The sequence below is a fragment of the Rothia mucilaginosa genome (genome assembly GCF_001061665.1).
GTDB lineage: Bacteria > Actinomycetota > Actinomycetes > Actinomycetales > Micrococcaceae > Rothia > Rothia mucilaginosa_A.
On the sequence record NZ_JVSP01000005.1, the window covers coordinates 33,818 to 91,488 of the forward strand.

Here is a 57,671-nt window from a genome sequence, read left to right on the forward strand (position 1 = left end):
GGAGGAGGTACTCCTCGACCGCCGCGAATTATTCGAGCTCGGCCTGAATGATGCTTCAAGGTGACACTGAAGTGTCGTCGTGAGGCGGTTCTTAGACGTACAATGTGAGTCGTTTGCACTGCACTCGGTGCAAATTTTTGCTTGCGGATGCAACATTCGCCTGCAGAACACCGATACAGAACACCGATACCTACCGCTTACGTGCGCACCGCACGAATTGGCGAGTCACTCACCGTTGAAAGAACCAGCCACATGAACATCACCTATAACGCCCAGCGGAACCCGCACCTGGGCGCTCCCGGCGTCACCACCATGCACGGTGAGGCTCAGTCCTCCGACGCGACCCCTCTGCCCGGCCCCGGCGCGGGGCAGTGGCGCATCACCGGAACCAAGCTTGGCGGCGCCTGCCCGACGATCCTTGCCGGGCGCGACGGCTTCATCCAGGTGCTGTGCACCCAGGTCTTTGCGCACGGAGAATTCATCACCCCGAAGCTTTCGATTCTTGACCCGCACACGGGCCGCGAGCTTTCGCACCTGGACATCCCCAAGGGGGCCCTGCTGGGAGGCGTGTACGCCTACCTTGACGCGAAGGACCGCATGGTTCTGGTGGACGGTTCGCGGTGCCTGCTGAAGCTGGGGCACTCGAGCGACGGCCGCAGTATTCGCGTGGAGGAGCGCATCGACCTGAGCCGCATGCTGGCCCAGAGCCCCAAGGACGCGGTGGTCGGCCTGGTGCCCGATTGGGGCGGGCGCATCTGGGTTGCCACGAAGAACGGCTACGTCGCGGTCGTTGATGCGGAGCGCGGCACGATTCGTTCCATGCGCTTGAACAGGGTGTCGGTGGCCGGCGAGCGCATCGACAACTCGATTTCGGCCTGCCCGCTGGGAGTGAGCGTGGTGACTTCTCACGCGATCTACATGTTGCAGGCGAGCGCCGCGGGTGAGCCGACCCTGCGCTGGTGGCACGCCTACGACCGCGGCACGGCCCGCAAGCCGGGCAAGCTCGCCTGGGGCTCGGGCGCGTCCCCGACGTTCTTCGGCCCGAACGGCTCGGACTACGTGATGCTGACCGATAACGCGGACGTTCAGGAGTCGGTCATCGTGTACCGCACCGAGGACGGTTCGAAGGTGGGGAGTGCGGGGTTGTTCACCGCGGGTGCTTCGGGCACCGAGAACTCCATGATTGGCGTGGGGAACACGATGGTGGGCGCGAACACCTACGGCTATCCGTACCCCAAGTATCCGGAGGGGGCGGGCCCCTCGGTTCCGGCGACGGCTCTCTTTGCGCCCGGCATGGAGCGCTGGGATATTACCGACCGCGGCCTGCGCAAGATTTGGGACCGCAAGGATGTGTATTCCTCGGCGGTTCCGCGCTATTCGGCGGCCGACGGGCTGATTTATACGTGTGAGCGTCGCCGCGGCCCGGCGGGGGCGGCGAACGGCGCCTACGCCTGGGCGGTGGCTCTGGATATGAAAACCGGCCGCACGGTGCACGAGCAGCGCCTGCCGCAGCACGTGAGCCTGCTGCTCGGCGGCGGCGATACCCTGCAGATGGTGGGCACGATTGATCGCTTTGGCACGTGGTGGCAGGGCACGATTAGCGGCGTGTACCGCATCGCGAAGGCTTAGGAAGGGCAGAAGAATGGAACGATACGCAATGAACACTTCCCGCCGTACCGCCCTGAAGGTGGCCGGCACCTCGGCGATGCTGGTGGCCGGCGGGGCCGCCCAGGGTGCGCAGGCCGCGACCCGTTCGGGTGGCCGTCGCTCGGCGAGCCCGCGACCGGTGACGCAACGGGGCGGTGGGGGGGCCACATCGGCTTATCTGATGCGGGTCCCGGTGCGGTTTACCGAACCGAGCGTGCGCCTGGAATTGCGCGCGCAGAACCCCGAGGCGGTCACCCCGGTGCCGCTGCAGGATCGGCCGGCCCGAACCCTGAACCTGCGGAACCTGCCGAATCTTATGGGCATCGTGAACGAGGGAAATGCGACTCTGCCGGTGGGCACGCGCCTGCTCATTCGCGCTCGCGCTCAGGATCCGGCGACCGGTCTGCTCCTCACCCCGGAGGCAAGCTTGGTCGTTTCCGGCGGCGAGGCGGTTGCGGCCGGTGGGTCTGGCCCTTCGGTCCTGGTGCCTCCTGCGGATGCCCTCAGCCTGCAGGCCCTGGGCCGCGATGAGCTGAACGGCGCGGCCGGAGCGGGCGGGGAGAGCGTGTTGGAGCTACGCGTGGCTATTCCGGCGGGTCACCGCCTGGAGGTGCGCCTGCGCTACGCGGTCGCTTCGGGGGTGAGCGCCTCGCGCCTGAAGGGCGTGCACTGCTCGGCTTCCCTGGACATGGTTGCGGCTGGTCTGTCGCGGGGCTTCCATGAGGTGCAGAGCCCGGGCGTGGTCGCGGCGCTTGCCTAGTCGCGCCCCTGGCGTCCGCCGTCGGCTTCGTGCTCGCCGAAGGCCACCTTGACCGCGTGGTGGAGCGCCTCGCGCACCATGGCGATGGCGGGGTTGGCGGCGGATTCGCGGCGTACGGCGGTAAAGATTTTGCGGCAGGGCTTGCCGGGTAGCTCTACGATGCGTAGCCCCTCGGTGGTGGAGAGCGAGGAGAGGATGAAGCCGGGCACGATGGTGACGGCGAATCCTGCCTTGACGAGGTTGGAGTTCGTAATCATGTCATTGGCGCTGTAGCGGATGACCGGCTCGAATCCTGCGGTACGGCACTGGTTGAGCGCCCAGCTGCGGGAGGTGTTCTGTTCCATTTCCAGGACCCAGGGGAGTGCGTGCGCTTCCTCAATTGAGGTGATGGTGGAGGTGCTGGGCACGATGAGGCTGAGCGGGTCTTCGGTGAGTAGCTCGGAGTGCAGTTCGGGGTACTCGGGGATGTGGTGGTGCGGGTAGGCTTCGGAGAGCACCATGTCGTATTCGCGGCTTCGGGTCAGCGAGGTGCCGGTTTCGGGGTCAATCTGCAGCACCTGTAACGTGAGCGAGGGGGCGTGCTCGGCAAGGTAGGTGAGCGCGGCCGGTAGCAGGGCGAAGGCCGCGGATTGGAAGATGGCCAGGCGCACGCGTCCTGCGGGTTCTCCGGTGAGGTTGGCGACGGAGGTCTGCATGCGATCGAGCTCGCGCAGGATGCTACGGGCGCTTTCGACGACGATGAGCCCGGCGCTGGTGAGCTGCACTCGCCTACCGATGCGTTGCAGGAGTGCGGTGCCGGTTTCTTTTTCGAGGGTTGCAATCTGCTGCGAGACTGCGGAGGGGGTGAGGCTGAGCGCCTCTGCCGCGGCGATGATGGTGCCCCGCTCCTGGATTTCGAGGAGCATCTGCATGCGTCGGATGTCGTAGATGGACACGGTGTACTCCTGCTTTCTCCCGTGGGTGCTCCCGTCGAGGTTTTCGTCTCGACGGGGGAGCGTTGTGCGCGGGTCGGTTCCCTTGCGGCTGTGTGTCTCTGATAGTGGACTCTCGTCCATAGTAGCGCGCTCGGTGAACGCTGAAAATACGCCGCCTTCGTGGGGGAATCGCTCCGGGGGAGGGGCCTTCCGTGCGGGTAGCTCGCGGATAGCGTCTTGTCCGGGGCTTTTTGCGGGTTGTGAGGGGTTTCCGAGGTGTTTTTAATTCTGTTTTTGATGTGTTCGTTTGTTACGTTCTAGGTTCGTCGTTTGGTCCTGGAAGTGCTAGCCTGGGAGGGATGGATAGCGATGCCGCTATCGTTCTTGCCTATCCCCACGAAACACGGTGTTTTGCGAGGGGGGCGGACGGAATCACCTCCCGGGTTTATTTAGAAAATCTAAACAAACTTTGGAAAAAACATTCAGTTTTTCTAATGAGGTGTTCGGCACTCTTTTGTGGTGAAATAGAGACATCGCCAAACGTGGTGTGTACCGCACACAGTGAAATAGTTAGGAGTCAAGGATGACCCATCCTTTCGCATCTGAGCACTACCAGAAGATGGCTCAGGAAGCTCGTCAGCTCGTTCGTCAGTGGGTGAACGAGTCCCAGTCGATTAAGCCCACCTTTGCGGCTGAGCAGCTGGCAGGCGTTCTGAAGGACCCGAACGGTCTTCCCTTCACCGTCGGCTTCGTCGATGGCGTGATTCGCCCCGAGGATGACAACGTCTCCGGTCGTAACCTGTCCCGCATCGCTGGCCTGGCACCGTCCTTCCTTCCCTGGTACATGAAGTCCGCCGTTGGCTTCGGCGGCAAGCTGGCCGGCAAGGTTGCCTGGCCCACCGTTCCCGTCGCACGCCGCGTTCTGCGTGAGATGGTTGGCCACCTGATTGTCGACGCTTCTGAGGAGAAGCTGGGCGACGCTATCGCAGAGCTGACCAAGAGCGGTAACCGCCTGAACGTCAACCTGCTCGGCGAGGCCGTGCTGGGTGACAAGGAAGCTGAGCACCGCCTGTCCGAGACCAAGCGTCTGCTGGCTCGCGACGACGTCGACTACGTCTCCATCAAGGTATCCGCTGTTTCCGGCCCCCACCAGCACTGGGCATTCGACGAGGTTGTTGAGACCGCTGTTCGCCGCCTGACCCCGCTGTACGAGCTGGCTGCTTCTTCCTCCCCCAAGAAGTTCATCAACCTGGACATGGAGGAGTACAAGGACCTCGACCTGACCATCGAGGTGTTCACCAAGATCCTGGACCAGCCCCAGCTGAAGGACCTGGAAGCCGGTATCGTGCTCCAGGCATACCTGCCCGACACCCTGGCTGCAATGCAGCACCTGCAGGAATGGGCCGCAAAGCGCGTTGCTGCTGGCGGCTCCGGCGTCAAGGTCCGCCTGGTGAAGGGTGCAAACCTCTCCATGGAGATCGTGGAAGCCGTCATGCACGGCTGGCCGCTGACCACCTGGGACACCAAGCAGGCTGCTGACACCAACTACAAGCGCGTTCTGGACTACGCACTGCGTCCCGAGCACGTGAAGAACATCCGCCTCGGTATCGCAGGCCACAACCTCTTCGACGTTGCTTTCGCACTGCTGCTGTCCGAGGACCGCGGCGTGAAGGATCGCGTCGAGTTCGAGATGCTGATCGGTATGGCTGAGCAGCAGGCAGAGATCATCCGCCGCCGCGTTGGCCACCTGCTGCTGTACGTGCCCGTCGTGAACCCCAAGGAATTTGACGTTGCAATCGCATACCTGATTCGTCGTCTCGAGGAGAACGCTTCCTCCGAGAACTTCATGTCCGGTATCTTCGACCTGGCAACCGACGAGTCCATCTTCAAGCGCGAAGAGGACCGCTTCATGCGTGCACTGAACTCCGTCACCGACGAGGTTCCCGCACCCAAGCGCACCCAGAACCGTCTGACCGAGAACGAGGACAACGTCTTCGTACCGGCAGGTCGCTTCGAGAACACCCCCGACACCGACCCCGCACTGGCCGGTAACCGTGAGTGGGGTCGCGCAATCCTCGAGCGCTCCAAGACCACCAAGCTGGGCATCGACACCCTCAAGGCTAACGAGCTGACCAGCGAGGCTGAGGCTGAGAAGCTGATCAAGGAAGCCGAAGAAGCTGGCAAGGCATGGGGTAAGCTCTCCGGCCACGAGCGTGCAGAGATTCTGCGCAAGGTCGGTAAGGCTATTGCACTGCGCCGCGGTGACCTGCTGGAGGTTATGGCAGCTGAGGCTGGCAAGACCCTGGAGCAGGGCGATACCGAGGTCTCCGAGGCAATCGACTTCGCATACTACTACGCAATGCTGGCTGAGGACCTCGAGAAGATTGACGGCGCAAAGCACAAGTCCGTGGATGTGACCCTGGTTGTTCCCCCGTGGAACTTCCCGACCGCTATCCCCGCCGGTGGTGTTCTGGCTGGTCTGGCTGCAGGTTCTGCTGTCATCTTCAAGCCCGCAACCATCACCGCTCGCACCGGTGCCCTGATCGCAGAGATCATGTGGGAAGCAGGCGTTCCCAAGGAAGTTCTGAAGCTCGTCAAGGTTGTTGACCGCGCTGCAGGCAAGCTGCTCATCTCGCACCCCGAGGTGGACCGCCTGATCCTGACCGGTGGTTACGAGACCGCTGAGCTCTTCCGCTCCTGGCGTGATGACCTGCCGCTGTTCGGTGAGACCTCGGGTAAGAACTCGATTATCGTCACCCCGAACGCTGACATCGACCTGGCCGTCAAGGACGTCGTCTACTCGGCATTCGGCCACGCAGGCCAGAAGTGCTCCGCAGGCTCCACCGTTATCCTGGTGGGCTCCGTGGCACAGTCCGAGCGTTTCCGCCGTCAGCTGCTCGACTCGGTCAACTCCCTGCACGTGGCACACCCGCAGGACATCGAGTCCCAGATGGGCCCCGTCGTTCAGAAGCCCGAAGAGAAGCTGCTGCGCGGTCTGACCACCCTCGGCCCGGGCGAGCGCTGGCTCATCCAGCCGAAGGAACTGGACGAGACCGGCCGCCTGTGGAGCCCCGGTGTTCGCGAAGGCGTCAAGCCCGGTTCCGAGTACCACATGACCGAGTACTTCGGCCCCATCCTGGGTATCATGACCGCTGACACCCTGGAAGAGGCAATCGAGCTGCAGAACGCACCCGACTACGGTCTGACCGCCGGCCTGCACTCGCTGGATGCCGACGAGCTCGAGCTGTGGCTCTCCAAGGTTCAGGCAGGTAACCTGTACGTGAACCGTGCAATTACCGGTGCAATCGTTCAGCGTCAGCCCTTCGGTGGTTGGAAGAAGTCCACCGTGGGTTCGGGTACCAAGGCCGGTGGCCCCAGCTACCTGATTGCCCTGTCCGATTGGGAGCCCGTCCAGTCCACCGCAACCGCAACCACCCACTCGGTGACCGTTCGCGAGACCCTGGCTACCATCGAGAACTCCGAGCTGGGCAAGCGCGATGACTTCGCCTTCATCAAGCGCGGCGTCTCCTCCGACGCACACGCTTGGGACACCGAGTTCGGCTTCGGCCACGACCCCTCGAAGCTGGGCGTCGAGCGCAACATCCTGCGCTACGTCCCCACCCAGGTTCTGGTTCGTGCCGACGAGTCCGCATCCCCGGCAGAAGCCCTGCGCGTTGTGCTCGCCGGCCTGGCAGCTAACGCACCGGTCGCTCTGTCCGTCGGTAAGGACCTGCCGGTCGATGTCCGCGGCGTCCTGGAGAACAAGGGTGTCAAGTACGAGGTCAAGTCGGACGCACAGTTCCGCGAGTACCTGGCTTCGAACGCCAAGACCCCGGTTCGCGCACTGGCCGGTACCCCGCTGGAAGGCACCCGCATCCGCTACATCGGCAACGATGTGAAGTCCATCTACTCGGCACTGGGTGGTCGCCCGGATGTTGCAGTGTACTTCGCACCGGTCACCGAGGCTGGCCGCATCGAGATGCTGCCCTTCCTCCGTGAGCAGGCTGTTTCGATTACCGCACACCGTTTCGGTAACCCGAACCGCTTCTCCGAGCGCGTCATTTCTTCCCGCTAAGGCGCTGTGAGAGTTTAGCTCTCTAGCCTAGGCTCAGGGCCCTGCACCTTCATGGTGTGGGGCCCTGAGCCTTTTGGTGCGTCTGATGGCTGTCTGCTGGAGGTGAGTAATAGGGGTGCTTCTAGGGCCTTGGGAAGGGGTGATTGTTGGGCGGTTAGATAGGATAAGGAAAATATAGTGTCATAGAAGTGGTACGGGGGTGTTTGGACGTGCCCCGCGTTACTTCTTATGTGATAATTGGTGTAGGACGTTCCGTCATCCCACATACGGAACGACACCGTGCGCGGGACGGTCCGCGCTACGCAAGAACACACTGAAAGGACACCGCTGCTATGAGCAACGTTCCCGCAGAACTCTCGTACACTTCTGAGCACGAGTGGGTTTCCGCTCTCACCGCCGAGGGCACCGTACGTGTTGGTATTACCGACCACGCTCAGGATGCACTGGGTGACGTCGTCTACGTCGACCTTCCCTCTGTCGGCGATTCTGTAGCTGCTGAGGATAGCTTCGGTGAGATTGAGTCCACCAAGTCTGTCTCCGATCTCTTTGCTCCCATCGCTGGCGAGATTGTCGCAGTGAACGAGGGCCTGGAGGATGACCCCGCACTGGTGAACTCCGATCCCTACGGCGAGGGTTGGATCATTGAGATTCGTCCCGAGAACGCTGATGACCTGGCAAACCTGCTGACTGCAGAGGGCTACCAGGCAGAGCTGGACAAGCTTTAAGCCTTAAGAACCCGCCCCCGTAGGGGTGTCTAGAGTTAAAGCGGCGAGACCAAATTGGTCTCGCCGTTTTTCTTTGTAGGTGCACGCAAACGCAAATAAACGGGCATCTTTAAGGTTCTTTGCGAGGATTTTTGAAGTCATTGAAGGAGGGTGAAATAGTGCTAAACCCCAAGTGGGGGGCTCTTTGAGGTTAAATGTGATGAAAACTTCAACCATCGCGAGAAGATAAAATTTTCCTTGTAAAGCAGTCCAATATTTGTAGGTTATGTTTAGCTTTCGGGTTTCTTGCTAAAATTGGTACCGTTACTGCGGAATTGTGTTTGAATTTGTGGTTATTTTTGGGTTCCAGAAGGGCTTGAAATGACCCTTCTGAATAGCGAAATGCCTTGTGAGGCTATAAGATTATCTGGAAGGTTCACGGTTTATCATTTCGTGATAAACAAATGAGCCGATCTATCACACTCTCAACACAAGAAGCAAAGACAACCGGCACGAAGCGATACCTTTTCCTCGAAGGGGCGCACTACTCACTCAACTCGGTGCGTAACGTAATCGGCCGGTACATACCCGAAAGACATAGATGACCTCACGCATCGATGATGGCTTCAGCAAGTCTGAGGCCGCACTGGACAGCGCGGAGCACGGTGCCTCTGACCGTAACCCGCGCGAGGTGAAGAGCCGAACCATCGGTCAGGTTCTAAGCCAGCTCGACCTGGAATTCCCCGGGATCAGCGCCTCCAAGATCCGATTCCTGGAGGAGCGAGGCCTGGTGCATCCCAGCCGTACCGAAACCGGATACCGCAAGTACTCCCAGACGGATATCGAGCGTCTGCGCTACATCCTTACCATGCAGCGCGATCACTACATGCCGCTGAAGGTAATCCGTCAGCACCTGGATGACCTGGAGGCCGGTCGAGTCCTGAACTCCATGCCGACCACCGTCAGCGAGGAAGTCCTGGACAGCGTCCTCGGTACCAACGCACAGGAGGGTCGTACCTACACCCTGCGCGAGCTGGCCGAGTACGCGAACACCACTCCCGAGCTCATCCGTGACCTGATTGACTTCGGTCTTTTGGAAGACGGAGCGGACCACGAGTACACCGACTACGATGTGCTGATTGCCCGCGTTAGCGCGGAACTGACCCAGCACGGTATTCAGCCTCGTCACCTGCGCGCCTTCAAGTCGGCCGCGGATCGCGAGATTTCCCTCGTGGAAATCGCTGTGGCCCCTCTGGCCTCTCGTCGCGATGCGGCGTCGCAGGCCCAGGCACAGGACCGAGCCGATAAGATTCGCAAGCTCTGCCTGCAGTTGCATGCGACTCTCGTCGAGTCGGCCATGCCCACCTACGAGTAGGAGGGCGACTCCGCGGCGCGGTTCCTCAAAGAGTCGGTCGCGACCGGGTGGTGTTATCTGCCCATTCCCCGGGGATACGCCCTTTGTGGCGTAAGCCCGTGGTTACCGTCCGTACGCGAATGGTAACCCCCAAGATTTGGACGATGCCGCTTCTAAAACGCGGATTTCTACCCCTTCGTCCAACACGAAGAGCTTCTATACCAGGGGCTCCCGGCCTGCCAAAGGCTATTCACTTAACTCAGCGGCGAATGCGTGCCAATCTCCGGATTGGCGCGCATTCGCTATTTAAGGCCGGGGGAGAGGGAGAGAGTGAAAGCGGAGGCCCGTGGGCTCGATACCCGACGAAGAATTGTAACTCGGTGGCAGCTTCGCCTTCGGGACGACCCGCGAGATTACCTGGGGCAGATATCGTGGGCTTGCCGTGGGGGCGTGAGGGGCATCCTGAGCGGATTCTGAGCGGATTCTGAGAGGAGAAAGAACGACTCTCACGGTGCGTTCGATTTTAAGTAGGGCACCGTATCGGTTAAAATGGAGTGAATGAGCCGCGCCTATCGCGCACCGGTCGCTCTGTCGACCCTCGAATCGTTCTCCAGCGGAACGACGTATTCGGGGCGATACCGGCCGCCGATTGATGGGGCGCGGTGTATCGCTTAACGGCTCCCGCTACGCCCAACGGGCATCCGGGAACCGGGCGAAAACTAGCTAAGACGCGTGACTGGCATTCTGCGGATGCCGCATACGAGGACACAAAAGGAGGGGCCGTGGTGGAGCACCAGACCGGCGAGAGCGCAGGCACTGACGAGGCGTACCCGAGCTTCGACCAGCCCCTGGACGGATTCGACGCGCTCTTTCCCGCGGCACCGCCTCCTCGCGGTGAACAGGGCGTGCTCTTCGCGGACCCCGTTTCTGTGGTGGAGGAAAACCTGGGTTACCGTGGTGCTGTCGCCTGCAAGGCGGCCGGTATCACCTACCGCCAGCTCGACTACTGGGCCCGCACCGACCTTGTGGTTCCCACCGTGCGCGGCGCATCCGGTTCCGGTACCCAGCGCCTCTACAGCTTCCGCGACGTTCTCGTGCTCAAGATCGTGAAGCGCCTGCTCGATACCGGCGTGTCCCTGCAGCAGATTCGCCTCTCCATTGAGCACCTGCGAAGCCGAGGCCTGGATGACCTGGCCGATATCACGCTCATGAGCGATGGCACCACCGTGTACGAGTGCACCTCACCCAGCGAGGTTATCGACCTGGTGCAGGCCGGTCAGGGTGTCTTCGGCATCGCTATCGGTCGCGTGTGGCGAGAAATCGAGATGAACCTCAATGGCCAGCCCGGCGAGGAAATGCACGAATCCTTCGAAGGTGACGAACTCGCCGCCCGCCGCGCCCGCCGCGCCCAGGCCTAATACCCGTCTGACCCGTCGGTCATAACTGCGGGGCTCCAGCCCCACAGACCCCATACTTTTTCTTCTGCCCGCCCGAGCACCAACGATGCATGGGCGGGCAGAACGCTATCTTCGGGGGGAGAGGGTAAGAACACTCAGGGACCAAAAAGGCGCATCGAGACCGCATGGTGGGCATAACGAGCAAATATTCAAGGGCAGGTTGAGAAAAAACTCACGTTACCCCCTGTCAGGTCCGGAAGGAGCACACGGATTCGCTAGAATGAAGGAGCATTACACCTCACTCATATCACGGATTCTCAATGTCCCGAATCGTTAGTATCAGTAGCCTCAAGGGCGGCGTGGGTAAAACCTCCATCACCCTGGGGCTCGCCTCCGCGGCGCTACACAGCGGCCTTTCCGCACTCGTTATTGACCTCGACCCCCACGGAGACGCCAGCACCGGCCTAGCCGTCGACGAAAGCATCCCCGACGTGGCCTCCCTGATTGCCAGCACCAATGAACGAGCCTTCGCCGATGAAGCCGGAGAGTCCGCCTGGAACAGGCTGGTGGGCAAACCAACCCTGCTGACCAACACCCCCGTCGACACCGGTAGCGTGCGGGTTGCCCGTGGGTCGGCACGTTCCACCCTCGTGGACCGTCAGGAAGCCGCACCGTTCATTCGCAGATTCAAGCGCATGGTGGACGCCGCGGCGGGCGCCTACGACGTGATTCTGATTGACTGCCCGCCCTTCCTGGGGACGCTTTCCTCGATGGGCTGGGCCGCCAGCCAGCGCATCCTCTCCGTGGCCGAGCCCTCCCTCTTCTCTGTGGCCGGCACGGAACGCACCCTACGCGCCATCCTGCGCTTCCAGCAGGAGAGCGGCACAAGTATCGACGGGGCCGGGGTCGTCATCAACAAGATGCGCCCGGACGACAGCGAGCACCAGTACCGTCGAGACGAGATGCGCTCGCTCTTTGGCGACCTCGTGGCCGAACCCGTCCTGCGAGAAAGCCCCGTGCTGCAGCGAGCCCAGGGCGCCGCCTACCCGATTCACTTCTGGCCCGACGAAGAATCCGTCGAACCCGCCGTGGACTTTACCCGACTGCTGGTTGGGCTCATGGCCGACCTGTAGGCCGTCAACCGGATTGTCGACCGGGCGAAGAGGTGAACGCTCGAGTTGCGTGCCGCATCATGTTCCGGGCTGATCTGGCGATAGAGGCTTCTACGGGAATAGCCGTGCTCCCCGACGCGTTATAGTGGCAGTAAAAGAGCTGCACGCCCGTAAGAATCCCCGGACGTTTCCGTATGGGGCCGCGGTCGTGCCGTAGGTAAGACAGAGAAAGAGAAGAACATCGTGAGCATCGAACACCTGGAACGCATCGACGGGGTAGCCCAGTACGACCTCATCGTCATCGGCTCCGGATCCGGCAACACCCTCATCGGCCCCGAATGGGACGACAAGAAGGTCGCCCTCATCGACGGCGGCATCTTCGGTGGCACCTGCCTGAACGTGGGCTGTATTCCCACCAAGATGTACGTCTACCCGGCCACCATCGCCCAGAAGACTCGCGAGGTTAAGCACCTTGGCATTGACGCGCACGTGGATGCCGTGCACTGGCCCGAGATCCGCGACCGTATCTTCGCCTCCCGCATCGACCGTATTTCCGAGGGCGGCCGCGATTGGCGTGCAGGCCTGCCCAACGTCGACTTCTACGACCAGTACGCACGCTTCGTCGGTTCGCACACGCTGGAGTTGACCGACGGCACCCGCCTGCAGGGCCGCCAGATCGTGATTGCGGCAGGTTCGCGCGCCGTGTTGCCTCCCGTGCCCGGTATCGACTCCTCCAAGGTCTACACCAACGACAATGTCATGCGCATGGACGAGCTACCCGCACGCATGGTCGTCATCGGCGGCGGCGTGATTGCGGCAGAATTCTCCCACGTCTTCTCCGCATTCGGCACCGAAGTGACCCAGCTGAACCGCTCCTCCCGCCTGTTGCGCAGCGTGGATGAAGAGGTCGTGGCACGCTTTGAAGAAGCCGCAAGCAAGCAGTGGAACATCGTCAAGGATGCGTCCCTCTCCGAGATCCGTGAGAACGCCGACGGCAGCGTGACCGTCGTAGCGAAGCGTGCTTCCGAGAACGGCGAAGAACTGCTCGAAATCCCGGCAGACGCTGTACTCGTGGCAACCGGCCGCCGCCCCAACGCCGACACCCTCAACGCGAAGAACTACTTCGACGTGCAGGACGGCGGTCAGCTCAGCGTCGATAAGCACCAGCGCGTGCTCTACAACGGCGCACCCGTACCCGGCGTCTACGCCCTCGGCGACGTGTCCAGCCGCTACCAGCTCAAGCACGTGGCCAACCACGAGGCACGCGTTGTGCAGCACAACCTCAGCCACCCCGAGGATTTGCGTGCCAGCGACCACCGCTACGTACCCGCCGCGGTCTTCAGCAACCCGCAGATTGCCGTGGTCGGCATGACCGAAGAGCAGGCGCGCCAGGCCGCTGAGCGTGAAGGCTTTGAGATTACCGTCAAGGCACAGAACTTTGGCGACACCGCCTACGGCTGGGCAATGGAAGACAAGATTGGCCTGTGCAAGCTCATCGCCCGCAAGGACAACGGCATGCTGCTCGGCGCACACCTGGTCGGTGAAGAGTCCTCCGTGCTCATCCAGCCGCTGATTCAGGCCATGAGCTTCAACCAGGATGCCCGCACCCTGGCCCGCGGTCAGTACTGGACTCACCCGGCCCTGACCGAAGTTGTGGAGAACGCCCTGCTCGGCTTGGAGTTCGACGAACCCGCTCAGGCCTAACGCCCGGGCACACGGAACACCTCTGAAGCCCTGAATCTCGGGGGTGCAAAACACCAAAGGAGGGGGTCGCACCGAATCGGTGCGACCCCCTCCTACTTGCGTTTATTGCTTTGGCCAGAACTAGAGCGGCGCGGCCCTAGCTCCGCTACTCGGGCTTCTTCTCTTCGCGCTGAGCTTCTGCCCGCGGAGCATCCTTCGAACCCGGCTCTTCTGCGGTCTCGGCAGACGTGTCGGCGCCCTTCACATTTTCCGTGCTTTCCGCGGATTCCTCAGTCTCTTCAGAATCCCCGGCGGCTACCGCACGGTTCTCCTGGTATTCCTGAATCATCTCGACGGCCTGCTCACGCAGCTCGCCCAGACGCTCGGTTGCCTGGTCACGGAACTCGGCCAGACGCTCGGCCTGCTGATCGGCGTACTCGGCCAGGCGCTCGGTTGCCTGGTCGCGCAGCTCCACGAGTCGCTCCGTCTGCTCGGCGGCGTAGTCCTGCAGGCGGGACAGCGAATCCGAGGTGGTGGCGGTAACCCGGCCGTACATTTCATCCACGTAGGAGGAGAAATCCTGCAGCACCTTCGCGCGGCGAATCTTGTGCGAGGGGGTCAGATAGCCGTCCTCCTCGGTCAGATCGCGGTTCATGATGCGGAACTCACGGATACCCTCGGCGCGCGAGACCAGCTGATTCGCCTCGTCCACAATTCGCTGCACGGCGGCGCGTACCGCCGGATGCACGGCCGCCTCCGGGATGGACAGTGAACGCGGCAGCCCCAGGTGCTCGAGCTGCTCGGGCAGGGTATCCGGATCCAGGGTCACGAGGGCCGCGATGAAGGGCTTCTCATCCCCCACCAGCATGGCCTGGGAGACCAGGGGAGAGGTGCGCAGATGGTTCTCCGCAATGCCCGGAATGACGTTCTTGCCGCCGGCGGTGACGATGATTTCCTTCTTGCGTCCCACAATCTTCAGCAACCCGGCCTCGTCGAACTCGGCCAGGTCGCCGGTACGGAACCAACCGTCCTCGGTGAACGCCTGGGCGTCCTCCTCGGGGTTCTTGTAGTACCCCTTCATGACGCCCACACCGCGCACCAGTAGCTCGCCGTCCTCGGCGATGGTGCCCTCGGCACCCGGAAGGAGCGGGCCAATCCTACCGATCTGATACGGGGTGATACGCCCGGCCGCGATGGGAGCGCAGGTCTCGGTCAGGCCGTAGCCCTCAATGACCTGCACGCCCACCGCGTGGAAGAAGTGCGCGAGGCGCTCACCCAGCGGGCCGCCTCCGGAGACCGCGTAGTGTAGCTGCCCGCCCAGAGCAGCACGCAACTTGGAGTACACGAGACGGTCGTACAGGGCGTACTGCGCCGCGAGCTTGAAAGATACATGTCCGGCGACCTTCGCCTTCGACCAAGCAATCGCGATGTCCACCGAGCGGTCGAAAAGAGCCTTGTTGAGAGAACCGCCCTTCTCTGCCTTGGCCTTGGCCCCCTCATACACCTTCTCGAAGACTCGGGGGACCACCAGTAGCATGGTCGGCTTGAAGCTATCAAGGTCGGCAGCGAGGTTCTTAATGTTCGGGGAGTGGCCGATAACCACACCGGAGTCCAGGGCCAGCACCTGAATCAGGCGAGCCAGCACGTGGGCCAGCGGCAGGAAGAGAATCGACGAGTTGCGGGGGTTCGCAATCTCGCTTTCCACGAAGCGCGTGTTGGCGCTCAGGTTCAGGAAATTGCCGTGGGTGAGCGGGCAACCCTTGGGGCGGCCGGTCGTGCCGGAGGTGTACACAATGGTCGCGATGTCATCGCAGGTGGCGCGGGTGCGTGCCTGCTCAAGCTGTTCGTCGCTGACCTCGGAAGCACGGGCGCTCAGTGAATCCAGGTCACCGTTCTCGATGACCCAGCGGTGCTTCAGCTGCATGGGCTCTTCGGCGGATGCAGAAAGCTCCTCGGCCTCCTTGATGCGGCCCAGCAACTTCTCATCCTCGACGAAGACCGCGATGGCCTCGGAGTGGGAGAGCGCCCAGGAGGCCTGGGCGGGGGCGTTCGTTTCGTAGACCGGCACGGAGATAGCACCGGCGTACCAGATGGCGAAGTCGATTACGGTCCACTCGAAGCGGGTACGGCTCATAATGCCCACGCGGTCACCCGGGCGGATACCCGCGGCAATCATGCCCTTCGCCAGGTCGGCCACCATGCGGTAAAACTCGCTGGCGCGTACCGGCTGCCAATTGCCCGGGGACATCTGGCGACGGTACAGCACGGGGTCCGCGCTGTTGGCGCGGTGACGCTCAACGAGGCTCGTGAGGTTCAACGAGGGGTCGACAATGACCTCCGCGGGGGAAGAAAAGACTTTCATGATGCGCCTTTCGGTTGGGGCGGCCTCTGCACGGTCCCGGTGCGGTTCTACGGCAGTCGCGGGGTGGAATACGGTACTGCGCCTACGGGGTGATGCGGTCCGCGGGAGCAGGGCGGTGGGCTATTTCGGTGACAAAATCCTGGAGCGAGGCGAGCACATATTCGGCGTCGTAGTCGAGCGTCGCCACGTGGTAGCTACGGGTTAGCCATCTAAATTCTACAGGAGCTGAACAATGTTCGAGAAAATATTTATGGGAGCTATCGGACACAGTGTGATCGCCCAGCGAGCGAAGGTACAGCACCGGCGCCTTCAGGCGCGGCAACAGCTCGCGAGTCTCGGCCCCCAGCAGGTGTAGCTGGTACACCGAGGCAGTGGGCGTCAGCCGGTACGCGCCCTCGCTCACGCCCGGAATGGCGATGTCAGAGCCCACCGACTTAAGCGCCGGCAGAACCTTCGAGATGACCCCTGCGTGGCGCATCAGCGGGTTCACATCCACCATGTAGGGGTTAATGATTGCGGTGCCGAGCACCGGCAGACGCGCGGAGAGGTTCACGGCCAGCGTGCCGCCCATCGACATACCGATGACGACGACCCGAAGGCCCTCGTCGGTGAGGCGACGGTAGGCGGACTCGACCGAGTCCAGCCAGTCGCGGTAATCCGTCAGGCGCATATCCTGCCAGCGGGTACCGTGCCCCGCGAGTAGCGGCATCTCCACGGGGTAGCCCAGCGCCGCGAAACGCTCGGCGATGGGGCGCATGCTGTACGGGGAACCGGTGAAACCGTGCACGATAAGGATGCCCACGCCGGGTTCAGAAGCCCCAACCCCGCGGGAACCTTCGGCGCTCTGGGGCTCCGGACGGAAGGATAGCGGGGAATGATCGAAGACATTGGGGTCGCCACCGAAACGGTGCTCCAGCATCTCTCGCACCTCCCGGGTGGCCAGGAGGCGGCGCTCGCGGGCCTTGCGCCGCATACGCTTAATCGGCTCAAGCGAGCTATCAAAAATACTCATGGCCCTCCTTAGACAATGCCGGGGCGCGGGCTAACGGCCGGCGCGGGGGAGAGACGCGCATCGCCCCTCGGCCCTAGAATACCTCGCCCGCCTCGACGGCACCTGTGAGGTGAGCCTGCCGGCGGGGGAGGACGACGGATTCAGCGGAGGGCGGAGCAGGTAGCCGACTCGTGTAGCACATTCGCCGTAATGCGAACGCCGAATAGGGTGACGGTCGGGGAGAACCGCAGGGACAGGCTAGAATTGAGCCGGGAATATTCAGAGAGGAGATCCCCATGCCGACCACCGCCCTGTACCGAAGCCTCAAGATTCTTGGCTCGCCACTGCTGACGGGCCTGTACCACCACGAGGTGGTGGGGCTAGAGAACCTGCCCGAGGGCCCCTTCATCGTCGCCAGCAATCACCTGGCGTTCTGCGATTCCATTTTTATTCCGCTTGCGCTGCCCCGCACCGTGAACTTCCTCGCCAAGAGCGACTACTTTACGACCCCGGGGCTCAAGGGCCGCGCGATGGCCGCATTCTTCCGCGGGGTGGGCCAGCTGCCCATGGACCGTTCCGGCGGTCAGAAGAGCCAGAAATCCCTCGACGCCGGCGCGCGGGTTCTCGCCGAGGGCGGCATCATCGGCATTTATCCCGAGGGAACGCGTAGCCCTGACGGCCGCGGCTACCGTCCCAAGGTGGGCGTGGCCCGCCTGGCCCTCGAGTCGCGGGTGCCCGTCGTTCCCATCGGGCAGATTGGCACCGACCTGATTCAGCCCTCCGGTTCGAACCGCATTCACCTGCGCCACGATGGCGAGCCGATTCGCGTGCGCACCGTCATCGGCAAGCCCCTCACCTTCGAGAAGTACACCGCCGACGTCGAGATTAGCTACCGCTCCCAGCGCGAGGTTGCCGATACCATCGGCGCGGCGATTCGCGCCCTGAGCGGGCAGGAGTACGTGGACGTCTACGCGGATCGCGTCAAGAAGCTCATGGCCGACGAGCACCTGAGCGCCGACGAGGCCGTGTCCCGACTGCAGAACGAGAAACGCTAGAAGGCATAGGCGGACGGCACGGCCACACGGGCCGACTAGGGGTTATCTGAATCCTGAGATGAAGCCCCGGCCCGGGGCGTTCGTAAACACCGTAAGAGTACAATATACCCATCTCTTCCCCGTCCGCGCGGGGTCGAGAGACGACGCACAAGACCATCCCAACGGAGTGAATGATGAGCACCCAGAACCTCAACACCGCGCAGACCGACGACCACGGTCTGGATAACTGGCGCGAGCTGCACATTGACCAGCAGCCCACCTGGAGCGAGCACGAAGACTTCGCCAGCACCATCGCAGAGCTGAACTCGGTTCCGCCGCTCGTCTTTGCCGGCGAGGTGGACGCCATGCGCCAGGCGCTCGGCGAGGTGGCCGAAGGTCGCGCCTTCCTGCTGCAGGGTGGCGACTGCGCAGAAACCTTCGCCGGCGCAACCGCCGACAAGATCTCCGGCCGCGTCAAGACCATCCTGCAGATGTCTGCAGTGCTCACCTACGGCGCCTCCATGCCCGTTGTGAAGATGGGCCGCATGGCCGGCCAGTTCTCCAAGCCGCGCTCCGCAGACATGGAAACCCGCGGCGACGTCACCCTGCCCTCCTTCCGCGGCGAGACCGTCAACGGTTTCGACTTCACTCCCGAAGCCCGCGTACACGACCCCAAGCGCATGCTGCGCGGCTACCACACCAGCGCATCCACCCTGAACCTGGTGCGCGCCTTCACCAAGGGCGGCTTCGCCGACCTGCGCGCCGTGCACCAGTGGAACCGGGGCTTCACCTCCAACCCCGCCCACGAGCGCTACGAGAAGACCGCCAACGAAATCGGCCGCGCCCTCAAGTTCATGGAAGCCTGCGGCGTGAACTTCGAAGCCCTCAAGACCACCGACATGTACGTCGGCCACGAGGCCCTGGTTCTGGACTACGAGCGCGCCCTGACCCGCATCGATTCGCGCACCCAGCTGCCCTACGACACCTCCGCACACTTCCTGTGGATTGGTGAGCGCACCCGCGGCGTCGACGACGCTCACGTTGACTTCCTCTCCAAGGTCCGCAACCCCATCGGCGTGAAGCTGGGCCCGACCACCACCACCGAGGATGCACTCGCACTGATCGACAAGCTCGACCCGAACCGCGAGCCCGGCCGCCTGACCTTCATCACCCGCATGGGCGCGAAGAACATCCGCGAGAAGCTGCCCTCCATCGTCGAGGGCGTGCAGGCCGAGGGCGCGAAGGTCGTCTGGGTCACCGACCCGATGCACGGCAACACCATCTCCGTGCCCTCCGGCTACAAGACCCGCCGCTTCGACGACGTGCTCGACGAGGTTCGCGGCTTCTTCGAGGTGCACGAGGCTCTGGGCTCGTTCCCCGGCGGTATTCACGTGGAGATGACCGGCGACGACGTGACCGAATGCCTGGGCGGCTCCGACGCCATCGACGAGGCAGCACTGGCCGACCGCTACGAGTCCCTGTGCGACCCGCGTCTGAACCACTCGCAGTCCCTGGAAATCGCGTTCCTGGTCTCCGAGTACCTCAAGAACCGCAGCAGCCGCGGCTAAGGACGTTTTCGCGTCATCGCTTCTCGTACGCCCTTGCGACGTACTAACGGGCCCGGCCCCTCAAGAGTGAGGGGCCGGGCCCGTATCGTTTAGTGAAGACGGCGCTTAGCGAAGACAGCGTTTAGCGGCGAGGATGATTGGAGCGTCCTGGGGTGAGGAGAGATTCTGAGCTCCTAACGGCTTGGTCCCCGGCGGGATCCCGATGAACCCCGATTCCCGATGAATCCCGGCGGCTGAGCGTCTAATAGCCCAGGCCGAAGAAGCTTGCGAAGTCCTTCCACCACTCCGACTGCAGGATGGAGGTCGCGAGCCACCACCCGCTGAAGCTGGCGCTCATGCCCAGCAGAATCACCGTCAGCGCCCACACACCCATCGCCGCGCCTGAGGGAGGAGGGGTGAGCTCACGTACCGGCAGTCGGCGGTCGCGGTGGAGAGCATCCCCCGACGTGAAGCCGGAGGCATCGGTGGAGCCGGTGCTCCCGCCGGAATCCCGCCGAGAAGTATCAGGGGTGTGCGCCCCGTCCGGGCTTTGCGCGGCATCGGAGTAGTCGGGGTAGGCGTTGAGCGCGCGCTCGGCGTAGATGGGGGCGTACTCACCGAAGGTCGAGATAAACTCCTGCTCGGTCTGCGGGCCGATGCCGACGGACGGTGCATCGGATGCATCGGATGAGGCGCCGGAGCTTTGAAGCCCCTCCGACCCCCGCGAGTCATCGGCCTCGTTGGGCTTGCCGCCATCGGCGGCAACCGAAGCCTCGGGTGCCGAACTCTTGAGCGGGGGAATACCCTCGGGGTTGAGCACCGAGTCCTCCGCGTCCACGTCGGCCAGATGCACCTCCTCTCGGGAACCGGTGAGCAGGCTATCCGGAGAATAAACGTCGTAGGCGAGCAGGTCTCCGGCATCGCTAAACGCGCTGATGGGGGTGTTGCGCACCATCTGCCCCGCGCCGCTGCGCTCGGCGATCTCGGCCACCGCCTCCCACAGGCTTGAGGTAGGCTCCGGGACGCTCGGAGCGCGCCAGGACAGCTCGGACTCGCCGAGAGACTCGGCAACCTCCTTGAGAGAGGCGAAAAGCTCGGTGGCGTCCTCGGGGCGGGCCTGCGGCTGCTTGCGGGTGCACCAGGCAATAATTCCGGCCACGTCGCGGTCGATGCCCGGGGCGATATCGCCGAGCGGGGGCATCTCAATATTGGCATTGTGGTACAGCACCTGCTGGTCGTTCTCCAAACCCACGAAGGGCAGTCGCCCTGCCAGCATGCGGTACATCATGACGCCGAGCGCGAAGATATCGGCCTGCGCGCCCACCTTCACCTGCGGGTCCAGGACCTCCGGCGCCACGTAGGCGGGAGTACCCATGGGGGCGCCGGAATCCACCTGATCGTCGCGGCGTGACAGACCGAAGTCCGTCAGCTTCACCTGGCCGTTGGCATCCAGAAGAATATTGCCCGGCTTAATATCACCGTGCAGGTAGCGGTTGGCGTGCACCTCCGAGAGGGCATCCACCACCGGCAGCAGAACATCCAGCGCCTCGTCCAGGCTCAGGGCGCGCCGCGTGCGCAATAGCTGGCTGAGCGTGCATCCGTGCACGTATTCGAGCACGATATACATGACCATCTGCCCGGCCACGTACTCGGTGCCCGAAGAGATGACACCCACCGTGTGTCCGCCGCCCACCTGGCGCATCGAGCGTTCCTCGCGGTGGAATTTCTGCCGGTTGGCGGCGTCCTGCGCCAGAGAAGGGGAGAGGATTTTGAGCGCCACAGGATTGTTCGACCACAGATCCAGCGCGTAGTAGACCTCGCTCATGCCACCCCGCCCAATCAGCGAGCCCACCTGGTAGTGTCCCTCGATAATGGCACCGCTCAGCCACTCCGAAGAGCCGACCGTGGCACCCTGTGCGGGCGCGGTGGTGGCCGGAGGAACCGTAGAAGAGGCGGGAGGATGCGAGGGCGATGAGTGAGTGTGCGCGGAAGAACGGGGGCGCGGGAGGGGAATATTCATACGGCCTCTATCTTATCGCTCGGCCCAATCGCGCGGCGGGGAAAAGGTTATCGGGAGGGCAATACTCAGCTGATTCTAAGGCAACCGCCTGAGCGGATTGTGACGCTCCGCGCGGCTGAGCGGGTCGAAAGTGGTAAATATGAGTCGGCTCTGGCACTCTTAAAAGGTGACTAACGAAAACATTGCTCAGACCTTCGCCCTCGTCGGCGATTGGGTCACTATTCCCGATATTGCGCAGGCCCTCGATCTGAAGGTGACCCGCGTGCACAACCTGATTTCTGACGGTACGCTCATCGCCCTGCGCGACCCCGAAACCAACGTGCGCAAGGTTCCCGCGCTGTTCCTGAACGGTTCGCGCGTGCTGGAATCCCTCAAGGGCACCCTCGTGGTGCTGAAGGACTCCGGCTTCAGCGATGAGGAAGCCATCGTCTGGCTGTACACCGAGGACGAATCCCTGCCCGGCCGCCCGATCGACGCACTGATTGACGGCCGCAAGACCGAGATTCGTCGCCGCGCCCAGGCCCTGGCCTGGTAGCACCGGAGGGTAGCGCCGCAACGCGGAGGCGCAGGGGGCCGGTAAACACTCCGGCCCGGGTGCTCTTCGCACGGCGGGAACTCAACTGATAAAACAGCGGATGGGGTAGCGTGAACGCTACCCCATCCGCTGTCGTTTAACGGTCTCTTCGCTGCGCCTCGCCGCTATTCCTACGTCTTTTTCACGCCCCGCGGTGAAGGCCCCGCGGGCTGAAAACACGCCCATTTAGGACTTGCGACGTAGCGCGCGGTCCACGATATCGCTCAGCGCCGCGCGCACGAGCTCGTCGAGCTCCAGCGTATCCAGAGCCTCAAAGACCGCATGGGACTTCTGCTCAATCAGCCGCTCGTGCTCAGCGAAAGCACCCGAGGACACCATGAGCTCACGGATGCGCTCCACCTGCTCATCGCTCAGGTTGGGGTTGCCCAGGCTGTCGTGCAGGAGCGCTGCCTCCTGCTCGCTGAGGGCCGCGGAGGTCAGCGCCACCAGGACGGTGCGCTTACCCTCGCGCAGGTCGTCACCGGCGGGCTTGCCGGTCACCTCGGGACGACCGAAAACGCCCAGCTCGTCGTCGCGCAGCTGGAAGCCCTCACCGAGCGGCAGACCGAAGGCCCGGTAGCCTGCCAGCACCGGATGCTCCTCGCTGATTGCGCTGGCCCCGCTCTCCAAAGCCCGCGCCTGCAGGGCCAGGGCCCCACCGAGCGTGAAGGGGTGCTCGCACGAGTACTTGGCGGACTTGAAGCGAATCACGTTGAGCGCTCGCTGCAGGGCCGAGCTGGCATCTTCGGTGTCGAGCACCTCGGAGTAGACGTCCAGGTACTGCCCGGCCAGAACCTCAGAACGCATACGGTCAAAAATGGTGCGCGCCGGGGAACCGTATAGTGCGCCCTCGCCCAGGGACGCAAAGACCTCCGCCGACCAGGCGAGGGTCAGGTCGCCGGCCAGGATGCCGCCGGTCAGACCGTAGTTGAAGGCGTCGCCGCGCCAGTTATTCTGCTCGTGCGCGGCCTCGAAACGCTTGTGCACGGAGGGGGCGCCGCGGCGGGTGTCGGAGCGGTCGATGATGTCGTCGTGAATGAGCGCGGAGGTCTGGAATAGCTCCACCGCCATGCCGGCCTTCACGATGGACCAGGTGCCGCGGTTCTCGGTCACGGGTGCGCCTCCCGCCCCGCGCCAACCCCAATAGCTCAGCAGGGCACGCAGACGCTTGCCGCCGGTAGAAAGGGATTCGATGGCCTCCAGCAGGGGGAGGGTCTCGGGGGAGATGCCCTCCAATAGTTCGCGCTGCGCGGCAAAGAACTCGGCCATCAGGGTATTGAAGGCGTTCAGGTAGGCGCTCTGCTCATTTTCGAGAGCCTCGGCGATGCCTGCGGGCAGCTCTGCGGAGCCTCCGGCGGGGGAAGGGGTCGTCATACTATCCTCGGTGTACGTGGGGACGATGGGCATGGGTGCGGTGTGCACCCCTCTAGCTTAGTGGAGAAACGCGTCACACGGGGTATTTACGAATATGTTTACTAATATTTAGGAGCTTAATTCGTAGACGTGTGCTATATTTGGGGTGTGGTGAAAGCTGTCGAAGGGAGGTTGAGGGGTGAGTAAGCTGGGCCGCGATAATGCGCGCGTCATTATGCATCTCGATATGGATGCCTTCTTTGTCAACGTCGAACTCCTCGAGAACCCCTCGCTTCGGGGTAAGCCCATTATCGTTGCGCCGACGGGCCCTCGCTCAGTGGTATGCTCGGCCTCCTATGAGGCGCGCGCCCACGGGGTTCATTCGGGCATGCCTCTCAGCTGTGCCCTCTCCGAGGTTCCGCACGCTACGGTCCTTCCCCTGCGCGCGGATTACCGGTACTATTCCCGAGCCGTCATGGGTATTCTGCGTGACCTTAGCCCGCTGGTAGAGCAGGTGAGCGTGGACGAGGCCTTCGTGGATCTTACGGGCGCCTACCGGCACGGGCAGGACCCCGTGCAATTGGCGCAGCGGGCGCGTGAGCGCATCGCAGGGGAACTCTCCCTGCCTTCCTCGGCGGGGGTGGCTCCCAATAAACTGCTGGCCAAGATGGCCTCGACCGGCAGTAAGCCCAACGGCCTATGGGTCGTGCCGCCCGGCCGCGTGCAGGAATTCCTCGACCCGCGCCCGGTCTCGGCGCTGTGGGGCGTGGGCTCGAAAAGCACAAAGCTTTTGGCCGGCTACGGAATCCAGACCATTGCGCAATTGCGGTCCATGAGCATCGAGTGGCTTCGGGACCGTTTCGGTACCTCCCACGGGGAATACCTCTGGACTGTTGCGAGGGGTATTGATGACCGGCCCGTCCTGACCGAACGCGATGAGAAGAGCATGGGTGGCGAGCATACCTTCTCCGAAGATACCGTCGATGCCGCCGCCATCAGCGGGGTTGTGCGCGAGCTGAGTCTCAAGCTCGGGCGGCGTCTGCGCGAATCCGGTCGCCTCGCGGGGCGGCTGAGCCTGAAAATTCGCTATGCGGGTTTCGAGACCCACACTCGATCCGTGCCCCTCAGCTCGCCCCTGGATTCGGGGATGCGCATCGCCGAGCTGGCGCTGGAGGCGCTGCGGGCCGACGGAATCCTGACCGGGGACGAGGCACCGCGACCCATCCGCCTGATTGGCGTGCGGGCTGAGAAACTGGCTCGCGCCGAGGACGGGGTGCAGCAGGCTCTCTTCGAATCCATCGAGTACAAGCCCGCCGGGCGGGGGTCGAGGAATCGGGGGAGCGGAGGCGCGGTGAACCTCGGGGATCTGAACTCTCGATCGTCGAAGCTCGCGCCGGAGGCTACCGAGGCGGTGCTCGTGAAGGCCGGTCGCTGGTCCGAGGTTGAGCACGTCATGGACGCGATTCAGCGGAAGTACTCGGCCGAGAGCATCAAGCCGGCCTCGGGGGTTGCGCTACCCGTCCGGAAGACCGACGACCGTTCGGGAGGGGCCGAGGCGGGCTCCGCGGAAGAGGCTCGTAACGGATAGAGGGACAGGAGAATCGGTGGACCATCGCAGCGGCGAAGGCTGAAAGAAACGGGCGGCTGGTGGGTTCCCCGGCCCCGTCGCATCCACGTGTCGAAATAGCCCCAAAATGGTTCGTAAAATAAGTAGCTGAGAGGCTAAAAATAGTGCGTTGCTCGCGCCTTGCGCGGTAGGATGGAACCAAAGAGTGCGTGCGCGCCACGGGATGCGTTTCAACCCGCTGTGGATACCGGCGCGAACGCGTTGTCAGAAAGACAAAGGAGAACACGATGGCACTGTCCGAGCGTGAACAGAAAGTTCTTGAGCAGCTCGAAGAACTCATGAGCAATGAGGATCCGAACTTTGCCTCGTCCATGTCCTCCACCGGCAATACTGCTCCCGTATTTAGTGCTCGACAGTTGGCGCTCGGAATTCTCTGCGTGCTAATCGGTCTGGGCATTATCATTGGTGCCGTCGCCTCTCACCTCATTTGGCTGGGCGTGCTCGGCTTCCTCTTTGCAGCCTTCGGCGTGTACTTCGCCAGCACCAGCAAGAAGACCCCCGTGGATTCCTTCCTGGGAGGCAAAGCCGGCGGTGCCGCCCGCGCCCGCTCCCGCGAGCAGAAGGAGCGCTCGGCCTTCATGAACCGCCTGGAGGAGCGCTGGGACGAGCGCAACAACGGTCAGAACTAAAACCCGCTGATGGCCCGGGACAGCAGGTTTCGGACCGAAGATACCGGGGTGAAAATACCGAGGTGAAAATACCTGGCTAAGGATGCCGAGTTGAAGGGTGCAAGCCGGAACTCATAATGACTTTCCCAAGCGGAGGCGAGACGTATGTCTCGCCTCCGCTTTTTCGTGCCCGGTGCCTTTCCAGAGCGGCCCTTTCTTGCTCGGGGGGGGGCTTGTGGGCTTCGCTTTCAATCCTTCTGCGTACGGCAAGCTGGTTGCCCCGGGTGAAGGCATATATAGCCCGCCCGGAATAGGAGCTAACTCCTTTTGTGTGTGCCTCGCGCCACTCCGCTACTGTGTATCTAAGTTCTGCCGCTAAACGGCTCTAACCTGTGTAGAAGCTGTGCGTTGAGATAAAAAATGCAAAAGAAGGAATAAAAACCCTAAAAGACCTTCCTCGAGGTGGGGGAGGTGGTGGAAAGTGGGGTAAAGTGGAGGAGAAGGCTGAAGCCCCCTCCCTCAGCCGTGCTCCGCACCCGTTTCCGCTGTGGTGCAGGGCGCACGTCGTATTCTTCCGCTCGCTCCGCAAGCGCCATCGGAAGGGACGTGAGGCGAGGGCGCACGACAGGCTCAGCATCAGGCACACACGGGGGAGGTGACGCGAATGTTCCTGGGAACCTATTCGCCACGGATGGACGCCAAAGGGCGCATCATCCTCCCCGCCAAATTCCGTGAGGAACTCTCAGCAGGCCTCGTTCTGACCCGCGGTCAGGAACGATGCCTGTACGTTTTCCCCTCCGCGGAATTCGAGCGCATCCACGAGCGGATGCGCAGCGCACCCCTGCCGGGGCGAGCCGCCCGCGACTTCCTGCGAGTATTCCTCTCGGGAGCCTCGGATGAGCTACCCGATAAACAGGGGCGCATCACCATCCCTCCGATTCTTCGGCAGTACGCCGGGCTTGGCGACCAGCTTGTGGTCATCGGGTCCGGAACCCGCGCGGAAATCTGGGACGCCTCCGCCTGGGAGGAGTACCTGGCCCGCACGGAGGCCGAGTTTGCGGCCCTGGACGAAGACCCCTTCAGCCCCCTGCTCTAACGACTCGACGGCTCGTCGAATCGGCAGAGACACGGAGTCGACAGGAACGCCGAGCCTGCAGGGCGGTAAATCGGTGCGGACCCGATGCGCGGTCTGCGCCCCCCACACGCTTTATCGACACACCACTCACCACCACGCAGGATTACCTCACACAGGAGCACCCATGAGCGTAGAACGCGCCCCCGAAGCCGGCACCTCCGGCTCCTCGGTGAAGGTCACCGGCGCCTCCATCGACAATCTTTCCGAGCGTGACGCCAGCGAGCGCCACGTGCCCGTCATGCTGGACCGCTGCATCAACCTGCTGGCACCCGGCATTGAGCGTGCCGTGGAGGAACGCGGAACCGCCTACGTGATTGACGGAACCCTGGGCATGGGCGGCCACTCCGAGGCGCTGCTGGAGCGGTTCGAGAACCTGGTGCTCATCGGTATCGACCGGGACCTGCAGGCCCACTCCATCGCGGGGGAGCGTCTGGCACGCTTCGGCGAGCGTTTTGTGCCTGTACACGCGGTCTACGACGAAATCGACCGCGCCATGGAAACCGCCGGGGTGCAGGGAATTGACGGCGTCCTGCTGGACCTGGGCGTCTCCTCCATGCAGCTGGACGAACGCGCCCGTGGCTTCGCGTACTCCTACGACGCACCCCTGGACATGCGCATGAACTCCGAGGACGAGCTCACCGCGCGCATCGTGGTCAACGAGTACAGCGAGGACCAGCTGCGCCGCATTATCCGCAATTGGGGCGAGGAGAAGTTCGCCTCGCGCATCGCCCGCGCCATCTGCACTGCCCGCGCCAACGCGCCCCTGGAGACTACCGGCGAGCTCGTGCGCATTATTCAGAAGGCGGTTCCCGTCGCGGCCCAGCGTACCGGCGGCCACCCCGCCAAGCGCACCTTCCAGGCGCTGCGCATCGAGGTCAACCACGAGCTGGAGGCGCTCGAACGGGCCGTTCCCGCGGCCCTGGATGCGCTGAACCTGGGCGGCCGATTCGTTGCGATGAGCTACCACAGCCTGGAAGACAAAATCGTGAAGCGCGCTCTCACAGCCGAGGCGACCTCCAAGGCGCCGAAGGGATTCCCTGTGGAACTCGAGGAGCACAAGCCCACGATCAAGATTATTACCCGCGGCGCGGAGCCGCCCACCGAGGAAGAGATTGCGCAAAACTCTCGCGCGGCCAGCGCCAAGCTGCGCGCAGCCGAGAAGATTCGAATCCCCGCCCAGTAGCGATTTGCTCGCCCGCAGGCGACAGACGCTAGTAACCACCTAAGACGAAGATTAGAGAGCGAATGAGCACCCAGCACGCATCCCAGCGCCCCACCCGCGCCCAGGGTACCCCGCGGACTCGACGCGCCGGTTCTTCGCGCCCCTCGGCGGGTGCATCCGGCGCTCTGAGCTCGAGCCTGGGCTCCTCGAACGCCTCGCACAGCGCGGGCGTGACCCGCACCTCCAAGGGCGTACATTCCGGCCGTACCCGTAGCGCGCGGGTGGATCCGGTTACCGCTTCTCAGCCCGTGGTTCGCCCGGCAAGCACCGCAGCCTCCCACGGGGGTAAGCGCACCGCGGGCCACGTTCCCGGACCGGTGCGTGCCGCGGCCCGAACCGAGGAACCGCGCGAGGAAGAGGTCGTCACCCGACGCACGCCGCTGTCCGCGGTGACCCGCCGCGCCCGCCGATTGAGCCCGCCGACCATGCTGGCCGTTTTTGCCGCTATCCCGCTGACCCTGATTTTTATCCTGCTGCTCAACGTGCTAATCGTGACCCGACAGTACGACATGGTGGACCTGCGCGCGCAGGAACAGCGTCTCGTGCAGGAGAACCAGGCCCTGCAGCAGGAGATCGGTTTCAAGGAAGCGCCCCAGGACCTGGCGGTGCGCGCGAGCGCCCTGGGCATGTTCGCCAGCTCCTCGCAGGCCACCCTGAACCTGCAGACCTCCAAGATTGAGGGAACCCCCGCGCCCGTGGCCAGCCCCACCGGCAAGGCCGCAACCAAGGAACAAAACCTGATTGCGCCCCCGGCCGCAGGCTCCGAGGAAAGCTACGCCAAGAGCGTGGTGGATGCGGATAAGACCACCCAGCAACGTCATGCAAGCGCGGCCGCGAGCGCCTCGGCGAGCGCAACGGCTAGCCCCGCCGCGGCCAATAACGCCGCGAACACGAACAACGGTGCCGCTAACGGCACCGCACAGAACGGCCAGGCCACCCGCTAGCCGCCCCCAACCGACACCCCACACAGCACGAGAACCGCGAAAGGATATCCCCGAATGAGCTTCGACGCGCGCCATCACGCGAACGAACCGGCATCCGGGAAGCCGGACCTGACCCGCCGAGGCTTCCTGGCCGGCGCGGCCGCCACCGGTGCCCTGGGCGTCATCGGCGTAAACCTTTTCGTGCGCCAGGGCTTCGACCCCGGCGGGGTTGCCAACGCCTCGCGCCAGAAGCGTCTGCGCTCGCAGGTGCTTCCCGCAGTGCGCGGGCAGATTCTCGATATTAACGGCAACGTCATGGCCCGCTCGGTGCAGCGCTACAACCTCACCGCGGACCAGACGGCCGTCGCCACCTTTAAGCGCTACAACGAGGACCGCACCGAGAAGATTGAGGTGACCCCGAGCCAGCTGGTCTACGAGATGACCGATATCCTCAAGAGCGTGGACCCGGGCATCACCGACGAATTCATCAAGTCGAAGCTGGACGGCACCTCCAAGTACTCGGTCATCAAGACCGACGTTTCTCCCGAGATTTTCCACAAGATTGACGACCTTGGCGCGCCCTTCATCTACGGCGAGGCCTTCTCGCAGCGCCTGTACCCCAACGGTAGTGTGGGCGGTTCCGTGGTCGGTAAGTACAACATTGTTGAAGAGGCAGACGGCAACGGTACGGGCGGTACGGTGTCCCGTAACTACTCCGTGGGCATTGAGCGTGTCTTTGAGAAGGAGCTTGCCGGTACCCCCGGTGAGCGCACCTACGAGATTAGCGCTGATGGCGTGCGTATCCCCGTAGCGAAGGAAGAGCAGCGCCTGGCGGTGGACGGTAAGAATATTCGCCTAACCATTAACCGTGATGTGCAGTATTTTGCGCAGCAGGTGGTGCGTGCCCGCGCCGAGGAGCTGAAAGCTGAATGGTGTACCGCCATTGTTATGGATGTGCGTGACGGCTCCATTTTGGCTCTTGCTGATTCCTCCACGATGGACCCGGGCGCGGCAACCATTGAGGACGCGGCGGACATGACCCCGCGCGCTATTTCGCAGAGCGTGGAGCCCGGTTCGACCGAGAAGATGCTAACTGCTTCGGCGCTGATTGAGCAGGGCCTGACCACCCCGACGAGCGTGTATGACGTGCCCGCGACCCTCACGATTGACGGCCAGACTTTCAAGGATGCGTTTGAGCACGGGGCGCAGCGGCGTACTTTCTCGGGCATTATTCATGACTCGATGAACACCGGTACGGTGCTGGTCGGTCAGAAGCTCAGCAAGGAAGAGCGCTACAACTGGTTGAAGAAGTACGGCGTCGGCGAGTTTACCGGCATTGAGCTGACCGGTGAGGAGCAGGGTATAATCGCTGATTGGCGTGATTGGGATGGCCGTCAGCAGTACACTGTGCTGTTCGGTCAGGGTGTTGCGCAGACTCCGCTGCAGACCGCCATGATTTTCCAGGCGCTGGGCAATAAGGGCGTTCGTCTGAAGCCGCGCATTGTGGACGCGATCATTGACGCCGACGGTACCGAACATAAGCGTGCCGTAGAGCCTGGCGAACGCATGGTCAGCGAGGAGACTGCCGCTTCCTGCCTGACTCTCATGGAGAATGTGGTGGAGCAAGGCCACGCCCGTCCGGCGAAGGTGACCGGCTACCGCGTGGGCGGTAAGACCGGTACTGCGGAAACTCCGAGTGAGAAGGGCGGCTACGACGGCAACACGACGTCCTTTATTGGTGTGGCGCCGATTGAGAACCCGCAGTTCTTGGTGGCGGTGACCATGCAGCGTCCTGAAGGTAGCGTGGGTGCGAACGGTACGACGGCTGAGTTCTCCAAGATTATGGAGAAGACTCTGCACACCTATAATGTGCCGCGTTCTACCGGTGAACCGGAGTTGATTCCGATCTTCGCGGACGGTAAGAGTAACGGGTAGAGACCGTCTCTTCGCGCGGGTGAATCAAGATTCTGAACACCCGCCAAGAGATTAAGACCGTAGAATATTGAATGACCCCGTGTGCCCCGAGGCACCACAATAGCGAGCTCCCCGCCCAATCCGCGGAGAGGAAAGAAGGATGATGGATACCGCATCTCACGCATCCGGCCCGAATCTGCTGGGCGGCGATGCCCAGACTCTGCGCCCGAAATCTGTGCGCCCCGTGAGCCTGGGGCACCTTCTCGACACCCTGCGTGATCTCGGTGCCGAGGTGAGCTCGCGTCCGGCCGCGCAGCAGAGCGGCGCTGTTGAGGACGTTGAGGTGACCGGCATCAGCATGGACTCGCGAGGTGTCTGCGCGGGAGACCTGTACGTGGCCCTGCCCGGTGCGAAGGTGCACGGCGCGCAATTCGCCGAGGGCGCCCTGAAGCTGGGAGCCGCGGCGATTCTGACCGATGCCGCCGGTGCCGAGCTGCTGGGTGAGGCCGCGGTTCCGCTGCTGGTGACCGAGCACCTGCGTGAGTACGTGGGCCCTCTGGCCGCGCAGATTTACGGTTCGGCATCCTTCCCCGCTACTCACCGTTACGCGGTGACCGGCACGAATGGCAAGACCACCTCCACCTACATGCTGGAGTCTATTTTCCGCACCGGTCTGGGTGTAAAGACCGGCCTGATTGGCACGATTCAGATTCTGATTGACGGCGTGTCCGTGCCCTCGAAGATGACCACCCCCGAGTCGCCCCACGTGCATTCGTTGCTGACCATCATGGGTGAGCACGGCCTGCGGTGCGCGGCGATGGAGGTGTCCTCCCACGCGATTGACTACCACCGTGTCGACGGCGTGAAGTACGCCGTGGCCGGTTTTACGAACCTGACCCAGGATCACCTGGACCTGCACGGCACGATGGAACACTACTTTGAGTCGAAGGCGCAGCTGTTCACCCCCGAGCGCGCCGAGCTGGCCGTAATTACCGCGGACGATAGCTGGGGCGAGAAGATGCACGCCTCCGCCGCCGAGCGGATGGGGGCCGAGCACGTGCACCGCCTGGTGACCGCCCGCGGTGCCGGCCTCGCCGAGGTCCCCGCCGAGTTTGGCGAGCGCGATTGGGCCGTGGTCCGCGTGCAGCGCGAGGGTCTGGGCCACCGCTTCTACCTGGAGAACGGCGCCAGCGAAAGCATTGAGTGCTACACGGGCCTGCCCGCAGATTTCAACGTTTCGAACGCGGCCCTGGCCGCCCTCATGGCGTACCTCGATACCGATGCCGCCGAGCGCGAGCTGTTGCTGCCGGCCCTGGCCTCCGGTCCGGCGCTCACCCCCGTGGTGCCCGGCCGCATGCAGCTGATTTCGCTGGCGCCGCACGCCATCGTGGACTTCGCGCATAACCCCGACGGCCTGACCCGCGCGCTGGAGGCTATGGACCGCCCCGGCGACGGCAAGGTCATGATTGTGTTCGGCGCGACCGGCGAACGAGACCACCTCAAGCGCCCCATTATGGGCGCGATTGCCGCTCAGAACGCCGATATCGTCATCGTGACCGATGACGATCCGCACGGTGAAGAGCCCGCCCCGATTCGTGCCGCCGTCGAGGAAGGCGCGCAGAAGGCGCAGAACCGTCGCGCCCAGCAGATCCTGAACATTTCCCCGCGATCGGCGGCCATCGATACGGCGATTGCCCTGGCCACCGAGCACGATGCGATTCTCATTGCCGGCCGCGGCCACGAGACCGAGCAAGACGTCGACGGCGTGGACATCGCCCTGGACGACCGCGTGGAGACCGCTCGCGCGTTGCACGCCCACGGCTTCGAGGTGCTCCCCGATTACCGTCGCATGATTGACACCGCAGGGGCCGCGCAGGCCACCGAGACGACCGAGACCGCTGAAGGTAGGTAGAGAATGATTAAGCTCAGCGCCGCCCAGATTCTGGAGGCGACCGGCGGCACCGCAATCGGCCTGGACGGCCGTGAGGAGCAGCTGCACGCGACCTTCGCCACCACCGACTCTCGCGAGGTGGAGACCGGCACCCTGTTCGTGGCAAAGCCCGGCGCCGTCACGGACGGTCACAAGTTCGTTCCCACAGCGTTCGAGAGGGGCGCAACCCTTGCCCTGGTCGAGCGCGAAGTCGTCGACGAGCAGGGCGTTCCCTACCCGAGCATCCGCGTTCCCGACGTGGTGCTGGCCATGGGCGACCTGGCCCGCTACGCGATTGAGCAGATGCGCGCGCAGGGCGAGCTGACGGTCGTCGGCATTACCGGTTCGGCCGGTAAGACCACCACGAAGGATCTGCTTGCCGCCATCTTCACCCCCGAGGGCCCCACGGTCGCTCCGGTGGGTTCCTACAACAGCGAGGTGGGTGTGCCTCTGACGGTTTTCCGCGCGGACGAATCCACCCGCTACCTGGTCATTGAGATGGGTGCCGACCACGTGGGCAACATCGAATACCTGGCGAATATTGCGCGTCCCGACCACGGCGCAATCCTGAAGGTCGGCACCGCCCACGCCGGCGAGTTCGGCGGCGTGGACAATATCGAGCGCACCAAGGGTGAGCTGGCCGAGGGCGTTCAGCCCGGCGGCTCCCTCTCCCTGAACGCGGATGACCCGCGCGTGCTGCGCATGGCCTCCCGCTCGGTCGCCCCCGTCACCTACTTCGGCGTGGGGGAGAAGACCGACGAAAACGGCCAGCCCTACGAGCGCTACGTGGCGGCGCTGAACCTGCGCACCACCGATGCCGGTTGCCCCGAGTTCACGCTGCGCCTGCCCGACGGCAGTGAGCACGAGATTTCCTCCCGCCTAATCGGTGAGCATCACGTGCACAACCTGCTGGCCGCTGCGGCTGTCGCCTACAACAGCGGTATTGCGGGCGAGAAGATTGCCCGCGCGCTCAACGGCGCGGCGGCTGCCTCCAAGTGGCGCATGGCCCGCACCGACCGTGCCGACGGCGTGACCGTCATTAACGATGCCTACAACGCTAACCCCGAGTCCATGGCGGCGGCGTTGCGCACCCTCGCACAGTTGGGCCGCACCGTGAACCCGGCGACCGGTCAGCCGCACCGCACCTGGGCCGTGCTGGGCGCCATGCTGGAGCTGGGCGATGTGTCCGTTCAGGAACACGATCACCTCGGCCGCCTCGTGGTGCGCATGAACATTTCGAAGCTCATCGCGATCGGTGACATCGCTAAGCCCGTCTATAACGCCGCGCACCTGGAAGGCTCCTGGGGTAATGAGGCGACCTGGGTTCAGACCCCGCAGGAGGCCGCCCAGATTCTGCGCGCCGAGCTGCATCCCGGCGATATCGTACTCTTCAAGTCCTCGAACGGCGCGAAGCTGGGCCTGCTGGGCGACGAATTCGCCTTCGCCGAGGGGAGCTTCGGCTCCGCCGAGGACGAGGCCCCGACCTGGCTTTCCGCCGGCGACTTTGTTGAGGCTACCGACCTGAGCGAGCACCTGGCCGCCCACCTGGACGGTACCGAGTCCAGCACCTCCGCACAGACCACCAACGAAGGGTAACGCTTCATGATTACCGTGTTGATTGCAGGAATCCTCGGGTTCCTTATCTCCCTGACCGCGCTTCCGGTGTTCATCAAGAAGATGAAGTCCCTCAAGCTCGGTCAGCTGATTCGCGATGAGGGCCCCGTCGCCCACCAGTACAAGGCGGGCACCCCCACCATGGCAGGCCTGATTTTCATCCCGGCGGCGATTCTTGCGTACCTGCTGACCATGGGCATTAGCGCCGTCTTCTTCGGTACCTCGCCGCTGCCGAGCGCCACCGCGTGGCTGACCATCGCCTTTACCCTGGGCATGCTTGGTGTGGGTGCTGCGGATGACATCATGAAGTTCCGGCACAAGGGCAACGAGGGTCTGACCGAGCGTCAGAAGACCATCGGCCTGCTCGCGGTGACCGTTCCCTTCGCCTTCCTGGCTTTCCAGTTCCCCAACGAGTCTGGCGCGCGCCCCGCATCCACCGCGATTTCCTTCGTGCGCGACCTGCCGATTGACCTCTTTGCCGCCGGTGCGGTGTTTGGGTCCATCCTGGTGGCCGTGTGGATTACCCTCATCTCCCTGTCGGGTACGAACGCCGTGAACTTCACCGACGGCCTGGACGGCCTGGCCGGTGGCGTGATGATGACGATCTTCTCGGGCTACCTGACCATCAGCATCTGGCAGTACGTGCACGCCTGCACCGCGGGCGCCGGCACCGCCTGCTACGACGTGCGCGACCCGGGTTCACTGGCGCTGATTGCCGCATCCTTGATCGGTTCCCTGGCCGGCTTCCTCTGGTGGAACGTCTCGAAGGCGCAGATCTTCATGGGCGACTCCGGCTCCCTGGCCCTGGGCGGTGCGATGGTTGCCTTCGCCCTGTTCACCCGCACCGAGCTCCTGCTGCTGGTCATGGCGCTGATTCCGGTGCTGGAGGTCTTCTCCGTAATCGTTCAGAAGTTTGTCTTCAAGGTCAGCCGCAAGCGCTCGGTTGCGGCGGGGGAGAAGCCCCTGCACGCGCACCGTTACTTCCGTATGACCCCCTTCCACCACCACATGGAGAAGACCGGTCTGAACGGCAAGTACTCAATCGATAAGAAGGGCCTGGAGCCCGGCACCGTCAGCAGCGGCGAGGTGAACTCCGTGTTCCGCCTCTGGGTTGTCAACGCCCTGTGCGTGCTGGTGGCCCTGGCTCTCTTCTTCGGCGACTGGTTCTCTCAGACTTCTGGAGTGATTCACTAATGTCAACTATGGAACAGGACGCACTGCGCGCCCGCCGCGAGGCAAACGCCCAGGCGATTGCCGTCAACCCGGTGTACGAGAACGAGCGCCTCGCGCAGCTGACCAGCTGGGACGCCCCCTGGGCCGGTCTGCGCGTCGTGGTCGTGGGGATGGGCACCAGCGGCGACGCTGTGACCGATGTGCTCGCCCAGCTGGGTGCGAAGATTGTTGTCATCGACGGGGCTGATACCCCGGAGAAGCGTGAACGCATCGATCTGTACACTAACGCCTACGGTAACGTTGAGGGCCTGTTTGGTCCCGAGCACATGCGTGCACTGCCCCCGGTGGACGGTCAGGAACCCGAGCTTGTGGTGACCTCCCCGGGTGTGCGTCCCGACCACCCGGTCATGCTGGACGCTTATGAGCGTCGCATCCAGATTTGGGGCGATGTGGAGCTGGCGTGGCGCCTGAATGAGCGCAGCGACCGCCCGACCCCCAAGTGGCTGTGCCTGACCGGTACGAACGGTAAGACCACCACCGTGGGCATGGTTGATTCCATCCTGAAGGCTGCCGGTAAGAAGTCTATTCAGGTGGGTAACGTGGGTATGCCCATCGTGTACGCCATTGCCGACGATGAGCCCTATGAGTTCTTCGCGGTGGAGCTGTCCAGCTTCCAGCTGCACTGGACCCATTCGATGTCCCCGTACGCTTCGGTGGTTCTGAACATTGCTGAGGACCACGTGGACTGGCACGGTTCGTTCGAGCGTTACAAGGCTGATAAGGCTCGCGTGTACGAGCACACTCAGGTTGCCTGCATCTTCAACACCGACCATGTGGACACCCTGCGCATGGTTGAGAACGCGGACGTTATTGAGGGCGCTCGCGCGATTGGCTTCAGCTCCACTGAGATGCCCGCCGTGTCGATGCTCGGCCTGGCTGAGGACATTATGGTGGACCGCGCCTTCTTGAAGAACCGTTACAACGAGGCGTATGAGCTGGCGGTTCTGGAGGATTTGGCTCCGGCTCCCGGTAAGATGCCTGCGAAGCACACCGTGGAGAACGCTCTGGCGGCTGCGGCGCTGTGCCGTGCGGCTGATATTGACCCGAAGGCTGTGGGCGCGGGCCTGCGTTCCTTCAAGACCGGTGCGCACCGCAACCAGCTGGTGGGTTATGCGAACGACATCATGTGGGTGAACGATTCGAAGGCTACGAATCCTCACGCCGCGAATGCGTCGATGAGCGGTTACCCCTCGCTGGTGTGGATTGCCGGTGGTCTGTCGAAGGGCGTTGAGTACGATGAGCTGATTGCTGCTCACGCTCAGCGCCTGAAGGCCGTGCTCATCATCGGCACGGATACCGCAGGCCTCAAGGCTGCCCTGGCCAACCACGCCCCGCAGGTTCCGACCTATAACCTGACCGCCTCGGTGGCCGACCCCTCGGACGGCATCGCCGTCATGAACGCCGCGGTGGCGAAGGCCGCCGAGATCGCTCAGCCGGGTGATACGGTGCTGATGGCACCGGCCGCGGCATCGATGGACCAGTTCAAGAACTACGCGGTGCGCGGCGAGGCGTTTGCGAACGCCGTGGCCGATCAGCTGGCCCAGTCGTAGCCTATTCGGCCCCGGCCGGTACCCTAGCGCGTAGCGGCGTTCGCGGCCCGTGCCGCCTAAGCCGCGCTCTCGGGGGTGGGACGTTTTGGGTTCCACCCCCGCCTCTTTTCTCAATTGTTATCGCCGCCGCGATTCATCGCTGTGGGTTGTGGCGTTCCAAGCCTTAGGAGGGCATGTGAGTACCAGCGCATCCTCGAAGCGTTCTGCGTCTTCGCGGGCTGGCCGTTCCGAACAGACCGGGCACGCCTCGTCCCCGTGGACTGCCCTGAAGGAGATGACGGCACCGGCCCGTTCGTTTGGCAAGCGCCTGTACCGTCGCGGTCTGAAGGCTGACCTGTGGGATGTGCCGGTCATGCTACTGGTGACGACCCTGGGTTTGGCGATTTTCGGCTGCATCATGGTGCTCTCGGCTTCGAGCGTCACCATGATTTCGCAGGGCCAGTCGCCGTTCTCTCAGGTGTCCTCGCAGATTCTCTTCCTGGTGCTCGGTGTGGTGGCGATGGCCGTCATTACGAATATTCCGGTGGGGTGGTATCACAAGCAGGTCGTGGTGAACACGATGCTTGCGGTGGCCCTGGTGCTGCAGTTGGCGGTGGTAGTTATCGGCGTCGAGGTGAACGGTAACCGTAACTGGATTAAGCTGGGCCCCGTGCAGATGCAGCCTTCGGAGTTCTCGAAGCTTGCAATCGTGATGTGGCTGGCGTGGGTGTATAACCGCCAGGGCGATATTTCGCGGAGCCTCTGGCGTACCCTGTTCCCCTCCATCTACGGTGTGGGCGCCCTGATTCTGCTGATTATGGTCGGCGGCGATATGGGTACGGCCCTGGTGTACGGCTTCATTTTCCTGGGCATGATGTGGATGGCCGGTGCCTCACGTCGGTCAATGCTGCAGATTGGCGGCGCGGTTGCCGCGCTGGCCCTGTTGGGCGTTTTGAGTAGCCCGAACCGAGTGGCCCGTATCTTCGGCATCTGGGGTTCGTGCACGAACGCTAACTGTGATCAGGCGAACTCGGGTGAGGTGGCGTTGGCGACCGGTGGCTTCCTGGGCGTTGGCCTGGGCCAGTCGCGCCAGAAGTACAACTACCTGGCAGAGGCCCACAACGACTACATTTTCGCGATTATTGGCGAGGAACTGGGCCTTCTGGGCACGATGGCGGTTCTACTGCTGTACGTGGGTCTGGTGTACTGTGCGGTGCGTATCATGCTGCGCACCGCCGATCCGCTGGTGCGCCTGGCGACGGGCGGCATTATGGTGTGGCTGACCTCTCAGGCCATCATCAATATGGGCATGGTGTCCCGTATTCTGCCGGTGATTGGCGTGCCGCTGCCCTTTGTCTCCTACGGTGGTTCCTCGTTGCTGTCTTCGCTGTGCGCGGCGGGCCTACTATTGGCCTTTGCCCGGCAGACGCCCCTGCGAGGCGCGACGGCCCCGTCGAGCGTTGAGAACCAGAGCGCTCGCGAGATTCGCCGCGCAAACGCCGATTGGAAGCGCCGCCTGCCCCTGCAGGCTGTGGTGGAGCAGGAGGCCGCGGAGCGTGCCGAGGCCGGTGGCCACCTGATGCAGGAGCAGCATCCGCTGTCGAAGCTGGGCAGCCTGAGCGGTTTTGTCCGGCGCTGGTTGGGCTTTGATCCGGAGCAGCGTCGCGAGTTGAAGCGCATCGAACAGCAGCGTGAGGCAGAGCGCGCCCGCGAAGAGGCCCGCGCGGCTCGTGAGGAGGCCCGTGCGGCTCGTGAGGAAGCGGCCCGTGAGAAGGCTGAGCGGCAGAAGCTGGCTCGCCGTGCCCGTGAGGAAGCGGCCCGCGAGAAGGCTGAGCGGCAGAAGGCCCTGGAGGAGGCCGAGCGGCAGAAGACGGACCGCGAGAAGGCGGCCCGCACGAGGGAAACCCGAGAGCAGAAGGCCCGAGAGCGCCGAGCCCCCGGCAAGGCTGCACCCGGCAAGACCGAGCAGCCCCGACCCGCCCGCCCGGTTCAGCGTCCGGCCGAGCAGGGCTCGAAGGAACAGCAGACCCGAGGCCGGCGTCCCGGGCAGGGGGAGCGTCGTCGTCCGCAGAATCAGCGCGGTGGTCTGCCCGCCGGCCTGCAGCCTCTGCATCCCGAGGACCGCGCCCGCCGAGCTCAGCGTCAGCAGCGTCAGCACGGTCAGTCGCCGCGCCGTCAGCCCGGTGGGGGAGAGCGGTAGAGAGATTTTCCGAGGTGGACAGCGGTCGAGAACGGCCTTACCTCTCGGCCCCGCGTTCCTTCAAAGCGCCCCCGACCTGAGCTAGAGCTCGCGGTCGGGGGCGTTCCGCCGCGCTCTGCGGTGCGGGGCGATAGCGTAAAATGATGCTGTACCGATGTATTGGGAGAGAGACCTATGACGAAGAAGGCACCCTCTATAGTCTTCGCCGGTGGTGGCACCGCCGGTCACATTAATCCGATGCTTGCGATTGCCCGCGCCGTTCGCGACCTTGAACCGAACGCCAAGATTCTGATGCTGGGCACCGCCGACAAGATGGAAGCCGATCTGGTTCCGGCGGCCGGCTTCGATATCGAGTTCATTCCCCGCGCGGCCTTCCCCCGCAGCATTAATCGCGCGGCGCTTGCCTTCCCCGCGAAGTTCCTGGGTGGCCTGTCGAAGACCCGCCGCATCCTCAAGGATGTAGATGCAGACGTGGTTGTTGGCGTGGGCGGTTACGTGTGCCCACCGGCGTACCTGTCTGCCTTCTTCTCGAAGATTCCCGTGGTCATTCACGAAGCGAACGCGAAGCCCGGCCTGGCTAACCGTCTGGGCGGCCGCTTCGCGAAGTTTACGGGTGTGGCCTTCCCCAATACACCCTTCCCGCACGCGACCCTGGTGGGCATGCCCATGAAGGATGAGATTGCCTACCTGAACCGCGACGCGCACCGTTCAAAAGCCCGCCGCAACCTGGGCCTGGACCCGAAGAAGCCCACCGTTATCGTGACCGGTGGTTCGCTGGGCGCGCTGAGCCTGAACAACGCCGTGTCGGCCTGCCGTGATCGCTTCGCAGAGTGGGACTTCCAGATTCTGCACATCACCGGTAAGGGCAAGACCGTTCTGGACGAGAACGGCGAACCCCTGAGCGCCCCGAACTACCGTCAGATTGAGTTCACCAACGGCATGCAGGACGTGTACGCCGCCGCCGATTTGCTGCTGGTGCGCGCCGGCGCGGCCACGGTGAGTGAGGTTGCCGCGGTGGGTGTGCCCGCTATTTTTGTGCCGCTCCCCATTGGTAATGGTGAGCAGGCCCTGAATGCTCGTTCCCTGGTGGAGGCCTCTGCGGCCTTGCTGGTGAAGGACGCAGAAGTCACCGGTGAGTGGTTTGCCCGTGAGATTCCGGAGCTGATGGCAAACCCCGAAGAACTGGAGCGCATGGGCGCTGCAGCCTATAAACTTGGTATCCGTGACGCGGCTCGCGTTATGGCCGAAGCAGTATTGAAGGCAGCTGAGAAGTAATGACTGAACTGATGAATCTTGAGATGGTGCTGCCGGCACCCCTGAACCCGCCGTTCCCCGAGCGCCACGCGATGGACGCGCTGGGTCGCGTGCACTTCATCGGCATCGGTGGCGCGGGTATGAGCGCTATCGCCGCGCTGATGCTGCAGGCCGGCGTGACCGTGAGCGGTTCGGACCGCGCGGAATCTTCGGCCGTTGAATCGCTGCGTGCCGCCGGCGCCCACGTGAGCGTGCCCCAGTCTGCTGAGAACATCGTTGACGTCGATACCGTGGTGATTTCCACCGCGATTCGCGAGGATAACCCCGAGCTGGCCGCTGCCCGCGCGCAGGGCCTTCCGGTTCTGCACCGCTCCGAGGCGCTGGCCGCCGTGATGGGGCTTTCGCAGGTGGTGGCGGTGGCCGGTACCCACGGTAAGAGCACGACCAGCTCCATGATTTCCGTGATGTTCGATCAGCTGGGCCGCAACCCCTCCTTCGCTGTGGGCACCGTGATCGCCGGTCGCGGCACGAACGCGCACCTGGGCGCGCAGGGCCCCGACTCGATTTTTGTGGCCGAGGCCGACGAATCGGACGGTTCCTTTGTGCGTTACCGCCCGGCGATTGCCGTGGTGACGAACGTTGAGCCCGACCACCTGGACTTCTACGAGACCGACGAGCGCGTCTTTGAGGCGTTCAACCGCTTCGTGGGTTCGCTGGCCCCCGGCGGCGTGCTGGTGACCTGCGCCGATGATGCCGGTGCCGCCTCCCTGGCCGCCCGTTCCCGCGCGGCCGGCGTGCCGGTCGTGACCTACGGCGAGTCCGAGGATGCCGACCTGCGCATCCGTGAGATTACGAGCGCGGGTTCCTCCTCCTCGTCGACGGTGGAGTGGTCCTTCGGATGTCGCGGTGAGCGCTTCGAGGGCAAGCAGGAGCTGGCGCTGAAGGTTCCCGGCATCCACAATCAGCTGAACGCCGCGGCCGCCTTCATCACCGCGCTGCTGACCGGTGCTCAGGGCCCCGAAATCGCCGCCGCCCTGGGTGAGTTCGTGGGTGCTGATCGCCGCTTTACGCTGCGAGGCGAGGTCGCGGGCGTGAAGGTCTTCGACGACTACGCGCACCACCCGACCGAGGTGTTCCGTGCCCTGCAGACCGGCCGCACCGTTGCCGATGGTCACAACCTGTACGTGATTTTCCAGCCGCACTTGTTCTCGCGCACCCGCGAGTTCGCGAAGGAGTTCGCGGAGTCCCTGTCGATGGCCGATCGCGCCTACGTTCTGGATATCTACCCGGCTCGCGAGCAGCCCATTGAGGGTGTGACCAGCGAGCTGATTACGGGTGCCGGCTTCTCCGAGGTGCGTTACGCGACCGCGGAGAGTGCTATCGAGGACATCGCCTCGTACGCTCAGAGTGGTGACATTGTGATGACCGTTGGTGCCGGCGATGTGACGGCTCTAGGCCCGCGCCTGCTGGAGGCCCTGCAGATTCGTCACGACGGCGACCTGACCAAGAAGTCGGAGGCTTAGGCTGTGCCGATGAGTCCCATGCCCCCGTCGGAGGGGCATTCGCGCGCGCCGAAGGCCCCGCGCTCGCGTGCTCGTCGGCGCGCTCAGGAGCTTGCGCAGGAACAGCCTGCGGCTCAGCACACGACGGAGGCGCAGCCCACCGCTGACGCGCAGACCCCCGCGGCCGGTGCCCCCGAGCAGAAGAAATCTCACGGGTCTGAGTCTCAGACCTCTGGTTCTCACTCAGGCACTGCCTCCACCGTGGGTCGTCGCCCCTCGGGGGCTACGATTCGCCCCACCAGCCCGGCTCGTGCCGAGAGTGTGGCCCTTGTGGACGGCGCGATTCGTCGCGTGCCCGCGGCTACCTCCGGTTCGCAGGAGCTCTTCGACGTGGAGGCCTTCGAAGATTCTCCCAAGGAGACCGAGAAGGCATCCGGTCGGTCGGCGCAGGTTGAAAGCGCGCGGACTGAAAATGCGAAGGACGCGGCGGGGGAGAAGCCCAGCGATAAGCACGGCGAGAAGACCGAAAAGGGCGCCGACCGGGCCGAAAAGACCGGCGACGGTGATGCTTCTTCCGAGCGGAAGACTTCCGCCGACTCCCCGTCGGCGGGGGACGATTCCGCTGAGACCGAGCCCGCAGAGCCCGCCGAGCAGGCCCGCCCCGCAAGCCGCTTCGGCCGCTGGCGCGTGGAGCGAGAACGACAGCGCGCCGCCGAGATCGAGAAGGAACGCGAGCGCGAGCGCCGGGAGGCGCAGCACGAGCGCATCCTGAAGGATCCCGGCTTGGACGGCCTGCGTGCCGAGGAGCGTCCGCGCAAGGAGCGCACCCCGCTCACCCGGGCCCGCAAGCTGCTGTACACGGCGATTGCGCTGGCCCTCGTGGCGGTGCTGTACGTGGTGCTGGTCTTCTTCTCGCCCCTGCTGGCCACTCAGACCATCACGGTACGCGGTGCCTCCCTGTTGGAAACCACCCAGGTGGAGCAGAAGCTGGAGCCCCTGCGCGGGGTTCCGCTGACACGCATCGACGAGAAGCGCGTGCGCGAGCTGATCGGTCAGGACAATGTGCTTCGCAGCGTTCAGGTGGAGAGCCGCCCGCCGCACGAGCTGGTGGTGACCCTGAAGGAACGCGCCGCCATTGCAATCGTCAAGGTGGGGGAGACCTACCATACAGTGGACACCGACGGGGTGAGCCTGATGGAGTCTTCCTCCGAGCCGAGCACCTCGGTTCCCCTGGTACGATTGAATGGTGATGACCCGCAGCATTCGGATGAGTTCCGCACGATTTCGACGGCCTTGTCAGCGATGCCGGCTGAGCTTCTGGCTCAGGTAAAGGAAGCGAGCGCGACCTCAACCTCGAGTATTACCCTCACGCTGCGGGATAATACGACGGTGCAGTGGGGTACCGCCCAGGAGAGCGAGCTGAAGGCTAAGGTGCTTCTGTCGCTCCGCCAGGCGGTAGCTCAACGGGCTCAGGAAGAAGCCTCTTCAGGTGCCCAGGCGCAGAAGGTGACCGTCTATGACGTGTCGGCCCCGCGCGTACCGGTGACCCGTTAGGGGAACTACCAATGGGCGCTTTCCCTCCCCTTTTTGTGTGAATTCCGCAAAAAGAGGGGGTAATTGCGCTGTGTAGCTAGGAACCACCAAAAACAGTTTGGTATCCTAACAGATAAAGTCATTCTTTAGAGGAAACCTTTAGGCTTAGATTGAGCTGGGGGTCTTCCGAAGCTGGAACACGGAACAATCGAGGATTACATGGACGCTGGAACTCCCCAGAACTACTTGGCAGTCATCAAGGTCGTTGGTATCGGCGGCGGTGGCGTCAACGCAGTCAACCGAATGATTGAGGTTGGCCTGCGCGGCGTTGAGTTCATTGCTATTAACACTGACGCCCAGGCTCTGCTCATGTCCGATGCAGACGTCAAGCTGGACGTCGGTCGTGAGCTGACCCGCGGTCTTGGCGCGGGCGCAAACCCCGAGGTTGGCCGTCAGGCAGCCGAGGATCACTCGCAGGAAATTGAGGAAGTCCTCAAGGGCGCAGATATGGTCTTCGTGACCGCTGGTGAGGGTGGTGGCACCGGTACCGGTGGCGCACCCGTCGTGGCACGCATCGCCCGCTCCCTGGGCGCTCTGACCATCGGTGTTGTGACCCGCCCCTTCACCTTCGAGGGTCGTCGTCGCTCCAACCAGGCCGAGACCGGTATTGCCGCTCTGCGCGACGAGGTCGACACCCTGATTGTGATCCCGAACGACCGACTGCTGTCGATTTCGGATCGCAACGTGTCGATGCTGGACGCCTTCAAGTCCGCCGACCAGGTGCTGCTCTCCGGTGTTCAGGGCATTACCGACCTGATCACCACCCCGGGCCTGATTAACCTTGACTTCGCTGACGTTAAGTCCGTGATGCAGGGTGCCGGTTCGGCTCTGATGGGTATCGGCTCGGCCTCGGGTGAGGACCGCGCCGTGAAGGCAGCCGAGCTGGCTATCGCCTCCCCGCTGCTGGAAGCATCCATCGACGGTGCGCACGGCGTGCTGCTGTCGATTCAGGGTGGTTCCGACCTGGGTCTGTTCGAGATCAACGAGGCTGCACGCCTGGTTCAGGAAGTGGCTCACCCCGACGCCAACATCATCTTCGGTGCCGTCATTGATGACGCCCTGGGTGACGAGGCTCGCGTGACCGTGATTGCCGCTGGCTTTGACGCCGTGAACCCCGAGACCAACTCGAACGCTTCGGCTTCCGCTCAGCCCCAGCGTGCACAGGGCTCCTTCGGCGGCTCGAACGCTGCCGCTCCGGCTTCTAACGGCTACGGCTTCAACGCTCCCGCCGCCGCTCCGGCTTCCACCGGCGCCGCTGGCTTCGACGTTGATCTGCCCCCGGTCGTTGAGGAAGCACCGGCTCGCCGCGACACCCTGGACGTCCCCGACTTCCTGAAGTAGTCGCGCCGCGTGCGTCAGCACGCTGCCCCGTAGGGTTTTGATGGAGGGGAGCTGAGAATAGTCCAACTGTTCTCAGCTCCCCTTCGCTCTACCCGCTTTCGCTCCGAGCACCCCGTACAGCCCCGAGAAAGACATAATGATGAGCAACGCCCCTAAAACTCCGCTGCTGGCCACCGCCGACACCCGCATCCTGGGTCCCTGGCGCGTGCGGGTGGGGTTTACCTCCCGCGAGGCGGGGAACCTGGGCCTGCACGTGGACGACGAGCTGGGTGGTGGCGTGGATGCCTCCATGGTGCGCACCCTCAACCACCGTGCGGCGCTCGAGGAGGTGCTGGGTGCGGGGCCGTTCTTTTACCTGAACCAGGTGCACGGCGTTGAGGTGGCCCGCCCCGAGGACTACGCCCCGGCCTCCTACGCGCCGGGCACCCCCGCAGAACGCACCGTCGAGCGCGCCCGCGCCATCGCGAAGCTGGCCCCCGTGGCCGATGCCGCGGTGAGCGTCGAGGGTCGCCCGCTGGCGATTATGGTGGCCGATTGCATCCCCGTGGTGCTGGTCGGCTCCGTCGAGGGTGAGAAGACCGTGCCCGTTTTGGCGGTGGCTCACGCGGGCCGCCGCGGCCTGCTGGACGGGGTACTGCAGACCACCGTGGCGCGCATGCGGGAGCTGGGCGCTGCGCGCATCACCGCGTGGCTGGGCCCCAGCATCTGCGGTGCCTGCTACGAGGTGCCCGAGGCGATGCGAGCCGAATCGACCGAGCTGATCCCGCAGGTTCACTCGGTGACGGGCGCGAACACCCCGGGTCTGGACCTGCCGGCCGGCGCTCGCGCGGTGCTGGAGGCCGCCGGAGTGGAGGTATCCACGGAGTGCGCCCGCTGCACGTACGAGGAACCGAGCGTGTACTCGCACCGCGGGTTTACGAATCGCGGCGAGAAGCCCGGGCGCATCGCGGGTCTGGTGTGGGTTGAGAAGCTGGCGGAACCCGCCGAATAGAGTCGCTGAAGGAGAACAAAATGTCTGAACTGAAGGGACCTGACGTGAACGTCGAAGCGCAGGATTTGAAGTACACTCCCGAGCGCGCCGAGCAGCTGCTGCAGAACTACCGCCGGGTACTCGAGCGAATTCGAGCGGCGGAGCAGGACCGCAGCGGGGTGCGCACCGAGCAGAGCGCGCCCGTGCACCTGGTGACGGTGACCAAGTTCTTCCCTGCCTCCGACGCGGCGGCCCTGCTGGACGGCGGCGTGACCCTCTTCGGCGAGAACCGCGACCAGGAGGCCAGCGCGAAGGCCCGCGAGCTGGTCGCCTACTGCGAGCAGCGTGCGGTACAACCCCCGCACTGGGCGTTTATCGGCCAGCTGCAGACCAACAAGGCGAAGTCCGTGGTGAAGTACGCCTCCAGCGTTCACTCGGTGGACCGCCCCTCCCTGGCCGATGCGCTGGCGAAGGCCTACGCGAACCAGCTGACCCGCTACGAGGCGGGGGAGGCGCCGGCCCCCGCGGCCCTGGAAAATGGCGGTCTGGACTGCCTGGTGCAGGTCTCCCTGGCCGAGGAGGCGACGGCCGGCCACGCCGCCGAGGGAGCGCGAGGCGGTACGAGCGCCTCGGAGCTTCTGGAGCTGGCCGAACGCATCGAGAACCACGCGAACCTGCGGTGCGCCGGCGTGATGGCGGTGGCACCCCTGGACGCGGACCCGGACGCCGCTTTCGAGAAGCTTTACGGACTGGCGGCCCGGCTGCGCGAGCACCTGCCGCACGCGACCGAAATCTCGGCGGGCATGAGCGGCGACCTGGAGGCGGCTGTTCGCTGGGGCTCCACCTGCGTGCGCGTGGGCAGCGACATCATGGGCCGACGCCCCGCACGCTAAAGCGGCGGGCGGATATGCCGCGCTGTGAGAAGCCGGACGCTGTTCTACCGGCTGGAAGAGCCCGTACGCTGGTAATATATACATGCCGGTGCACGACGTTTTGACGTGCGACCGAACCTTCTGAACGAGGGGCCCGCCCGCGGTGCTCCTCGAGAGGCACCGCCGCAACAGGCGGCTGCCCGCGTTCAGTAGCCTGTCCCTGTACCCTAGCGAAGCGAGAGAAACATGCCGAAGCAAAGCCGCCTGGCGGGTTTCCTCGGCCTGGAGCCCTACAACGCCAAGGACTCTGACGCCCAGGACTCCAACACCGCGGATACCGCGCCCGAGGAGCCCCGCTCCCACGAGCAGTCGGGTCGCGGCGGGGAGCACCACCGCGCGGAGGCCCACCGTGTAGAGGCCCGCGCCGAAGAGCCTCGAGCCGACGACCGCGCCGCGCGAGACCGCTCGCTGGGGGAGCACACCGCATCCAAGCACGGTGCGCCCGCAGTCGCACACCCGTACACACCCGAAACCACAGACGAGGCGGAGGAACCCCGCGAGGATCGCCGAGGCGATGAGCCCCGGCACGAGCCCGCGAGCGAACCCGCAGACCATTGGGAGGACGCCCCGGTGCCGAACACCGAATACACCGAGCAGTACGCCGACACCTACTCGAACGACGGCTACTACGACCAGGGCTACGAGCCCGAAGAGACCAACGGATACACCTACGGTTACGAGGAAGAAGAGGACGAATTGCGTCGTATCACCACTATCCACCCCCGCTCCTACAATGACGCAAAGATCATTGGTGAGGCATTCCGCGAGAACATCCCCGTGATTATGAACGTCGAGGAAATGCCGGACGCCGACGCCAAGCGCCTGGTGGACTTCGCCTCCGGTCTGGCCTTCGCGCTGGAGGGTCGCATCGAGCGCGTGACCTCGAAGGTCTTCCTGCTGACCCCCTCCAACCTCGAGGTGCTGGGCGTCGCTAACTCCGAGAACACCGCAGACTTCAACTCCGAGGGTGAATTCCCCTTCGACCAGGGCTAAGGACTGATTAATGGGTTATCTTTTCGCTCTCGTGACGATTGCGCTGTACCTGTTCTACGTCTTCATGCTGCTGCGCATGCTCTTCGACTGGGTACGCATGTTCGCACCCGGCTGGCGTCCCAAGGGGATTGCCCTGCTGTGCGCAAGCGCCGTTTACGCTGTGACGGACTGGCCCATGGAGAAGCTGCGCCGAGTGATTCCCCCGGTGCGCGTGGGCAACGTCGCGCTGGATACCGGTTTTCTGATCCTGATTGTGGTCGTCTCGATGCTGTTGGGCCCCATGATGAGCCTGACCGCCCGATTCTCCTAACGACCGGAGCCTGGATGCGCCCCGCGGAATGTTACTCAACATTCTGCGGGGCGCACACGTTTAACGGGATACACGCGCTTAATGGGCCACGGACGTGCGCAAACGCTCCGGGGGAGCGGGGGCCGGGGCCGTTGCGCCATGCGCATATTTTGTTGTCTGTACGACAGAAACCCCGGAGCCGAGGTCCAATGATAGTAAAATGGGTGCCAACGACTGTCTGCGCGATGCGGCACACCGCGCCCGATGCGGGGGCCGAACACTCCCGCCGGGTTGCCCCATCGGCGCACTCAACTTCGAACCCAACCCGTACTAGAGGAGAAGCCACATGGCCATCACCCCCGAAGACCTGATTACGAAGAGCTTTAAGATCGTGACCGAGGAGTCCGGTTACGACCGCAACGAGGTCGACGACTTCCTGGACGAGCTCGTCGTTGAGCTGCGTGCCCTGTACTCCGAGCGTGACGCCCTGGAGCGCCAGGTGGAGCAGCTCTCCGCCTCGGCTCCCGCATCCCCGGCCGCCGCCGTCTCCCAGGAGGCTCCCTCCGCCGCCGGCGCCCAGGACGCCGCAGCCCTGCTGGCCATGGCCCAGAAGGTGCACGACGACTACGTGGCCCAGGGCGAAAAGGCCAAGGCCGAGCTGTTGGACGAGGCAGAGAAGAAGGCCGACGCCCTCGTGAGCGAGGCTCGCCAGCAGCGCGAAGAGGTCCTGGCCCGCCTGACCGACGAGAAGGAAGAGCTGGAGATTGCCGTGGAGGCACTGCGCGGCTTCGAGAGCCGTTACCGTACCAAGCTGCTGGACCACCTGAACAGCCAGGTGGAGGAGCTGAAGAACCTCAAGTCCATCGAGGCTTCCGCCTAAAGCACCGCGTGACCCCGCCGAGGGGGCGCTACCGTCCGGATTCTTATCGGCCCGTTTTGCCGGGTTCAGCCTAAGCCGCGGATAAGGAACCGGGCGGTATTTTGCGCTCTCGGGAGGGCTCGAAAACCCCGTAGACCCCGTTCGCGAGGCGACGGGCGGGGCACGAGAATTTCCCCTCATTTGCTAAGCTAGAGGGGCACCGTAGCGCGTCGTCGCGGGGGACCACCCCGCCGTCGGCGCCACTATTCACACGACCCGAGGAGAGCCTTGCCCACCACCCCGAATCACGCTGAATCCTCGGCCCCCGTACGCACCTCGGAAACCTCCGTCGAGAGCGCCGGCCGCACATCGCGCATCCTGAGCGGGCGCACCGCCTGGCTGAGCGCCCTGGTGCTCGCCGCCGTCGTGTTCGCCATCGACCAGGGCACCAAGTACCTGGTCGTTACCCAGATGCAGCTGGGGGAGCGCATCACCGTGATCGACGGGCTGCTGTGGTGGTACTCGATTCGCAACTCGGGGGCCGCGTTCAGCATGGGCGAGAACGTGACCTGGATTTTTACCCTCGTCATGGTGGCCGCCGCGATTGTGGTGCTCTACCTGCTGCGCCGCACGCGCTCACTGTCCTGGACCCTCGCGTTGGGCGGGCTGCTCGGCGGCATCTGCGGCAACCTCTTTGACCGCCTCTTCCGCGAGCCCGGCTTCGGTTCCGGGCACGTGGTTGACTTCATCTCGGTACCGAACTTCGCCATCTTCAACGTTGCGGACTCGGCGATTTGCGTGTGCATGGCGCTCGTCGTGCTCCTAAACTTCATGGGCCTGAACCTCAACGGCACGAAGGCTCCGCAGGAGAGCGCCTCGAAGAAGGCTAAGACCCTAAAGAGCGCGGAAGCCGACGGCGAGAACACCGACGCCTAACGGTACGTCACGACGTACAGCACAGACCGCCAACCCACAGCATAGACCACAGCACAGACCGCAGCGCGAGGAGAGAATCATGAGCGAGGAAACCACCGCGGAGCGCATCAGCGCCGAATTCACCGTTGAGGACGCCCTGGCCGGCATGCGCCTGGACGCTGCCCTCGCCGGAGCCCTCGATGCGCCCCGCACCCGCACCTCCGGGTGGATTCGCGACGGGCACGTGAGCATCACCAACGGTGGGCGTGCCGTGAAGGTCGGCAAATCCTACAAGCTCTCCGCCGGAGATTTGGTCGTCGTGGACGCCCCCGCGCCGCGCGATCTGGCGGACATCCGCCCCGAGAAGGTGGACGGCTTCGGCATCGTGTACCTGGACGACGATATCGTCGTGGTGGATAAGCCCGCCGGCGTGGCGGCGCACCCCTCACCCGGCTGGCACGGCCCCACCGTGATTTCCGCGCTGATGGGGGAGGGCGTCTCCGTGGCCACCTCTGGCGCGGCCGAACGCCAGGGCATCGTGCACCGCCTGGACGTGGGCACGAGCGGCCTGATGGTCGTGGCCCGCAGCGAGCGCGCCTACACCGAGCTCAAGCGCGCCTTCAAGGAACGTACGGTCGACAAGATTTACCACACGCTGGTGCAGGGCCTGCCCGATCCGCTGCGCGGCACGATTGACGCGCCGATTGGCCGTCACCCCGGCAACGAATGGAAGTTCGCGGTGGTTGAGGGCGGCCGTAACTCCATCACCCACTACGACGTCATCGAGGCCTTCGGCCCGGCCTCCCTCGTGGAGGTGCACCTGGAGACCGGACGAACCCACCAGATTCGCGTGCACTTCTCGGCGATGCGTCACCCCTGCTGCGGCGACCTGACCTACGGTGCCGACCCGCGCTTCAGCGCCGAGCTGGGCCTGACCCGCCAGTGGTTGCACGCCCACCGTCTCAGCTTCGACCACCCTGCCACCGGTGAGCGTGTGAGCTTCACCAGCGAGTACCCGCTGGATTTGGCCTACGCGCTTGACGCCCTGCGCGAGGGCCGCGTGCAGCTCGGGTAGGTACCGCATACCTAGCTCAGTCAGAGAGCCGTCCGGGCCCCGGTACCGCACGGCTCACCCCGGGGCCGCACGGCTCACCCCGGGGCCGCACGGCTTACCCCGGGACCGCCCCGCCCCGCCGACCGTCAAACGAATCGGCCGGAACACCCCCTACACCTTCAGGAGATATCCGTGGCAACCAAAGACTTTGCGCACCTGCACGTACACACCGAGTACTCCATGCTGGACGGTGCCGCGCGCCTGGGCGACCTCTTCAGCTACGCCAAGGAGCTGGGCATGAGTTCCATGGCCACCAGCGACCACGGCTTCCTCTTCGGCGCCTTCGACTTCTGGCGCCAGGCCAAGGCCCACGACATTAAGCCCATCATCGGCGTGGAGGCGTACCTGACCCCCGGCACGCACCGCACCGACCGCTCCCGCGTGCGCTGGGGCGATGGCTCGCGCGATGACGTGTCCGGCGGTGGCGCCTACACCCACATGACCATGTGGGCTGAAACCACCGAGGGCATGCACAATCTGTTCCGTGCCTCCTCCCTCGCCTCGCTCGAGGGGCAGCTGTACAAGCCGCGCATGGACCGCGAGGTGCTGCAGACCTACTCGAAGGGACTGATTGCAACCACCGGCTGCCCCTCCGGCGAGATTCAGACCCGCCTGCGCCTGGGCCAGTTCGATGAGGCGCTGCAGGCCGCCAGCGACTTCCGCGATATCTTCGGCAAGGACAACTTCTACTGCGAGGTCATGGACCACGGCCTCGACATTGAACGCAACGTGCAGGAGGATTTGCACCGCCTGGCCAAGCAGCTGAACCTGCCTTACGTGGCCACCAACGACCTGCACTACACCCGGCAGGAAGACCACACCGCCCACGCGGCGCTGCTGTGCGTGCAGTCCGGATCGACCCTGACCGACCCCAAGCGCTTCAAGTTCGACGCGGATAACTTCTACCTGCGCTCGCCCGAGGAAATGTACTCCATTTTTGGTGACATTCCCGGCGCCTGCGAGAACACCCTCGAAATTGCCGAGCGCTGCAACGTGGAGTTCAACACCAAGGCAAACTACATGCCGAACTTCCCCGTGCCCGAGGGCGAGAACGAGGAATCCTGGTTCGTGAAGGAGGTCGAGAAGGGCCTGCACTACCGATTCCCGCAGGGTATTCCCGATAGGGTGCGCAAGCAGGCCGAGTACGAGGTGGGGGTCATTACCTCCATGGGCTTCCCCGGCTACTTCCTGGTCGTGGCGGACTTCATCAACTGGGCCAAGCGCAACGGTATTCGCGTGGGCCCTGGCCGTGGTTCGGGTGCGGGCTCGATGGTGGCGTACGCGATGCGCATCACCGAGCTGAACCCGCTCGACCACGACCTGATTTTCGAGCGATTCCTTAACCCCGACCGCGTCTCCATGCCCGACTTCGATGTGGACTTCGACGATCGTCGCCGCGGCGAGGTCATCGACTACGTGACCGATAAATACGGCGAGGACAAGGTCGCGCAGATCGTCACCTTCGGCACCATTAAGGCGAAGCAGGCGCTCAAGGACGCCTCCCGCGTGATGGACCAGCCGTACTCGGTGGGCGAGCGCCTGACCAAGGCGATGCCGCCGGACGTCATGGGTAAGAACATCGCCCTGGCGAACGTGTACAACGAAGAGGATAAGCGCTACGCCGAGGCCGCCGACCTACGCGCCCTCATCGAGGATCCGGTCGATAAGGTTTACGGCCAGGTGTTCGAAACCGCGAAGGGCTTGGAGGGCCTGAAGCGTCAGTGGGGCGTGCACGCCGCGGGCGTGATTATGTCCAGCAAGAACCTGGTGGACGTGATTCCCGTGATGCGCCGCGAGGCTGACGGCCAGGTCATCACCCAGTTCGATTACCCCACCTGCGAGGGCCTGGGCCTGATCAAGATGGACTTCCTGGGTCTGCGTAACCTGACGATTATTTCCGATGCCATCGAGAACATTAAGAACAACCGAGGCATCGACCTGGAGCTGGAGTCCCTCTCGCTGGACGATCCGGAATCCTACCGTCTGCTGGCCCGAGGCGACACCCTCGGCGTGTTCCAGCTCGACGGCGGCCCCATGCGCGCGCTGCTCAAGCTCATGGAGCCCGAGGAATTCGAGCACATTTCGGCAGTGCTCGCGCTCTACCGACCCGGCCCGATGGGTGCGAACTCGCACACCAACTACGCGCTGCGTAAGAACGGCAAGCAAGAGATCGAGCCGATTCACCCCGAGCTGGCCGAGCCGCTCAAGGACATCCTCGACACCACCTACGGCCTGATCGTGTATCAGGAGCAGGTGATGGCGATTGCCCAGAAGGTCGCGAACTACACGCTCGGTGAGGCAGACCTGCTGCGCCGTGCGATGGGTAAGAAGAAGAAGGCGGAGCTGGATAAGCAGTACGCCACCTTCCACGACGGCATGATTTCTAACGGCTACTCCGAGGGCGCCGTGAAGGCCCTCTGGGATATTCTGCTGCCCTTCTCGGACTACGCGTTCAACAAGGCGCACACCGCCGCATACGGCCTGGTGTCTTACTGGACGGCCTACCTGAAGGCGCACTACCCGCAGGAGTACATGGCCGCGCTGCTGACCAGCGTGGGCGATAACAAGGACAAGCTCGCGCTGTACCTGAACGAGTGCCGCGCCATGGGCATCACCGTGCTCGCCCCGGACGTCAACGAATCCGCCCTGACCTTCACCCCCGTGGGTGAGGATATCCGCTTCGGCATGGGCGCAATCCGCAACGTGGGCGCGAACGTGGTCGAGGGCATGGTCGCCGCCCGCGAGGAGAAGGGCCGCTACGAGTCCTTCAACGACTTCCTGAAGAAGGTGCCGCTACAGGTGTGCAACAAGCGCACCATCGAATCGCTCATCAAGGCGGGTGCCTTCGACGACCTGGGCCACACCCGCCGCTCGCTGTCCCTCATCCACGAGGCGGCGGTGGATGCGGCCGTGGCCGTCAAGCGTAAGGAGGCGGCGGGCCAGTTCGACCTCTTCGGCTCCCTCGGCATGGACGACGCCCTGGGCGACGAGCTGACCGTGACCATCCCGGACGTGCCCGAATGGGACCGCCGCGAGAAGCTGAACTTCGAACGCGATATGCTGGGCCTGTACGTTTCGGACCACCCGCTGCGCGGCCTGGAGCGCGCCCTCTCGGATGCCGCCTCGCACTCGGTGCACGACATCATCAGCGAGGACTCGCACGTGCGCGACGGCGAAACCGTCACGATTGCCGGCATGCTGACCGGCGTTTCGCGCCGCATCGCCAAGTCCAGCGGTAACCAGTACGCCTCGGTGGAGCTGGAGGACCCCTCGGGCGCGACCATCACGGTCATGTTCTTCTCCCGCGCCTACGAGACGATGGGGGCCGCCCTGGCGGACGACCTCATCTGCTCGATTCGTGGCCGCGTGCAGCGCCGCGACGACGGCAGCGTGAACATGAGCGCCCAGGAACTGCAGATCCTGGAAATCAGCGATGACGGCCGCGCCGCACCCATCACGATTGCGGTGCCCGAGTACCTGGTGACCGAGGCGAAGCTGCGCGAGCTGAAGGAGACCCTGCGCGACCACAAGGGTACTGCGGACGTGCGCATGCTCATCCGTACCCGCGATAAGGAACAGCTGGTGCTTCTGGATTCGAGCGTGCGCGTGGAGCCGAACCCGAGCCTCTTCGGCGAAATCAAGACGATTTTCGGCCCGAGCTGTATTCGTCGCTAAAAGAAGAAGACCTCCGCGAGGGGCGGGCAACGCTCAGGGCGGATTCCGAACGTTCTTAAACGTTGGAGTCCACCCTGAGCGTATATTTGCGTATATTCAACGTCACTATTCGGCTCAACCGCCGTCTATCGCGTTAGAATGGGTATAAATATTCTTGAGCGCTGTATATACGGGCGCCACACCGAGCGCCCAGCCAAGGAGAAACGCATGTACTGCCCCTATTGCAAGCACACCGATTCGCGCGTTGTCGACTCCCGCACCACCGATGACGGCGCCGCCATTCGCCGTCGCCGTCAGTGCACCTCCTGCGCTCGCCGCTTTACCACGGTCGAAACCACCACCATTTCGGTGATTAAGCGTTCGGGCGTGACCGAGCCCTTCGACCGCTCCAAGATTGCCGCCGGCGTGCGCAAGGCCTGCCAGGGCCGCCCCGTGGGGGAGGACGACCTCGCCAAGCTGGCCCAGGAGGTCGAGGAGCTGATTCGTGCCCGCGGCCTGGCGGAAATTAACGCTCACGAGGTGGGCCTGACCATTCTGGAGCCGCTGTCGAAGCTGGACGCGGTCGCCTACCTGCGTTTCGCGAGCGTGTACCAGGCCTTCGAGAACCTTGAGGACTTTGAAGAGGCAATTGCCCGTCTGCGTGAGGACCGCATTAACCCGTAGCGCAGAGTAGCGCCGAGACTTCAAGAGACGCAACAGAAGGGGCCGCCTTCCGAATGATTCGGAAGGCGGCCCCTTCTGTACGTATGTGAAGCGCTATCCGAGGCGGATGGCAGGAAGCAAACTCTTATGCTTCGCCGCGGCGCTGACGCGGCCGCGGGTGGGTTGAGGAGACCTTACGCCTCGCCGCGGCGCTTACGCTCGGGCAGCATACCGCCGGCCCACAGCGCGGCACCCACAATACCCGCGTTGTTACGCAGGGCAGCCATGACCATGGGGGTACGAATCTGATCCTCAAAGTAGGGCATGAACTTCTCCGGGTTCTTGGAGATGCCGCCGCCAATGATGAACAGGTCGGGGGAGAAGAGCATCTGAACGTGCTCGAAGTAGCGGTACAGGCGCTTGCCGTACTTCTTCCAGGACAGTTCGTGCACCTCGCGGGCGCGGGCAGAAGCCTGAGACTCGGCGTTGTGGCCGTCAATCTCCAGGTGACCCAGCTCGGTGTTGGGGATCAGCACGCCGTCGTTGATGAGGGCGGAGCCGATGCCGGTACCCAGGGTGATGACAGCGATCAGGCCGTCACGGTTACGGCCCTGACCGTAGGTTGCCTCAGCCAGACCGGCTGCGTCAGCGTCGTTGAGGCCGTAGACGGTGCGGCCGCCCAGCGCCTCGCTCATGACCTGCTCCAGGTCGGTGTTAATCCAGGAGTCGTCCACGTTCGCTGCGGAGAAAACCATGCCGTTCTTCACCACTGCGGGGAAGTCGATGCCGACGGCCGACTCGGGATCCGGTGCCAGGTCGCGGCTCTGCAGCTCATCGACTACGCGGCGTACGACCTCAGCCACAGCCTCGGGGGTTGCGGGCTTGGGGGTGTCGATGCGGAAGCGGTCGGACACGAGGTCGCCGGTGCGCAGGTCAACGATGCCGCCCTTAATGCCGGTGCCTCCAATGTCCACACCAATCTGCAGGTCCTTGGGGGTGGGGGCGGGCAGCTCGGTGATGACGCCGGGCTCGGCGTAGTTAGCCATGATTTCCCTTTCTGTCCTCCGCGCTCGCGGAGGCACGTGTCTGTGATAACGAGTGATAATGAATCGATTCGGCGCGTTCGCCGAAAGAACTGGGCTGACCTAGGGGAGGGTCAGGATATCCGCGCCGTCGGCGGTCACCACGAGGGTGTGCTCAAACTGGGCGGTGCGCTTGCGGTCGCGGGTGACGACGGTCCAGTCGTCATCCCACAGATCCCACTGGATGGTGCCGAGGGTGAGCATGGGCTCGATCGTGAAAATCATGCCCTCGCGAATCTCGGTGTCGTAGGCGGGGGCCGCATCGTAGTGGGGGATGATGAGGCCCGAGTGGAACTCACGACCCACGCCGTGACCGGTGTAGTCGCGGACAACACCGTAACCGAAGCGGGCGGCGTACTTCTCGATGACGCGGCCGATGACGTTCACCTGGCGGCCGGGCTTCACAGCCTTAATCGCGCGGTTGAGAGCCTCCTCGGTGCGCTCGACCAGCAGTCGGGACTCCTCGTCCACGTTGCCGATGAGCAGGGTCTTGTTGGTATCGCCGTGCATGCCGTCCAGGTACGCGGTCACATCCAGGTTGAGGATATCGCCGTCCTCCAACACCGTGGTGTCCGGAATACCGTGGCAGATGACCTCGTTCAGGGAGGTGCACACGGACTTGGGGTAGCCGCGGTAATCCACGGTCGAGGGGTAGGCGCCGTGATCGCAGATGTACTCGTGGACCAGCACGTCAATCTCGTCGGTGGTGGTGCCGGGCACGCAAATCTTGGATGCTTCAACGATGGCGCCGGCGGCAATCTTGCCGGCGGCGCGGACCCGCTCAACTTCCTCGGGGGTGTACATGTTCGAGTCGTTACCCTCGTTGGCGGTGGGCTTACCCACGTACTCGGGGCGAACAATGTGCGAGGGGACCGGGCGCATCGGGCTGACGCGTCCGGGGGTCAGGCAACCGACGGGTGCGTGACCGGGTTCGGCGGGCAGGTTGTGCGAAGTATTCTTTTTGGTTGAAGACATAGCTTCATCTTACCGGGCTTAGGGGGTATCTGTCCGGTGCGGGGACGCGGAAAATCGGGCGAACCGAAACCCG

At 63.9% G+C, this 57,671-nt stretch carries 42 protein-coding genes; 35 read left to right on the top strand and 7 right to left on the bottom strand.

Features of this window, described 5'->3' with window-relative positions; all coding sequences use genetic code 11:
• The first annotated feature begins 252 nt into the window (after positions 1–252).
• The gene (locus ADJ95_RS03420) at positions 253–1,629 is read left to right on the top strand and encodes a hypothetical protein (RefSeq protein WP_049332604.1); all 1,377 of its coding nucleotides are present in this window, start codon (positions 253–255) and stop codon (positions 1,627–1,629) included.
• A gap of 13 nt (positions 1,630–1,642) precedes the next feature.
• Positions 1,643–2,407 carry a hypothetical protein gene (locus ADJ95_RS03425; protein ID WP_049332606.1) on the top strand — a complete coding sequence of 255 codons (765 nt, stop codon included), beginning with the start codon at positions 1,643–1,645 and terminating at the stop codon, positions 2,405–2,407.
• On the opposite strand, the gene ADJ95_RS03430 is transcribed toward ADJ95_RS03425, so the two are convergent.
• Positions 2,404–3,342: a LysR family transcriptional regulator gene (locus tag ADJ95_RS03430; protein ID WP_049332608.1), complete on the bottom strand. Its 939-nt coding sequence runs from the start codon at positions 3,340–3,342 to the stop codon at positions 2,404–2,406. The two genes, ADJ95_RS03425 and ADJ95_RS03430, sit on opposite strands and share 4 nt — an antisense overlap.
• Before the next feature lie 562 nt (positions 3,343–3,904).
• Between ADJ95_RS03430 and ADJ95_RS03435 the strand changes: the two genes are divergently transcribed.
• The 6 genes from ADJ95_RS03435 (at position 3,905) to ADJ95_RS03460 (ending at position 13,667) form a co-directional block, all read left to right on the top strand.
• Positions 3,905–7,396 (top strand): bifunctional proline dehydrogenase/L-glutamate gamma-semialdehyde dehydrogenase, encoded by a 3,492-nt coding sequence (locus ADJ95_RS03435; protein ID WP_049332611.1) that lies wholly within the window; start codon positions 3,905–3,907, stop codon positions 7,394–7,396.
• A gap of 332 nt (positions 7,397–7,728) precedes the next feature.
• On the top strand, positions 7,729–8,121 hold the full coding sequence (gcvH, locus tag ADJ95_RS03440) for a glycine cleavage system protein GcvH (protein WP_049332613.1): 393 nt from the start codon (positions 7,729–7,731) through the stop codon (positions 8,119–8,121).
• A 580-nt stretch (positions 8,122–8,701) separates the two neighbouring features.
• Complete coding sequence (locus tag ADJ95_RS03445) at positions 8,702–9,475, top strand: MerR family transcriptional regulator (RefSeq protein WP_049332614.1); 774 nt, start codon at positions 8,702–8,704, stop codon at positions 9,473–9,475.
• 827 nt (positions 9,476–10,302) lie between these two features.
• Positions 10,303–10,872 (top strand): MerR family transcriptional regulator, encoded by a 570-nt coding sequence (locus ADJ95_RS03450; RefSeq protein ID WP_141754217.1) that lies wholly within the window; start codon positions 10,303–10,305, stop codon positions 10,870–10,872.
• 299 nt (positions 10,873–11,171) lie between these two features.
• Complete coding sequence (locus tag ADJ95_RS03455; RefSeq protein ID WP_049332619.1) at positions 11,172–11,984, top strand: ParA family protein; 813 nt, start codon at positions 11,172–11,174, stop codon at positions 11,982–11,984.
• Between the two features lie 222 nt (positions 11,985–12,206).
• Complete coding sequence (locus tag ADJ95_RS03460) at positions 12,207–13,667, top strand: mycothione reductase (RefSeq protein WP_049332621.1); 1,461 nt, start codon at positions 12,207–12,209, stop codon at positions 13,665–13,667.
• A gap of 145 nt (positions 13,668–13,812) precedes the next feature.
• Here ADJ95_RS03460 and ADJ95_RS03465 read toward each other — a convergent pair whose 3' ends face one another.
• Positions 13,813–16,008 (bottom strand): AMP-binding protein, encoded by a 2,196-nt coding sequence (locus ADJ95_RS03465; RefSeq protein ID WP_049332623.1) that lies wholly within the window; start codon positions 16,006–16,008, stop codon positions 13,813–13,815.
• A gap of 82 nt (positions 16,009–16,090) precedes the next feature.
• Positions 16,091–17,020, bottom strand: a complete 930-nt coding sequence (locus tag ADJ95_RS03470) for an alpha/beta hydrolase (protein ID WP_049332625.1) — start codon at positions 17,018–17,020, stop codon at positions 16,091–16,093.
• Between the two features lie 275 nt (positions 17,021–17,295).
• On the opposite strand from ADJ95_RS03470, the gene ADJ95_RS03475 reads away from it, so the two are divergent.
• Both ADJ95_RS03475 and ADJ95_RS03480 read left to right on the top strand, forming a co-directional pair.
• Entirely contained in the window at positions 17,296–18,054 is a 759-nt protein-coding gene (locus ADJ95_RS03475) for a lysophospholipid acyltransferase family protein (protein WP_049332628.1), read from the top strand.
• 173 nt (positions 18,055–18,227) lie between these two features.
• On the top strand, positions 18,228–19,601 hold the full coding sequence (locus ADJ95_RS03480; RefSeq protein WP_049332632.1) for a class II 3-deoxy-7-phosphoheptulonate synthase: 1,374 nt from the start codon (positions 18,228–18,230) through the stop codon (positions 19,599–19,601).
• Positions 19,602–19,842: 241 nt separating this feature from the next.
• Here ADJ95_RS03480 and ADJ95_RS03485 read toward each other — a convergent pair whose 3' ends face one another.
• On the bottom strand, positions 19,843–21,600 hold the full coding sequence (locus tag ADJ95_RS03485) for a serine/threonine protein kinase (protein ID WP_080974934.1): 1,758 nt from the start codon (positions 21,598–21,600) through the stop codon (positions 19,843–19,845).
• A 166-nt stretch (positions 21,601–21,766) separates the two neighbouring features.
• On the opposite strand from ADJ95_RS03485, the gene ADJ95_RS03490 reads away from it, so the two are divergent.
• On the top strand, positions 21,767–22,135 hold the full coding sequence (locus tag ADJ95_RS03490) for an Rv2175c family DNA-binding protein (RefSeq protein WP_049332634.1): 369 nt from the start codon (positions 21,767–21,769) through the stop codon (positions 22,133–22,135).
• A 225-nt stretch (positions 22,136–22,360) separates the two neighbouring features.
• Here the strand turns inward: ADJ95_RS03490 and ADJ95_RS03495 are convergent, their stop codons facing one another.
• A complete protein-coding gene (locus ADJ95_RS03495; protein WP_414706034.1) occupies positions 22,361–23,443 on the bottom strand; it encodes a polyprenyl synthetase family protein in 1,083 nt (360 codons plus the stop codon).
• A 283-nt stretch (positions 23,444–23,726) separates the two neighbouring features.
• On the opposite strand from ADJ95_RS03495, the gene dinB reads away from it, so the two are divergent.
• From dinB to nrdR, 24 genes are all read left to right on the top strand, one after another.
• Positions 23,727–25,115 (top strand): DNA polymerase IV, encoded by a 1,389-nt coding sequence (gene dinB, locus ADJ95_RS03500; protein WP_239662767.1) that lies wholly within the window; start codon positions 23,727–23,729, stop codon positions 25,113–25,115.
• 266 nt (positions 25,116–25,381) lie between these two features.
• The gene (locus ADJ95_RS03505; RefSeq protein WP_049332637.1) at positions 25,382–25,783 is read left to right on the top strand and encodes a DUF3040 domain-containing protein; all 402 of its coding nucleotides are present in this window, start codon (positions 25,382–25,384) and stop codon (positions 25,781–25,783) included.
• A gap of 643 nt (positions 25,784–26,426) precedes the next feature.
• Positions 26,427–26,858, top strand: coding sequence for a division/cell wall cluster transcriptional repressor MraZ (gene mraZ, locus ADJ95_RS03510; protein ID WP_049332640.1), 432 nt, complete (start codon positions 26,427–26,429; stop codon positions 26,856–26,858).
• A 163-nt stretch (positions 26,859–27,021) separates the two neighbouring features.
• Positions 27,022–28,080, top strand: a complete 1,059-nt coding sequence (gene rsmH / locus ADJ95_RS03515) for a 16S rRNA (cytosine(1402)-N(4))-methyltransferase RsmH (protein ID WP_049332642.1) — start codon at positions 27,022–27,024, stop codon at positions 28,078–28,080.
• A 62-nt stretch (positions 28,081–28,142) separates the two neighbouring features.
• Positions 28,143–29,063, top strand: a complete 921-nt coding sequence (locus tag ADJ95_RS03520; protein ID WP_239662768.1) for an amino acid ABC transporter ATPase — start codon at positions 28,143–28,145, stop codon at positions 29,061–29,063.
• A 54-nt stretch (positions 29,064–29,117) separates the two neighbouring features.
• Positions 29,118–30,977, top strand: coding sequence for a peptidoglycan D,D-transpeptidase FtsI family protein (locus ADJ95_RS03525; protein ID WP_049332644.1), 1,860 nt, complete (start codon positions 29,118–29,120; stop codon positions 30,975–30,977).
• Positions 30,978–31,119: 142 nt separating this feature from the next.
• Positions 31,120–32,868, top strand: a complete 1,749-nt coding sequence (locus tag ADJ95_RS03530; RefSeq protein ID WP_049332697.1) for a Mur ligase family protein — start codon at positions 31,120–31,122, stop codon at positions 32,866–32,868.
• Positions 32,869–32,871: 3 nt separating this feature from the next.
• Complete coding sequence (locus ADJ95_RS03535; RefSeq protein ID WP_049332646.1) at positions 32,872–34,482, top strand: UDP-N-acetylmuramoyl-tripeptide--D-alanyl-D-alanine ligase; 1,611 nt, start codon at positions 32,872–32,874, stop codon at positions 34,480–34,482.
• A 6-nt stretch (positions 34,483–34,488) separates the two neighbouring features.
• Positions 34,489–35,694, top strand: a complete 1,206-nt coding sequence (gene mraY, locus ADJ95_RS03540; RefSeq protein ID WP_049332648.1) for a phospho-N-acetylmuramoyl-pentapeptide-transferase — start codon at positions 34,489–34,491, stop codon at positions 35,692–35,694.
• 8 nt (positions 35,695–35,702) lie between these two features.
• Positions 35,703–37,283 carry a UDP-N-acetylmuramoyl-L-alanine--D-glutamate ligase gene (gene murD / locus ADJ95_RS03545; RefSeq protein WP_414706035.1) on the top strand — a complete coding sequence of 527 codons (1,581 nt, stop codon included), beginning with the start codon at positions 35,703–35,705 and terminating at the stop codon, positions 37,281–37,283.
• A gap of 175 nt (positions 37,284–37,458) precedes the next feature.
• Positions 37,459–39,462, top strand: coding sequence for a putative lipid II flippase FtsW (gene ftsW, locus ADJ95_RS03550; protein ID WP_049332700.1), 2,004 nt, complete (start codon positions 37,459–37,461; stop codon positions 39,460–39,462).
• A 174-nt stretch (positions 39,463–39,636) separates the two neighbouring features.
• The gene (gene murG, locus ADJ95_RS03555) at positions 39,637–40,737 is read left to right on the top strand and encodes an undecaprenyldiphospho-muramoylpentapeptide beta-N-acetylglucosaminyltransferase (RefSeq protein WP_049332652.1); all 1,101 of its coding nucleotides are present in this window, start codon (positions 39,637–39,639) and stop codon (positions 40,735–40,737) included.
• A complete protein-coding gene (gene murC, locus ADJ95_RS03560; RefSeq protein ID WP_049332654.1) occupies positions 40,737–42,239 on the top strand; it encodes a UDP-N-acetylmuramate--L-alanine ligase in 1,503 nt (500 codons plus the stop codon). Before murG ends, murC begins: the two co-directional genes overlap by 1 nt.
• Before the next feature lie 9 nt (positions 42,240–42,248).
• Complete coding sequence (locus tag ADJ95_RS03565; RefSeq protein ID WP_080974936.1) at positions 42,249–43,772, top strand: cell division protein FtsQ/DivIB; 1,524 nt, start codon at positions 42,249–42,251, stop codon at positions 43,770–43,772.
• A 198-nt stretch (positions 43,773–43,970) separates the two neighbouring features.
• Positions 43,971–45,152, top strand: coding sequence for a cell division protein FtsZ (ftsZ, locus tag ADJ95_RS03570; RefSeq protein ID WP_049332658.1), 1,182 nt, complete (start codon positions 43,971–43,973; stop codon positions 45,150–45,152).
• 139 nt (positions 45,153–45,291) lie between these two features.
• Positions 45,292–46,143 carry a polyphenol oxidase family protein gene (locus ADJ95_RS03575; RefSeq protein ID WP_049332703.1) on the top strand — a complete coding sequence of 284 codons (852 nt, stop codon included), beginning with the start codon at positions 45,292–45,294 and terminating at the stop codon, positions 46,141–46,143.
• Between the two features lie 20 nt (positions 46,144–46,163).
• Positions 46,164–47,015 (top strand): YggS family pyridoxal phosphate-dependent enzyme, encoded by an 852-nt coding sequence (locus ADJ95_RS03580; protein ID WP_049332660.1) that lies wholly within the window; start codon positions 46,164–46,166, stop codon positions 47,013–47,015.
• A gap of 225 nt (positions 47,016–47,240) precedes the next feature.
• A complete protein-coding gene (locus ADJ95_RS09595; protein WP_049332663.1) occupies positions 47,241–48,047 on the top strand; it encodes a cell division protein SepF in 807 nt (268 codons plus the stop codon).
• Between the two features lie 10 nt (positions 48,048–48,057).
• Entirely contained in the window at positions 48,058–48,357 is a 300-nt protein-coding gene (locus tag ADJ95_RS03590; protein WP_049332665.1) for a YggT family protein, read from the top strand.
• Between the two features lie 325 nt (positions 48,358–48,682).
• On the top strand, positions 48,683–49,216 hold the full coding sequence (locus ADJ95_RS03595) for a DivIVA domain-containing protein (RefSeq protein WP_049332667.1): 534 nt from the start codon (positions 48,683–48,685) through the stop codon (positions 49,214–49,216).
• 267 nt (positions 49,217–49,483) lie between these two features.
• The gene (gene lspA, locus ADJ95_RS03600; protein WP_053088807.1) at positions 49,484–50,131 is read left to right on the top strand and encodes a signal peptidase II; all 648 of its coding nucleotides are present in this window, start codon (positions 49,484–49,486) and stop codon (positions 50,129–50,131) included.
• Positions 50,132–50,210: 79 nt separating this feature from the next.
• Entirely contained in the window at positions 50,211–51,185 is a 975-nt protein-coding gene (locus ADJ95_RS03605; RefSeq protein ID WP_049332669.1) for an RluA family pseudouridine synthase, read from the top strand.
• Positions 51,186–51,356: 171 nt separating this feature from the next.
• Positions 51,357–54,899, top strand: coding sequence for a DNA polymerase III subunit alpha (gene dnaE / locus ADJ95_RS03610; RefSeq protein WP_049332671.1), 3,543 nt, complete (start codon positions 51,357–51,359; stop codon positions 54,897–54,899).
• 207 nt (positions 54,900–55,106) lie between these two features.
• Complete coding sequence (gene nrdR, locus ADJ95_RS03615; RefSeq protein ID WP_049332672.1) at positions 55,107–55,562, top strand: transcriptional regulator NrdR; 456 nt, start codon at positions 55,107–55,109, stop codon at positions 55,560–55,562.
• Positions 55,563–55,735: 173 nt separating this feature from the next.
• Here the strand turns inward: nrdR and ppgK are convergent, their stop codons facing one another.
• Together ppgK and map are read right to left on the bottom strand one after the other, a co-directional pair.
• A complete protein-coding gene (gene ppgK, locus ADJ95_RS03620) occupies positions 55,736–56,587 on the bottom strand; it encodes a polyphosphate--glucose phosphotransferase (protein WP_049332673.1) in 852 nt (283 codons plus the stop codon).
• A 99-nt stretch (positions 56,588–56,686) separates the two neighbouring features.
• Positions 56,687–57,598 carry a type I methionyl aminopeptidase gene (gene map, locus ADJ95_RS03625; RefSeq protein ID WP_049332674.1) on the bottom strand — a complete coding sequence of 304 codons (912 nt, stop codon included), beginning with the start codon at positions 57,596–57,598 and terminating at the stop codon, positions 56,687–56,689.
• Positions 57,599–57,671: the final 73 nt, after the last annotated feature.

Bases quoted from the DNA above. Each gene is read 5' to 3' on its own strand.
- ADJ95_RS03475 (WP_049332628.1), top strand. From the start codon at position 17,296: ATGCCGACCACCGCCCTGTACCGAAGCCTCAAGATTCTTGGCTCGCCA.
- ADJ95_RS09595 (WP_049332663.1), top strand. From the start codon at position 47,241: ATGCCGAAGCAAAGCCGCCTGGCGGGTTTCCTCGGCCTGGAGCCCTAC.
- mraY (WP_049332648.1), top strand. From the start codon at position 34,489: ATGATTACCGTGTTGATTGCAGGAATCCTCGGGTTCCTTATCTCCCTG.
- ADJ95_RS03435 (WP_049332611.1), top strand. From the start codon at position 3,905: ATGACCCATCCTTTCGCATCTGAGCACTACCAGAAGATGGCTCAGGAA.
- ADJ95_RS03520 (WP_239662768.1), top strand. From the start codon at position 28,143: ATGAGCACCCAGCACGCATCCCAGCGCCCCACCCGCGCCCAGGGTACC.
- ADJ95_RS03480 (WP_049332632.1), top strand. From the start codon at position 18,228: ATGAGCACCCAGAACCTCAACACCGCGCAGACCGACGACCACGGTCTG.
- map (WP_049332674.1), bottom strand. From the start codon at position 57,598: ATGTCTTCAACCAAAAAGAATACTTCGCACAACCTGCCCGCCGAACCC.
- ADJ95_RS03425 (WP_049332606.1), top strand. From the start codon at position 1,643: ATGGAACGATACGCAATGAACACTTCCCGCCGTACCGCCCTGAAGGTG.
- ADJ95_RS03580 (WP_049332660.1), top strand. From the start codon at position 46,164: ATGTCTGAACTGAAGGGACCTGACGTGAACGTCGAAGCGCAGGATTTG.
- ADJ95_RS03455 (WP_049332619.1), top strand. From the start codon at position 11,172: ATGTCCCGAATCGTTAGTATCAGTAGCCTCAAGGGCGGCGTGGGTAAA.
- mraZ (WP_049332640.1), top strand. From the start codon at position 26,427: ATGTTCCTGGGAACCTATTCGCCACGGATGGACGCCAAAGGGCGCATC.
- ppgK (WP_049332673.1), bottom strand. From the start codon at position 56,587: ATGGCTAACTACGCCGAGCCCGGCGTCATCACCGAGCTGCCCGCCCCC.
- ADJ95_RS03575 (WP_049332703.1), top strand. From the start codon at position 45,292: ATGAGCAACGCCCCTAAAACTCCGCTGCTGGCCACCGCCGACACCCGC.
- ADJ95_RS03470 (WP_049332625.1), bottom strand. From the start codon at position 17,020: ATGAGTATTTTTGATAGCTCGCTTGAGCCGATTAAGCGTATGCGGCGC.
- ADJ95_RS03445 (WP_049332614.1), top strand. From the start codon at position 8,702: ATGACCTCACGCATCGATGATGGCTTCAGCAAGTCTGAGGCCGCACTG.
- nrdR (WP_049332672.1), top strand. From the start codon at position 55,107: ATGTACTGCCCCTATTGCAAGCACACCGATTCGCGCGTTGTCGACTCC.
- ADJ95_RS03525 (WP_049332644.1), top strand. From the start codon at position 29,118: ATGAGCTTCGACGCGCGCCATCACGCGAACGAACCGGCATCCGGGAAG.
- ADJ95_RS03505 (WP_049332637.1), top strand. From the start codon at position 25,382: ATGGCACTGTCCGAGCGTGAACAGAAAGTTCTTGAGCAGCTCGAAGAA.
- gcvH (WP_049332613.1), top strand. From the start codon at position 7,729: ATGAGCAACGTTCCCGCAGAACTCTCGTACACTTCTGAGCACGAGTGG.
- ADJ95_RS03465 (WP_049332623.1), bottom strand. From the start codon at position 16,008: ATGAAAGTCTTTTCTTCCCCCGCGGAGGTCATTGTCGACCCCTCGTTG.
- ADJ95_RS03595 (WP_049332667.1), top strand. From the start codon at position 48,683: ATGGCCATCACCCCCGAAGACCTGATTACGAAGAGCTTTAAGATCGTG.
- ADJ95_RS03590 (WP_049332665.1), top strand. From the start codon at position 48,058: ATGGGTTATCTTTTCGCTCTCGTGACGATTGCGCTGTACCTGTTCTAC.
- ADJ95_RS03495 (WP_414706034.1), bottom strand. From the start codon at position 23,443: ATGGCCGAGTTCTTTGCCGCGCAGCGCGAACTATTGGAGGGCATCTCC.
- ADJ95_RS03565 (WP_080974936.1), top strand. From the start codon at position 42,249: ATGAGTCCCATGCCCCCGTCGGAGGGGCATTCGCGCGCGCCGAAGGCC.
- ADJ95_RS03530 (WP_049332697.1), top strand. From the start codon at position 31,120: ATGGATACCGCATCTCACGCATCCGGCCCGAATCTGCTGGGCGGCGAT.
- murC (WP_049332654.1), top strand. From the start codon at position 40,737: ATGACTGAACTGATGAATCTTGAGATGGTGCTGCCGGCACCCCTGAAC.
- ADJ95_RS03420 (WP_049332604.1), top strand. From the start codon at position 253: ATGAACATCACCTATAACGCCCAGCGGAACCCGCACCTGGGCGCTCCC.
- ADJ95_RS03485 (WP_080974934.1), bottom strand. From the start codon at position 21,600: ATGAATATTCCCCTCCCGCGCCCCCGTTCTTCCGCGCACACTCACTCA.
- ADJ95_RS03605 (WP_049332669.1), top strand. From the start codon at position 50,211: ATGAGCGAGGAAACCACCGCGGAGCGCATCAGCGCCGAATTCACCGTT.
- murD (WP_414706035.1), top strand. From the start codon at position 35,703: ATGGAACAGGACGCACTGCGCGCCCGCCGCGAGGCAAACGCCCAGGCG.
- murG (WP_049332652.1), top strand. From the start codon at position 39,637: ATGACGAAGAAGGCACCCTCTATAGTCTTCGCCGGTGGTGGCACCGCC.
- ADJ95_RS03535 (WP_049332646.1), top strand. From the start codon at position 32,872: ATGATTAAGCTCAGCGCCGCCCAGATTCTGGAGGCGACCGGCGGCACC.
- rsmH (WP_049332642.1), top strand. From the start codon at position 27,022: ATGAGCGTAGAACGCGCCCCCGAAGCCGGCACCTCCGGCTCCTCGGTG.
- ftsZ (WP_049332658.1), top strand. From the start codon at position 43,971: ATGGACGCTGGAACTCCCCAGAACTACTTGGCAGTCATCAAGGTCGTT.